Consider the following 57,671-nt stretch of genomic DNA (forward strand, 5'->3'; position numbering starts at 1 on the left):
TTCTTTTTAGACTTGCCAAAATATATGCCTATCCCCACTAAATATCTACTGTCCCGTAATAAACTTATACAAATAAGTCTTTCAATATTTGGAGTGACATAGACTCCCTAACAAGAGAAACTATTACACATATTACAAGGATATTTTTATTTTAGTTTGCTGTCACTTTTAACATTTCGCATAACCTCACTGATAATTAAATAGTTATACAGCAATTTTATGTGACAGTAATGACAGCAAATTGAAAACGATTTCGAAACATAAAACAGCATCTCCTAACATCTTTTATTTTCTTATGGGCATCTTGTTTGTCTTTGTAGCTTAATGTAGCCCACTACGCCTGCAGCCCAAAGACAAACGATCTGCTCGACAATAAAACAAAATATATTTAGCCTCTAATGAATGATTTGGGTTAAAAACGACATTCTAACGATTTTCTCCTTTATCAATCTCCCCACTATTATTCCCCTCCACAGTCAAAGATATGTAATAAGATCCATTTGTTTACCAATTATTTTCTATATTTGCAAAAGAAAGAAATACCTAAACGGAATGGATATATACATTATAAAAAAGAAGTTGGGCAGTAGAAAAGAATTAGGAAGGCACCTTGTAGAAATTGATGAAACCATCAATACACTCGGGGCTTTACTCTACATCTTAACCCAAAAAGGCCTAACAGAAGCGCAGACCCCAAAAGAGAACCACGCTTTGTCCGAAAGTGAAATTGCCGAACAGGCTGAGGAAGGACGCATCCGCTTTGCTGAGAACTATGGTGAAAACCACGACACAATGGCAAAAGCGATGGAACGAACAAAGCAGGCATACGATGATGGTCTCTTCAAAGTATTTATCAATGGTGAAGAAGTAACGGAATGGAATGCCCCTATCATCCTCTGCCAAGGAACAGAAGTCATCATTCTCAGACTTACAATGCTCACAGGTCTTTATTTTTAAGGTTAAACTTAGAGAGAAAATTGTGAGGGGAAAAGTATTAGATTCAGCAAAGATCACTACTTTATAAGTCTTATTAACCAGCAAATTCGCATTGACTGGAACGTATTTACCATCTAAGAACTTATTGAAAGGAATAAAATATGAAAACAAAGAAGGAGTTACAGGAACACTGTCAACAATATATCAATAGCATCAACCTATCCCAATGCAATATATGGGAGAAAAGATTTGTAAACTCATGCAAGGAAGAAGACTATCAATTCAATTACTACCGAAATGTTTTTTACAAAGGTTATGACGAAGAGAAGATTCCTTTCCGTACCATAAAGGAACTTATTTCTGCAGGTGCAAACCTCCCTCACATTCTTCCAAAGAACTATTCCCAGCTTTTAGAACTACATTTAAAGCAGCTTAAAGAACTCTCTCACACGAAAGGTATCTATCGTATAGATGTAAGAAAAGGCATTGATTTACAGGAGATAGCAGATGATATATCTGACACAATGCGTGCCTTCTTTGCCGCAGCTGCCTACGGTCTCACGATTGACGAGCTAATCCGTGGACAATACCCTGATATAACCAGCTATTACCTTTCATTTACTCCTGTACTTACAGCTGCCATCCAGCAGGGAAAATCAGAAACTATTGATGCAGTAAAAGAGGTACTGACCAGTGAAAATAACGTCGGAATCCTTACGCAAAGCCTCATCACAGCCATAGAATCTAATAATAACGAGGAGTTGCATACCCTCCTCCTCAACGTGCTGAGAGCTGCAAAACTACAAGAGGGTCTGCGCCAGAGTATCGTAGAATGTGGTAATGAATACAGCCTGACATTCTATAAACGAATGCTGGATGTCATTGCCGAAGAAGGTCTTTTGCGTTATAGTTCCGTTAGACGATCTGTTCAGACGTGGGCTGGTATCGGCTACGAGTCTGTTTCCGACAAAGATATCAAGACTATCTTCGAGGGCATTCATCTGTTCTTGACTCACCCAGAGGAACGAGTAAAAGCCTATACGGGTCCGAATGCACTACTCGTTTACATTGCTTTATATACGGCTGGTGCTGAGGATTTCAGTATTGCACAGCGTGATGCCTTACAGTTAATTGATGGCGACACCCCTCTCCAGAACCGTATTGCAGCCATCTACTATCTTGACCGTTCAAGTCATTTCAAAGTTACTGACCACTTCGAGTTCTTTGCAAAGCATCTGGATGATCCTTTCACAAAGGCTTTCTTCATAGAACAATTAAGTTGTACAGCCAGGGAGGAGAGGTATGAATATGGAAAGGTTGACTGCGTTTCGGGAAAGCAACGTGAACTTTACCAAAAGTTTTTTGATGAGATTGCGAAATGGGAGAAGGAGGTTAAGAATAACACGGACTTCACTTTCAAAGGCTTTGAATGGTTCAATATCCGTCTTTCACGCGAACACTTCATCAATGCTCTGTGGGTACTTGCCAGCCAAATGAAGACACAGGAAACGATTGACCATATTCTTCTTGAGAAGATGCCTAACTGGGGAGTGCATTTCATAAGATATTATAACTATAGCCAAGAGGATGAGAAAAAGAAACCTTTATACACCTTTATGAAGGAATATTACCCTTTAGGCAGTCCTGAAGCACGTCGCCAGTTCCTTGTTAAGAATATCTTTGGCTATGAAAAAGATGGCTTTGCCTTCCTCTTGACCTTCTTCTACAAGGAAGAATTTACTACAACAGATATCAAGGAGATAGAGAAGAAACTAAAATCCAAGGTTTCTGATACACGAAGTATGGCTGTACGTGTACTGCTTACGTTGCCCTACGAACAGCTGAAAGCATCATACGAACGTTTGCAGACAACGAAGGGAGACTATATAACAGCCGCTTTGACTGAGCTTAGGGAAGGTAGCAAACAGCTTACAAAGGACTTTTCTTCTACAAGTAAGGAGGCAAATACAACTGCTCCTACAACCTATCCCGGAGCAGAAGGTGGTTACGGTCTATACAAGACGGGGGACATTCCGACCATTAAGCTATCTGATCCTTTCCTAACAGAGAATGATTCGCAGTCGTTCCTTAGTAAGGTATTCAATAAGATTACTGGCAAGAATCGTGCAGACGCAGGCTCTGTCTTTACCTACACCATTGACGAACTTCACAAGCTATACACCGAACTGGAAAAGATTATAGAGGACAATGCAGACAAGGAGTATAAGAACTATTGGGGAGGAACCCAAACAATTGGTGACAGTTATCTTTCCTTTACGTCTGACGAGCATACCCTTGATACACTCCCTTATCCTGAACTCTGGAAAAGTTTTCTGGCAGATCATACTCTCAAGGATGAAGATTTGTTGGGTATCTACTTAATGCTATTAGTACTTGAAGACAGCTATAGCACCGAATTCGTAGAACTTGATGCTGACAATTATCCATTCAAGAACAAGAAAAGCATTGAAACGTGGAAGTATGGCAGCCACTTCCGACTCATCGTACAAGCATTGCTCAACGATTTAGAAAAGAAGACTCCTTCCCTACTTTTCTCTCAAGCCTACTCCATTCTGGCGTTGATATTCTTCCATTGTCCAACCAACAGATACACAAGGATTTCCAGTTACGGTTCAGATGATGATGAACACGTATTCAATAGCGAACTCTTCCAGACTGCAATGAGATACGCAAGAAACTGTTGGAGAAATGAAGAAGAGTTCAAACTCTTTGCAGATATGTCAATGGCAATGTATGGGAAGTATGCGCCAATAGCCCGACTGGATAAGAACCTATACTGTTCATACTATACAATCGATGCACTAATATTGTCGCGTTACAACCTTCAAGGTAAGCTGTCTGACGATGCCTTTATGGAGTTACTGCTGAATGACGAAGGAGAAGAACTACGTAATGCAGGAGATTATATCTATAATACACGAGGTCACCGACTTACTTTACTATATGAAGATGATAAGAATGTTGACGCACGTTACGGCAAAGAGACTTACAAGAATCTGGAGAGAATCATCAATAAGATTGCTCAACACCTCTTCAAAGTTGAGATGACGCGCCTCAATGCACCGACAACAGCCTCTAATATCATCATCCGTATAAGTAACGCAATGGTACTTCAGGGTGCTGAATATATGGTTACGGCAATGAAAGCATTGGGCAAAGATCACCTGATAGCAAGTAGCTACGGCACTGAAAAGCGTGCAGTGCTAACCGATATCATTGAGCGTACCTTCCCACTCGAAACAGATACGCCAGAAATACTTAAGACAATCAAAGACGACAGACTCTTAGAGTTGGCGTATTTTGCACCGCAGTGGGTTCCACTTATCAAAGCGTATCTCAACTGGGAGGGCTTCGATCTTGCCTATTACTACTTCATTGCACATACTAAGGAGATGGGCGAAGACGAGAAGAGGGCTGCAACGGCACTCTTCACCGACCTCGACCCAGCTGACCTTGCCGATGGAGCCTTTGACGAAAAACTCTTCCACGAGGCTTACACTGTGGTTGGTGAAAAGCGTTTCGACCTGTTCTACAAGGCTGCACGATACATCGGAAACAGCAACTATCACAGTCGGGCACGTCGCTTTGCAGACACGGCACTCGGCAAGATAGACGAAGAAACCATCACAGAACAGATACACTCCAAGCGCAACAAGGATGCCGTATGTTCATTAGGACTGATTCCAGACAAAAGCGACAAGGCTTTGCAACGACGCTATCAGCTTATACAAGCCTTTCTGAAAGAGTCTAAGCAGTATGGCGCACAGCGTCAAGCATCAGAGAAGAGGGTATGCGAGATTGCCTTACTCAACCTCTCACGCGGTGCAGGATATGCTGACCCGATACAGCTAACGTGGAGTATGGAGAGCCAGCAGGTGACTGACAACGCTGCTTTCCTACAAGGAATAGACGTGGAGGGATACACACTGAAACTACAGTTAGCAGAGGATGGCACCAACAAACTCATCATTCAACAAGGTGAGAAGGTGCTGAAAACGGTACCTGCAAAGATTAAAAAGCACCCTGACTACCTCAATATTGCCGCTATGGGCAAGGAGTGGACGAAGCAGAGAAAGCGTGCCCGCACGATGATGGAGGATATGATGATACGCCAGACACCATTACGTCCACAGGATGTAAAGGTGATTGCTGAGAATCCTATCGTCAGTCCGATGTTCCGCTTGCTACTCCTTCGACAAGGAACAACCACAGGCTTCTATACCAACGAGGGACTGGAGACGCTTGATGGTATCCAGAAGATAAAAGCTGACAAACCGATTACTATCGTCCATGCCCAGCAACTCTATGCCGATGGCATGTGGTCAACATGGCAAAACTTCGTCTTCAGCAAGAAGATTGTACAACCTTTCAAACAGATATTCCGTGAGATTTACATCCCAACACCTGATGAAGCAGAACAAAACGAGTCACTTCGCTACAGTGGATATCAGATTCAGGTGAAGCAGGCTGCAGCTGCATTGCGTAGCCGTGGGTGGAGTGCTGACTATGAAGGAGGGTTGCGCAAGGTATTCTATCGCCAAGGTATCTCTGTTGAACTCTATGCACAAGCCAACTGGTTTACTCCTGCTGATGTGGAAGCTCCCGCCATAGAGTATGTCTACTTCTCATCTACACGTACTTACAATCGACTAAAGATTGCGGATATTGACCCAATTCTCTACAGCGAGGTAATGCGTGATGTAGACATGACGGTTAGCATTGCCTTCGTCGGTGGTGTCGACCCAGAAACAGGAAACTCAACGAAAGAACTGCGTGCAGCTATTGTCAAGTGTACTGCTGACTTAATGAAGTTTAAGAATGTAATAGTTTCTGACAACTTTATTCACGTCAAAGGCGCACTTGCCGACTATACTATCCACCTCGGTTCGGGCAATGTGCGTCAGGTTGGTGGCGTAGAGATTCCTATCATCCCTGTACACAGTCAGCACCGTGGGAAGCTCTATCTCCCATTTATGGATGAAGACCCAAAGACCGTGGAGATTGTTTCCAAAATGGTACTCCTTGCAGAAGATAACAAGTTGAAAGACCCAACAATTCTAAAATGGATTAAACGAGAATAGCGTTAAGACCTATCCCAAACCCCTCTGACTATGGTAAAGCATAGCCCAAAAGGCTATCCATAGCATTGTATTTAGTGCTCCGCACCATTGGTGCTAACGACTCGCACCAATGGTGCGGAGCATCAACACCACACGTGCGGAGCATCAACAGAATAAAAGAAGATAAGAAACTGACTTCTTTTTGACCTGATTCTTGCATATAATAATATGATAATGACTAATGTATATAGGAAGAAAAATATTAAACCCAAATATCACAAGAAACGGTCATTATAAACAATTGCTTCAGAAAAGCACCACAAACAGTGGTCTACTAAACTCCCAAAAGAAGATTAAGCAGACAAGTAATCTACGCTGTGTACACTCATCACTTCAAGATTGAGCTTTCTGCAGCCTTCGATTCATACTTAGGAGAATGGTTAACCTTCTTACCATAGTCAAGAGAATAGGCTACTTTTACAGAAGCAAAAGAATTATCCCGCTCGCTAACATTATGCTCATAACACTGGTAGTTAGAGGTGAATAAACTTCGTGTGCGCTTATTTCCTTGTATAAAGAGATTTCGTGCAGTGACGATTACTGACAGATTTCCGTGACTCCACTCTGCTGACAAATCATAGAGGAATGGTAGGTGTACACGTTCCTGACAACCCATCAAATCCTTGCGAGCCGTCTGTGTAGAAGCTGAGAGCGAGAAATCACCCAAATAATAACCGGCTTCCATACGTGCATAAAAGTATCCTAAACGCTCGTCGGCAGCTCCGCTTACACGGTAATAATCATATCCGCCCTCCCATTTCACATTGAAATCACTCACAGGCTTCCACGTTGCAGAGAGCAACAGTTGGTACTGATGATAGCGTGTATCGCTCGAATAAGTATTTATCAATCTGTTATTATCTTTTAGAAAAACATTGGCAATAGCATTACTCATATATTCATAGTTGGCAGAAAGTAAGGCATACCATTTCTTAAAGTTGACAGAATAAGTCAAAGCAGGACCAAGCAGCGTGGAATTATCCATCGTAGGGTTACCACGACGCACCAAGACACGATCTACCTGCTGCTCTGCAGCATTCACAGTATTCAGCGTCGGAAACGTATTTCCTAAGGCAAAGAACAGTTGTAAAGCCTGATGCTGATTTGGACTCCACGAGAACATTGAGTAAAAACGTGGTGTCAGATGTGTCACCTCCTGCTCTCCACGCAACTTGTAAGCAAGGTAAGACACACCAGGACGAGCCACCAACATTACCTTTCTCCCCCACCGCTTCGCATAATCAACAAAAAACAAGGATTCAGAAGACCTCAGATGCTGCAGACTCGGAGAACTACCTCTATACTCATCTTGACTTATCTTCAAGAATTCAATCAGACTAAACGTTAGATTATGTCCCTTGGGAAGAGGCATCACATAGCTTGAATTAAAGTTTAGATACGTATAATCTTCTTTCACATCACTCAAGAAAACCCTGTCTTCAAGGCTATTACGCTTATAAGTATTACGTGCATAATAACCATCCAATGAACATTCAAGACTCTTTCCACCCTTGAAATTACGATTAAAGTAAAGGGAAAGAGTGGGTTTTACAGTCTTATCATGCTCGAGAACATTATTCGTAAACGACAAAGGAACGGTATAGCCCGTATATATCAAACTACCATTCAAGACATCATCACGCCTTGTACTAACTTCAACACCGCTTCTAATCATCCACGTTGTACGCTCCGTCCTCCGACTAAGACTGACATTAACGTAACGACCGATACTCTTCATATCAGTATCATACGCTGCTTCTTGTTTATGAATAGGGTTATCCAGCAGATAATCTGTCGTAGTCTCACCGTAAACCTTAGGGTTCTGTACACTGCTACCTGCCCATAGATTAACATTATAATGCCCAAGACTATACTTTGAGCTAAGGTTGTAATCACCCCTCAGATAGCCTACTCCCTGCAAAGCATCCACTTGTGTATAACCACCCGAAGTATAAGTCTTAACAATATAGTTTATCACAGCCTTGTCGTTAGCATACTTTCCCGAAGGCATATCATAGTATTCTACATGCAGGATATCCTTTGGACGTAACGAAGTTATCTCTCTCACAGAAGCCTTCTTACCATTGATATACAGCGTTGCCGTACCTACTGGCGTTATTATAACACCATTCTCTGTATCCACATTGACGCCAGACAACATCATATTCCTTATAAGCTCAAATCCGGAATGAGCATGTTTCCGCTGTTTCGGAGTAGGAATACAGTCGATATAATCCACCTCTCGTTTCGCCATATCACCTGCAACAACCACCTCCTTCAGCTGAACATTCTTTGATACAGAATCAGTCTGTGCAACAGCAGGAAGTGTCATCACACCAAAGATCACACAAATTATTTTCCTTCTATCCATCTTACTGCTATTTTTCAGTCGTATACAAGCATATATGACATTATATTTAGGCTTTATAACTATCGTCACAAAGTAAGAAAATAAATAAGAAAAAAGCAAGTAAAAAGTTGACAAATGTTATTGAGAAGTAATATTTTTTGCTCTAATTATATTCTACAATAGACTGAGAATGAATAGTATTTACGAAATACAGATATCATCTCATCATTGCAAAGCTGTATATTTCCTCTACATGCTATAGCTTCGCACGGGATCTGCTGATAGTAAACGTATTTCATGCCGCACCTTAACATAAAATTAAAAGGCCATATACACAGAGGCTAAAACAAAATTCTCCTACACATTATAAGTCAACAAAAAGACATATATAAGCCGGTGATGAAATATTACATAAAACGGATATCAATAAAAAAAGGATGCTTTTGAGGTTTCTCTAAAGCATCCTTTTCTTTTATATGATAAGGTTATTTTACTGCATATCGTAAACTACCTGCATAAGTTTCTTACCTAACGCATCAGCAGCCTCCATAGTGTTAGCCTCGCTGTAAACACGAATAATAGGTTCTGTATTTGATTTACGAAGATGAACCCAAGCATCAGGGAAGTCGAGCTTAACGCCATCAATATCAGTTACCTGCACATCCTTCTCCTGTCCATAAAGTTCTTTCACACGCACGAGGATTGCATCAACATCTGTATCAGCTGTAAGGTCGATACGATTCTTTGCTATGAAATACTCTGGGAAAGTCTTGCGAAGTTCGCTTGCCTTCAGTCCCTTCTGTGCCAAAGAACTAAGGAAGAGCGCAATACCAACAAGGGCATCACGACCATAATGGCTTTCTGGATAGATAACACCACCATTACCTTCACCACCAATAACAGCACCGACTTCCTTCATCTTTGTGGTAACATTCACCTCACCTACAGCAGAAGCATAATACTTACCGCCATGCTTCTCTGTTACGTCACGCAAAGCACGAGTTGAAGAGAGGTTACTAACAGTGTTACCCTTCACATGCTCGAGGATATAGTCTGCCACTGTGACGAGTGTGTACTCCTCACCATACATCTTACCATCCTCCTGAATGAATGCCAAACGGTCTACATCAGGGTCTACAACGATACCCAAATCATAACCACCCTTGGCTACCTCGTCCATAATGCCTGTGAGGTTTGCTGCAATCGGCTCTGGATTGTGAGCAAAGTCGCCTGTTGCTTCTCCATTCAAGAACTTATATTCAACCCCTAAACGATCGAGAAGCTTAGGCAGGATAACACCACCAACAGAATTGATAGAATCAACTACAACACGGAACTTACGATTCTTAACAGCCTCAAGGTCGAGCAATTCAAGGTTCATCACCTCTTCTATATGGCGCTCATCAAATGAATCGTCATCAGTATAACTACCCAAACCATCTACATCTGCATAGACGAAGTCCTCACGCTCTGCAATATCCAAGACCTCAGCACCATCAGCTGCAGTAAGGAATTCACCCTCCTCATTCAGAAGTTTTAAAGCATTCCAATGGCGTGGATTGTGAGAAGCAGTGATAATGATACCACCATATGCACCACTCATACGTACAGCCAACTCTGTTGTAGGTGTTGTAGCCAAACCGATGTTCACAACATCTGCACCAATACCCATCAGCGTACCGCAGACAACATTCTTAACCATTGGACCAGAGATACGTGCATCACGGCCAACAACAATTTTTAGCTTCTTTCCAGGGTGCTTACGTGCAATAAAAGTAGCGTATGCTGAAACAAATTTAACAATATCCAGCGGGTTTAGCGTATCCCCCGCACGACCTCCGATAGTTCCACGAATGCCGGAAATAGATTTAATAAGCGTCATACTTAAAATATGTTTGAAGGGTATTCCCCTTATTGTTCTCTTGCTTTATTAATTTTTCTCGCTCTATTCTTTTACTTCTTCTTTCTTCACCGCCTATTAAAGACCTCTCTGGAAAGTAAGGTCATAATAGCAAGGATAGACTGCCTTTGAAGCATTAAGCTGTCCCTGCTGTGAAGGAACGATAAGTCTCACGTGTGACAACTTAGATGAAGCATTAACCAATCTACCAAGAGCAATATAAGGCATTGGGACCAACCAACCTGCTGGTACAGAAGTACTCTGATAGATGTCAGCCATCACACTGGAAGTAGGGTCAAATGAAGCGGTGTATGTTCCACTTGTGTTTGTTACAGACATCTTGTCAACCTTAGGACCAAAGACGAGGAACTGATTAGATAACTGCAGCGTATCTGTAATAAGGTTGCGCTCGCTAAAACGGCAGAGGACAGTGGCTGTCTCACCTTTTTTAATTACTTCGCCAGTCCCTTTCTCAACAATCTGCATGTAAACACCAGTATTAGGGAAAAGAACATACTGATTCTTCGTTGTATCTGTAGTATTTCCTTGTTTAGCAAACTGCTCTTCACTAATTACTTTTATACCTTTCTTGACTATAAAAGAGTTTATCGCTTCAGTCTCTCGCTCCAACTGATCAGCATAAGTCTCAGTCTTATTACATGAACTAAACGCCAACACTGCAGCTAATACAACAAGGAGAAAATTTATCTTCTTCATTCGTTTTCTTATTTTAATATGTTGTGCAAAGATAAGAAAAAGTATTTAGAAAGGAAAAATAAGAAGTAAGAAAATATATTAAGGTAGGTTGTAAAAAGAAACTTTATAGTAGTTTTATCACTTAGAATCCCTATTTTTCAGGTTCTTCTGTTAAACCCAAATCGGTCATTAGACCACAATATGTATAATTCTTATTAGTTGGGCTCACAAAGGAGGATAACTGCACAATAAAAGACAAATAGATATTATCACTATCCTTAATCTACAAATAACTTATGCTCATATCATTATCTCTTTGTAAACTATTTTCACGTAACTCAAAACCAATACATGCTCTTTTGGCTTCTAAAAGATGCCTAATTGACTTGCAAAAGGTGCCCTTTAAGACTCTTACTAACGCCCTTTTGAAGTCCAAATAAGCACCTTTTACGTTAATACTTTATAACTAATTGATATTCTGTTTATTACAAAGCTATCACTTGTTTATGCTTTTGGCGTTATTTATGAATATTTTATTTGAAATTATGTAATGAATTTTCAAGGTGTTGTCGGTGACTTTTCGAGTATTAAAAAGGATATAATGGAAGATGCGCTTATAGTTACAAAGAAAGGAATCAGCTAAATTACAATAAAAAATGGGAGCTATCTACCAAAACTATAGACAGCCCCTACTCTTTTCTACATATTCCTCTGTACAATAGATATTTACATCATTTTTAGAGAAGATGAGGAAGATGCTCCTTCACAAATTGTTCACCTAATCGGAAACCTTCCTCATAAAGATGCTCAAGCTTATCAACATCTTTCTCCATTCGTCCTACAACAATAGGTTCTTCTGGACGAATAACAAGTATCTTACCTTGTTCCTCCAACTCATCCACCAAGTCGAGTTGACGGTTGTATGCCTCTATCCTACGGCTCAGAGCAACACGTAAACGTGGATAGTTGCGATAGATAAACTTGGGTTGTTTATGGTCACGTCCAGTATCTCGCCAACCTTTGTTACGCGTACTGATAACCACATTCGTATCGTGTCCAGTCTCTATAGAACGCAGTATAGGAATAGAGTCAACAATACCACCATCCAATAACTCCTTACTATCCACCTCAACAATCTTACTAACGTAAGGAAGACTTGAAGAAGCACGTGCCAATGCATTAAGACGATGCGTATCACCTGACGATTCTGAGAGATATTCTGCAAAACCAGTCTGACAGTTTGTTACCACCATCTCAAAGATATCCCCATTCCTACAATTACGGAAATATTCTTCATAATCAAAAGGAATAAGCTCATAAGGGAAACGATGATAAAGTAAATCTGGGTCGAAAATACATCCCTGCGTAACGAGATGGCGCAAGCCTATGTAATCATACTTGGCAAGCATATCAATATTAGAAATACGAGCACGACGCGGTTGACGACTGGCATACGACAAACCATTACATGCTCCTGCAGATACTGCAACGATGTAATGAAAATAGAGCTTATATTTCATGAAAGCATCCAAAACACCAGAGGTAAATACACCACGCATCCCTCCTCCTTCTAACACTAAACCCGTATTCCTATCTATTTGCATAAAATCTCGTTAAAAAACAACTGCAAAGTTAATAACTTTCAAACAAAAATAACTATCTTTGCATTCAAACCAACTAATAATTGAAATATGTTTAACAAAGAAACCTATGTAAAGCGCCGTGCAGAGCTTAAGAAGCTTGTTGGAGAGGGTATTATTATTCTCTTTGGCAACAATGAGTCGCCTGCAAACTTCCCTGCGAATGGATATTATCCTTTCCGTCAGGATTCATCATTCCTCTATTATTTTGGTCAGAAACGTGACGGATTAGTTGGTGTTATTGACATTGACAATGACACAGAAACACTTGTTGGTGATGACATTGACATCGACGACATTGTATGGTACGGTAGCGTTGACTCTGTAAAAGATATGGCTGATGCCGTTGGTGTAGCCAACACTGTAAACATGAAGGGTCTAAAGACCATTTGTAACAATGCGTTGCGTGAGCATCGTAAGGTTCATTTTCTACCTCCTTATCGTGCTGATATTAAGATTCAAATATTCGACCTCTTTGGTATTCATCCTAATCAACAGAAGGAGTCAGCAAGTATGGAACTTATCCGTGCGGTTGTTAAGATGCGTTCTGTAAAGACACAGGAAGAAATTGAGGAGTTGGAGCGTGCTGCTGTTATCGGCTACAAGATGCACACAACTGCTATGATATTGGGTAAGCCAGGTGTAACTGAGCAGTTCGTTGGTGGTCAGGTTAGCGGTATCGCTAACTCATATGGTTCCATGGTATCATTCCCAACCATCTTCTCTCAGCATGGTGAGATTATGCATGGCAATCCTTCGATGGCAGTATTGGAGGCTGGTCGCCTTGCTCTCTGTGACTGTGGTGCTGAGACTGTCAACCACTACTGTTCTGATAACACCCGTACATTCCCTGTAAGTGGTAAATTCACTCAGAAACAATTGGAGATTTACAAGGTCGTAGAAGAGTGCCACGATGCTGCATTAAAGCTTTCTAAGCCGGGTGTTAAGTATATGGACGTTCACTTTGCCATTTGCCGTATCATCTTTGATCGTATGAAAGAACTTGGATTGGCTAAGGGCGACACTGATGCAGCTGTAGCTGCAGGTGCACATGCCATGTTCCTGCCTCATGGACTTGGCCATATGATGGGTATGGATGTTCACGATATGGAGTCTTTCGATCAGATTAATGTTGGCTTCGACGAAGAGACACGTCCTAACCTTGAGCAGTTTGGTACTAACTGCTTACGTATGGGTCGCCGCTTGGAAGAGGGCTTTGTCGTTACTGATGAACCGGGTATCTATTTTATCCCAGCATTGATTGACGAGTGGCGTGCAAAGAAACATTGTGCAGACTTCCTCAACTTCGATAAGTTAGATGAGTACAAGGACTTCGGAGGTATCCGTCTTGAAGACGATCTTCTCATCACCAAGGATGGTTGCCGATTCATAGGCAAGGATATTATTCCTTATCATCCACAAGATGTCGAAGACTTCATTGCAGCAAACCGAAAGTAATAAAACATTTAATAATTAATATTTACATCAAGGTTGCCGCAAGAGTATCACTCACAACGGCAACCCCATTTATAAGAAAAACTTATGAGAAAAACTTTTGTTGTAGCATTGCTCGCTTTGCTTGCGATAGGTGCTAATGCCGCAGACAAGAAAGAGGGTGCAACCTCTAACAAGCCTGTTTTTACTGTAGTAAAGCAGATTCCAATTACAAGTATTAAGGACCAGAACCGTTCAGGCACATGCTGGGACTATTCAACTCTTAGCTACTTCGAGGCTGAGATTTTGAAGAAGACTGGTAAGACATACGACCTCTGTGAGAGTTTCGTTGCTAACAAGACATACATGGAGCGCGCTATTCAGGTTGTTCGCTTCCATGGTGACTGCCAGTTTGCTCAAGGTGGTTCTGCATACGATGTATTGCACACCCTTGAGACTTATGGTATTTGTCCAGAAAGTGCTATGCCATTCCCAGGCTCACTCTATGGCGATTCATTGAACAACTTCAATGAGTTCTTCTCTTTGTTAGAGCCATATGTAAATGGTATTGCACGCAACAAGGCAAACAAGATTTCTGGTCAATGGAAGCAGGGCTTGCAGGGTATCCTCGATGCTTATCTTGGCAAGTGTCCAGAGACATTCACTTACGAAGGCAAGCAGTACACTCCAAAGAGCTTCGCTGCAAGCCTTGGTTTGAACTGGAGTGACTATGTAACTATTACTTCTTACACACATCACCCATTCTACTCACAGTTTGCTGTTGAGGTACAGGACAACTGGCGTTTCCCATTGTCTTATAACCTCCCAATGGATGAGATGATGCGTATCATTGATAACGCTGTCATGAATGGCTACACAGTAGCATGGGGTGGCGACGTTAGCGAGCCAGGTTTCACTCGTAAGGGTTTGGCTTACATGGTTGACGGTAAGAAGGTTGAAAGCATGAAGGGTAGTGATATGGCTCACTGGCTTGGTCTTTCTGCTGCAAAGAAGAAGGACATCATCGATTCACTCGGTGTAAACGTACCAGAGGTTGTTCCTACACAGCAGCAGCGTCAGGAGCGCTTTGACAACTGGGAGCTTACTGATGATCATGGTATGCTTATCTTCGGTATTGCTAAAGACCAGAACGGTAAGGAGTACTATATGGTAAAGAACTCATGGGGTGAGACTGGTGACTACAAGGGTATCTGGTACATGACCAAGAACTTTATTGCAGCTAACACCATGGACTACATGGTAAACAAGAACGCTATTCCTAAGGACATCCGCAAGAAGATGGGTCTCTAAAAGAATAAGACAAGTTGAATTGATAATAAAGAACAAGCCTTTCTGATATCATCATTTCAACAATCTATAAATCATAAACAATCCCGCTCTAATGATTTGGAGCGGGATTGTTGTTTTATTATCAATTGGGCTAATTAGGCTAATGCGGCTAATATCATAAAAAACAGAACCAAATAATACGCCACATAACATACTCATTTGCCATTTTTTTTGTACCTTTACGGACAGAAATAAAAACAATTTAAAATGCAATTTAAATGGAACTACACTCCACCTGCAGATACTCAGGTCAATGCGGCTAAAGACTTAGGGGAGAAATTGGGGATTAGTCCCATTCTCGCTTCGCTGCTCATTCGTCGTGGTATAACGACGGAGAGTGCGGCTAAACGGTTCTTCCGCCCACAATTAGCAGACCTCATCAATCCTTTCTTAATGAAGGATATGGATGCTGCTGTTGATCGACTCAATGATGCTATGGGTCATAAGGAGCGCATTCTTGTCTACGGAGATTATGACGTAGACGGCTGTACGGCTGTAGCGTTGGTGTATAAATTCTTACGTCAGTTCTATTCAAATATCGACTACTACATTCCCGATCGTTATGACGAAGGATATGGAGTTAGTAAGAAAGGGATAGACTTTGCTAAAGAGACAGGAGTAAAACTTATCATCATCCTCGATTGTGGAATCAAAGCAATTGAAGAGATAACCTATGCTAAAGAGCAAGGAATAGACTTCATCATCTGTGACCATCATGTTCCTGACGAGGTAATGCCGCCCGCTGTGGCAATCCTTAACCCTAAACGACCAGACGACTCTTATCCTTTTAAAAACCTTTGCGGATGTGGTGTAGGCTTTAAGTTCATGCAGGCATTTGCAAAGAACAATAATATTCCGTTCTCTCGTCTCGTTCCCCTACTCGACTTCTGTGCTGTCAGTATTGCAGCAGATTTGGTTCCTGTGGTGGATGAGAACCGTATTCTTGCCTTCCACGGACTAAAGCAGTTGAATCAAAATCCAAGCCTTGGACTGAAAGCTATTGTAGATATTTGCGGTCTGAATGGTCGTGAGTTGTCAATGAGCGATATTATCTTTAAGATTGGACCACGTATCAATGCCAGCGGACGTATGGAGAATGGTAAGAAAAGTGTTGACTTACTTGTTGAAAGAGAATACAGTTTAGCTCTCGATCAAGCAAAGCATATTGACGAATACAACGAACAGCGAAAGGATGTAGACCGTCAGATGACAGAAGAAGCTAACCAGATTGTGGCTCGCTTGGAAAGTCAGAAGCATCAGTCGAGCATTGTTCTCTATGATGAGCATTGGAAAAAAGGTGTCATAGGAATCGTTGCCTCTCGTCTGACAGAAATCTATTTCCGTCCGACAGTAGTCTTGACACGTGACGAGAACCTTGCAACAGGCTCTGCACGTAGTGTAGCGGGATTTGACGTATATGCAGCTATTAAGAGCTGTCGTGACCTCTTATTAAACTTCGGTGGACACACTTATGCTGCAGGACTAACCATGAAGTGGGCAGATGTAAAGGAGTTTCGTAAACGATTCCAAGCATATGTGGAAGAGCATATTGAACCAGAACAACGCGAAGCGATCTTGGATATTGATGCTGTTATTGACTTTAAGGATATCACAAAGAAACTGCATACTGATTTGAAACGCTTCGCACCATTTGGTCCTGGAAACCCAAAGCCTCTCTTCTGTACGTTAGATGTCTACGATTTCGGAACCAGCAAGGTTGTTGGACGTGAGCAAGAGCATATCAAGTTAGAACTGGTCGATTCTAAATCCAATAACGTAATGAATGGTATAGCCTTTGGACAGAGTGCCTCTGCCCGCTATATCAAGTCGAAACGCTCATTTGACATAGCATACACCATTGAGGATAATGTCTTTAAGCGTGGAGCAGTACAATTACAGATAGAGGATATTAGACCAACTGAAGAGTCTTGATGGTTGATTGAATTTTATTAGTAGTATTCGAACGAATAGGCTTCCTTCAAGCCCCTAAAGTTCAAACATCAAAGTTCAAAGTCAAATGTCCTACCTTGACATTCTTCATCAATATTGGGGCTATCCTGACTTTCGCGGTATACAGAAAGATATTATCGAAAGTATCGGTTCAGGAAAGGATACCTTAGGACTAATGCCAACAGGAGGAGGAAAATCTCTCACCTTCCAAGTGCCAGCATTAGCCCAAGAGGGAGTATGCTTAGTCATTACTCCTCTTATTGCATTAATGAAGGATCAGGTTGACCATCTTCGTCATCAAGGGATCACGGCTGCTGCGATTTATTCAGGTATGCGCCATGATGACATCATTACTACTTTAGAGAACTGTACCTTTGGAGGGATAAAACTACTTTATATTTCTCCTGAGCGTATAGGTTCTGATATCTTTCAGGCTAAATTAAGACATATAAAAGTGAGTTTCATCACTGTTGATGAAGCCCACTGTATCAGCCAATGGGGATACGACTTTCGACCTTCTTACCTGCAGATTGCAAACATTCGAAAGTTAGTTCCCAATGCACCTATCCTCGCTTTAACAGCAACTGCCACACCAGAAGTTGTTGATGATATCCAAGACCGTTTAGGTTTTAAAGAGAAGAATGTCTTCCGAATGAGCTTTGAACGTAAGAACTTAGCTTATGTCGTACGCCAGACTGAGGACAAAGAGGCAGAGATGGTACATATCCTGCAATCTATACCTAAGGCGGCTATCGTCTACTGCCGTAGTAGAAAACGCACGAAGGAGATTGCGCAAATGCTCACAGAACATGGAATCTCGGCTACATGGTATCATGCAGGCTTAGAACCTGGCGTTAAAGACCAACGGCAGAACGACTGGCAGAATGATAAGATACGCGTTATGGTTGCTACAAATGCTTTTGGTATGGGTATCGACAAACCTAACGTACGTGTGGTTATTCATATCGATAGTCCAAGTTCCTTGGAGGCGTACTTCCAAGAGGCGGGACGTGCGGGACGTGATGGCAATAAAGCATATGCTGTACTCCTTTATAATGGGCACGACAACCGTACGTTGCAAAAACGCATTGAAGATACCTTCCCTCCTAAAGACTATATCCAGACAGTATACGAACACTTAGCCTACTTCTATCAGATAGGTGTTGGAAGTGGCTATGGATGTATCTTTGAGTTTCCTATTGACAAGTTCTGCAACACCTTCAAACATTTTCCAATACGTGTAAATGCTGCGCTAACAATTCTTCAACGAGCTGGCTATATTGATTATGAGCAGAACCCAGACACCAAGGCACGTGTTCGTTTCCTGTTGAATAGAGATGACCTCTACCGACTGGACTCACTTACTGACAAGGAGAATGATGTCGTCACTGCCCTACTCCGTAACTATGGCGGTTTATTTTCTGACAGTGGATATATTGATGAAAGCTATATTGCACAAGAAGCTGGACTCGACAGAAACCAAACCTATATGGTATTGGTTAATCTAAGCAAGAAACGTATTATCAACTTCATTCCACGTAAGAACACACCACTAATCAGCTACACACAAGACCGTGTTGATGGTGTTGACGTTATCCTTAACAAGAGTGTGTATGAGGACAGAAAGGAGCAATTCATAAAGCGTATCAATTCTGTTATTAATTATGCACAGAATGAACGAGTATGTCGCAGTAGACAACTACTATCTTACTTCGGGGAAACGAAGTCAAAAGACTGTGAGCAATGTGATGTCTGCCTTTCACATACCCAAGAGGATGATACGGATGAGAAAGAGCTTATCAGAGAACAGCTACTAACTTTCTTAGCAGATGGCCAAAAGCACCCTATAACAGAGATTCGACAGTTAAATGACGATTGGGATTTTGTACAACAAGTAATGCGAGAAATGGTTTTGGAAGAGGAAATCCTTATGGATGGAAGTTTCTTACTTCTACCCTAAACTAATTTTATTCTTTCAAAGACAGATATCATGATTATTAAAATTATTCATCAACTCATTAAAGTTTGAACTGATCAAACTTATAACAAGAACAGAAACACTACACTTCTAACAAGTTTATTTTAAATTACGTTTGCTGTCATTTTAACATATAGAGATAACTCATTATAAAACAAGTAATTATACATCTATAATAAGTGACACGAGTGACAGCAACTCTTAAAGCCAAATTTTATTAGATTACAACACGTCTAATTCTGTACCGTAGGTATTGTTTCCTAACGACCAATACGAGTTAAACAAATTGTACCCTACAACGACACACTTCCGTCTCTTCTCTTTCCACATTACTCTTTGTTATTCTTACATTGAAGTCGGTCTCCGTTTCTCGCTGCTCCCGATAGAAGTGAAGTTTATCACCTTGATGTGATTCAGCAACATAAGCTATCTCAAAACGTTTGATACGATGTTGCTTATACCAAGCCACGTCCCACAAGTCTAACATATGCTCGATATATTTGACTGAGTTAATATGTCCATTGATATCAACATCATTATAATAAGTGTCTATTGAACGAACAGGAGTGGCATCAGCAGACATCTTCACACGTGATGACTTCTCTATTGGACAAGAATATTCTGTTTCTATATACTCGGTTATCAAACCACCGCGAACAGCAAGAATGTCTGCAGGCTGACGTGTGTCAAGGTCTATCATTGCCCAGACACTCTTACCATAGCCATAAACATGCCCTGTCTCACCAATAACCTTAAAGTTACGGCTTGTAAAGGATTTCAAAGCACTATCGACCCAAGTCTCTACAAAGAACTTATCATATGCCTTCGGCATTTCTTCCATCTCAATAGCCAAACGGCTCAACACCCATGTCTTATTAACTGTATTGAGATAGTTCATACCATAACCGCGGTCGTTGCTATGAAAATCGGCTGCATTCAACATATGATTGCCTAAATGCCCCATAAACAAATGATTGGAGAAGTCGCAATGGAACGGCTCCGCCAAAAAATCATATCTACCTATCTTTGATAACTTTTCCATATAACTCTTTTTACACTAACAAGTTATTACAAGCAGTTATACCACTTTGCTTATTTTATATAACGGAGAATCAGTAAGATTATTCTATTATTTGCAAGGAAAACTAAAATGTCATCCTTATTAATAAACCTTATTAAGAAAAACTACACATATAAACAAAACAAAAGAGGATGCACCTAAAAGATGCATCCCCAATATTTATCGTTCGAAGGATAATCCTTCTTAACCTATTCGGTTAGATTACTTTACGTAAACAACTGCAAGACGGTTAGAAGTTACACCCTGTACACCCTTACCTGTTGACTCGTCAACGATAACACCACGACCCTTGAGGTAGTTAGCAACTACGTCAGCACGAGCCTGTGAGAGACGATCGTTAAGTTCCTTAGAACCCTCTGGAGAAGCTGTACCAACAACCTGAACGTGAACACCCTGCTTAACGTTGTTAAGAGCAGCCTTAGCGTCCTTTGTAAGAGCAGACTTACCCTGAGCGAATGTTACGAATACGAGGTCAGATACAGTGAACTCCTTAACCTTAACAGAAGGAACTTCCTTAACGACTTCCTTAACGACCTCCTTAGTGATAACCTCTGGCTTACGGTTGCGGAGCTCGTTGATCTGTGCGTTCAAAGCATCGATCTCAGCCTGGTCACGTGAAGTAGCGATTGTGAAGTTGTGTGTACCGTTAGAGTTAGCAAACTTGTAAACGAGACCAGCATTCAACTGAACGAATGAGTTGTTGATGTTGTAAGCTGGCTGACCTGCCTGACCTGTTGCCTTGTAACCATAGTCTGCGTGAACCTCTGTGAAGACAGGACCTGCTGCACTAGCAGATACGTTGTGTGAGTTAGACTGGCCCAAGAATGCGAAGTTGATAGAAGGCTCTACATAGAACTGGAACTGCTTTGCTGAACCGAAGTTGAAAGCGAAGTCAAGAGCAGCCTTAGAAGTCATACGGTTACGATTCTCTGATGTAGCAGCCTTTAAGAACTTGTTGTTAGAGAATACGTGCATCCAACCAAGACCATAGAGTGCGCTAACCTCGAATGTACGTGGCTCACCCTTATAACCACCGAACCAGTTGCTAAGGTTTACAGTACCGAGCAAGCTTGCGTTAGTAGCGCGAACTACTGTACCTGTAGAACCCCAAGGCTTGTTTGAGAAGTATGCGTTACCCTCAATAGCAAGACCGAATACTGGAGTGAAGTAACGACCGATACGGATACCAGCGTTTGGATCGAGGTCGCTCAACCACTTGTGACCAGTTGTCTTTGTTGCAACACCACCGTTAATACCAACGTAGATGTTATCAAATGTCTTGCTCTCTGCTACAGTCTGAGCAGAAACAGATGCTGCCATAGAAGCAGCAGCCAACATTAAAACTAACTTTTTCATTGTTTTCTCTGAATTAATTAATATTTGTAAAATCTATAATGTCAATGTTTTAATCTCGGTGCAAAGTAATAAAAAAATAATGAAACAACCAAATTTTTTAGAGAAAAAATCTGCACAGCACCCTATATTATGAGCAAAAGCAACCACAAAGAAGGAAATAAAGAACAATGTTTATGTTTTTTTCGACTTAATAATCCAATAATATATAAGGATATAAAGCAAAACGGTGCCTTGTAGGGACTTTCTTCTGCGCTATTTATAGAGTTATTATTGCCCTATAAAGATTAAATTGCATATCCTTTCTCATTAAGAAACAGCTTTAAAATAGATAACATTTGGTTACCTTTTATAAAAGTAAGAAAACGTATCATATAAATTAGCTTGTTTGTTACGACCGAATAGCTCTTTTTAATAAAAAGCAAATGAGCCTGCCCTCTATCTTATATAGCAAGCAACTTAACGCTCAGCACCATTCGTGTTTACCATCAGCACGACATGTGCGAAGCAATAACACCACACGTGCGAAGCAATAATACGTCAAAATGCTATTACCTATAAGCAAAGAAAAAAGGGACCCGTAGCATCACTGCTTAGGTCCCTTTAACAAATTAGAGAGTTATAAAAAATCAGGTTCACTTTCATCATTACCACAGAGGACTCTGTGGCAATGCGATTCGATTACTGCTGAGCAATAATTTTCATACCCTCCTCCACTGCTTCCATATTCAGTGGAATGAGTTTATGGTGGCGTTCTGGCAGACTCTTGAAGAGCGCCTTCTTGAGTCCATCGGTGCTGACTACAGGACAAACCTTAAGCAGACCACCTAAGACAATCATATTAAACACCTTTGCATTCTTCATCTCAGCAGCCTTATCCATTGCATTGATACGATAGACTGTGATGTCCTTACGAGTAGGTGGATTGAAGACTCCATAACCATCATAGATAAGTAAACCGCCTGGCTTAACCTTTGGTTCGAACTTATCCAATGAAGGCTGGTTCAAAACAATCGCTACATCATACTTGCTGAGAATAGGAGAAGAGATACGTTCATCACTTACAATGACAGTAACGTTGGCTGTACCACCACGCTGCTCTGGACCATAAGCTGGCATCCATGTTATCTCCTTATCTTCCATTAGTCCCGAATAAGCCAGAATCTTACCCATAGAGAGTACGCCCTGACCACCGAAGCCACTAATAATTATCTCTTTTTTCATATTACACCTTTATTTATATAGGAGACGACTTAAAGACCTGTAGTGTCTTTCAAATCTCCCTTTTCATATTCAGGGAACATATTCTCACGCATCCACTCGTTAGCCTTTACAGGAGTAAGTTTCCAACCACTATTACAGGTTGCAACAATCTCTACTAACGAGCTTCCCTTTCCTTGCATACTTGCTTCAAACGCTTTGCGAATAGCACGCTTTGCTTTATTGATTGAAGCAACGGTGTCAACACTCTGACGAGTTACATAGCAGGTTCCTTTCAAGTGACTTGCTAACTCCGTAATGTTCAGATTATAGCCATGCAATTCTGGCTCACGACCGTATGGACAAGTTGCAGTCTTCTGACCCATAAGCGTTGTAGGCGACATCTGACCACCTGTCATACCATAAATGGCATTATTAATAAAGATAATTGTAAAGTTCTCACCACGGTTCAAAGCATGGAGTGTCTCTGCTGTACCAATACAGGCAAGGTCACCATCGCCCTGATAAGTGAATACCAAACGATCTTCCCAAAGGCGCTTAATACCCGTTGCTACAGCCGGAGCACGACCATGAGGAGCCTCCTGCCAGTCGATATCAAGATAGCGATAAGCAAACACGGCACAGCCAACAGGGCATACACCAATCGCCTTATCACTCATTCCCATATCTTCGATTACTTCTGCAACTAATTTATGAACCACACCATGTGAACAACCTGGACAATAGTGCATTGTCGTATCGTTCATCAAAGTAGGCTTCTTATACACCAGATTCTCAGGTGAAATGATATCATTTGCCATAATATACGTCCTCCCTTCTTACTTTACTAACTTTTCCTTGAGCGCCTTAACAATCTCTTCAGGGTCAGGAACGATACCACCTAAGCGGCCAAAGTGCTCTACTGGTAATGCTCCGTTAATAGCCAAACGTACATCCTGTACCATCTGACCAGCATTGATTTCACTTACCAACACACCCTTCTTACCCATGCACAACTCTGCAAGTTGCTTGCTTGGGAAAGGCCATAAAGTGATTGGACGGAACAAACCGACCTTTAATCCTGCCTCACGAGCTAACTCAACAGCCTTCTCGCCGATACGTGCAGCACTACCGAAACTAACGATAATATAATCTGCATCTTCGCACTGTTGGGTCTCAAAGCGTACCTCATTCTCACGAATCTGACGATACTTCTCCTGTAAGTGGAGGTTTCTTTCTTCCATTATCTCTGGTTTCAATTCCAAAGAAGTAATGATATTAGGATTGCGATCAGCTGTACGACCCATAGAAGCCCAAGGGCACTCCTTGCGGATTTCCTCCTCTGTGCGACGCGGTTTCTGTGGAGGAAGAACAACCTTCTCCATCATCTGACCAATCACACCGTCAGAAAGAATCATTGCAGGGTTACGATACTTGAATGCTAACTCGAAAGCCAAGTCAACAAAATCAGCCATCTCCTGTACAGAATTTGGCGCCAATACAATCACATTGTAATCGCCATTACCACCTCCACGTGTTGCTTGGAAGTAGTCACTCTGACTTGGCTGGATAGTTCCAAGACCTGGACCACCACGCTGAACGTTAACAAAGACGCCTGGAAGTTCTGCACCAGCCATATAGCTGATACCCTCCTGCATCAAAGCTACACCAGGTGATGAGGAACTTGTCAGCACACGCTTACCAGCGCCAGCACCACCATAAATCATATTGATTGAAGCCACCTCGCTCTCAGCCTGAAGAACAACCATACCCGTTGTCTCCCAAGGCTTCAATGCTGAAAGTGTCTCAATTATCTCACTCTGAGGAGTGATAGGGTAACCAAAATAGCCATCAGCACCGCAGCGAATAGTTGCATGAGCAATAGCCTCATTACCCTTCATAAGTTTTACATCTTGTTCTGCCATAATTATTCCTCCACTTTTTTACGATAGACTGTGATACAGCCATCAGGACAAACCGTAGCACAAGCAGCACAACCAATACAATCATCTGGTCGTGCAGACTCTGTATACGGATAGCCGTGGACATTAACCTTTTTCTGAGCCAAAGCAATAACATCTTTCGGACATGCAACGATACACAACTGGCATCCTTTGCATCGATCTGTGTTTACCACAATGGCACCTTTCATCTTGCTCATAGTTTTTGTATTTTAAGGATTATACGCATCCTTGTTATAGAAGTTGAGAATATTCTCCACCATCTCTTTTGCGATTACTGCTGGAGAATTAGGGTCCAACTCGATAGCCTCCATATAATTGGCTAAGGCTTCTTGCCAGTCACCTCTCTGTCGGCATTCATTACCTCGTTGGAAATATTCTTCTGCTGTCATCTACTTATAGTATTCTTTCTTGCCTGCAGCAAGTGTATTTTTCATTAGTGAACAGATAGTCATAGGACCAACACCACCCGGAACAGGCGTAATGAAAGAGCAGAGAGGAGCAACCTCATCAAATTTCACGTCACCACATAGTCTGAAGCCACTCTTACGTGCCTTGTCTTCAACACGTGTCGTACCGACGTCAATAACTACTGCACCTGGCTTCACCATATCAGCTGTTACAAATTCAGGTCTGCCAATAGCTGCGATAATGATATCTGCCTCCTGACACTCTTTCTTCAAATCCTTTGAACGAGAGTGGCACACGGTTACAGTTGAATCACCATACTGTTTTTGCATCATCAACTGTGCCATAGGCTTACCAACAATATTGCTACGGCCTAAGATAACACACTTCTTACCAGAAGTCTCAATATGATAATGCTGCAACAAGGTGAGGATACCCAATGGTGTAGCAGAGATAAAGCAAGGAAGACCGATAGCCATACGCCCCACATTGATAGGATGGAAACCATCCACGTCCTTGCGATAGTCAACAGCCATAATAATCTTCTGCTCATCGATATGCTTTGGCAAAGGAAGCTGAACGATGAAGCCATCAACGTCCTCATCCTTATTCAGCTTATCCACACAAGCCAAAAGCTCTTCTTCTGTCACATCAGCCTCAAAACGAATGAGCGTAGACTTGAATCCACATTGCTCACAAGCAATTACCTTATTCTTAACATAGGTTTCACTTCCGCCATCATGTCCCACCAAAACGGCAGCCAGATGAGGTTGTTTACCACCTGCGGCAACAATCGCCTTCACTTCTTCGGCAATCTCCTGCTTTATCGCAGTTGCTGTTGCCTTTCCGTCTATTAACTGATATTCCATAGTAATGATATTATTTGATGAATATGTGTCTTTTACATCTTCGGCATATTTGGCATTCCCGGCATGCCCTTCATCTTGCTCATCATACCAGCCATCTTCGAGCCAGTAACCATCTTCATCATCTTACGAGTCTGGTCGAACTGCTTAATGAGTCGGTTCACCTCTTGTATATTGGTACCAGAGCCCTTAGCAATACGCTGACGACGAGAGTTATTGAGCAGTTCTGGATTCGTGCGTTCCTTCGGTGTCATACTCTGGATAATTGCCTCAATACCCTTGAAAGCATTATCGTCAATATCGACATCACGGATAGCCTTGCCTACTCCAGGAATCATAGAAGCGAGGTCCTTTAAGTTACCCATCTTCTTGATTTGCTGTATCTGATTATAAAAATCGTTGAAATCAAACTGGTTCTTCTGAATCTTCTTCTGCAGACGCTTTGCTTCTTCCTCGTCGAACTGCTCCTGTGCACGCTCTACAAGCGAAACAACGTCACCCATACCCAAGATACGGTCTGCCATACGACCCGGATGGAACACATCAATAGCCTCCATCTTCTCGCCCGTACCAATGAACTTAATAGGCTTTGTAACGACTGTACGGATTGACAATGCCGCACCACCACGTGTATCACCATCAAGCTTTGTGAGAACAACACCATTGAAATCCAAACGATCATTGAACTCTTTGGCTGTATTCACTGCGTCCTGACCTGTCATTGAGTCAACAACAAACAGTGTCTCATCAGGATGAACATGATTCTTGAGACTCTCAATCTCGTTCATCATCTCTTCATCAACCGCCAGACGTCCAGCTGTATCGATGATGACAACATCGTGACCCTTTGCCTTTGCCTCAGCAAGTGCGTGATCAGCAATCTCATTCACATTCTTGTTCTCAGGCTCGCTATAGACAGCTACACCTACCTGTTCACCAACAACCTTCAACTGGTCGATAGCTGCAGGACGATAGACGTCACAAGCAACCAACAAAGGATTCTTATGCTCCTTTGTCTTGAGCATGTTTGCCAGTTTACCAGAGAATGTTGTCTTACCAGAACCTTGTAAACCACTCATAAGAATGATAGAAGGACGACCTGATAAATTCAGACCGACAGCTTCACCACCCATCAACTCAGCCAACTCATCATGTACAATCTTAACCATGAGTTGTCCAGGCTTAACGGCTGTGAGAACGTTCATACCTAACGCCTTCTGCTTTACGGTATCAGTAAAGGTTTTTGCAACTTTATAGTTAACATCGGCATCAAGAAGCGCTCTGCGCACGTCCTTCAGGGTTTCTGCTACATTTATCTCTGTTATCTTTCCCTCTCCCTTGAGAATCTTAAAGGAGCGTTCAAGACGATCACTTAAATTTTCAAACATTGCTTTTAAAAGTAAACTTACTATTTTCTTATTCTATCTTACAAAGATAATAAAAAGGAAAATAATACCGCAAGCGAACGACCCCTATTTTAATGTATTTTAAAACACAAACCTTATAATAATGCGCATATAAATAGACTTTGTGCAAAAAAATGTAAAACAAATCATGCTTAACACCTACTTTTGCACTTAGAGTGAGAAGAGAACGTAAGACATAACAAAAAAGAGGTTCTTCCGAAATATGGAGTGATAAACAAAAAGGTCTTATATAATAGGCACACGGAGTCACGGAGGGGACGGAGGTTATGCAATGTTACGGAGGTGCCGACGGCACAAAGAGCGACGGAGGCGTAGCGTACAGATTCTTGAGAAGTCTTTCGGGATAAACTCTTTGTATATAAATTACTAATAGAAATGGCAAACAAGCTCCGTCGCTCTATGCACCGACGGTGCCTCCGTTACTTCTATTGCTTTGTTTTAATAATCCTCCGTCCTCTCCTTTTCTCCGTGTGACATTTTGTTAAAAACCTAACCTTAAGTGAAAAACCTTATCACTTCAAAATCCTGAAGATCCATTCAAAAGACTTAATAAATAAGGTAGAACTATTCACTCCTCGTGCAAGGAGAGATTAAGCCTCACCCCATTTTGTCCTAATTTTTCACAAACTCATTTTGAATTGATGCTCAATTCGCTTCTAAAAGACGCCCAATAAGCTTGCAAAAGGTGCCCTTTTGGAAGGTTACTAACGCCCTTTTGAATCCTTATTAAGCACCTTTTCGCACAGTACATTATAACTAACTGATAATGGGATAGTTACAATTACTTTAAAATTAACCATTTCTTGCTTTTTTGAAGCATAAGAAAAAGAATAGATGTAAATATTTTTCAACCGCAAACAACATAATAAGGTTCTTTTAAAATAAACGCGATTGAGTTTATCACATTACTATAATTTATTCGTCTACCACTTACGAAAATATAGAAATAACCAAGAAATGATTGCTGCCCACAAAGAAAACTATGCAGAAGAACACAAAACGAAGTACCGACAACGCTCTACCATAAAAGTAAAACGATGTCGGTACTTAGTTTATTAGGAGTAATCTTCCAAGTAAAGGGTAGCTCCTACTTATTTACGTCCTATAAAGCTATGCAAGACAATTGATGATTTCCGTAACCGACTTACAGCCGTGACGGTCGAGCCAGTCATTAATGCCATCACGCACCTTTATCGTAACCTGTGGATCAAGGAAATTCGCAGTTCCTATCTGGATTGCTGTAGCGCCTGCCATAAGGAACTCAATAGCATCCTCAGCAGTAGAAATACCACCTAAACCGATGACTGGTATCTTCACAGCCTTTGCCACATCATTGACCATTCTGACCGCTACAGGTTTTACAGCTGGACCACTCAAGCCACCCGTACGGATGCTCAACTTTGGACGACGACGCTCTATATCAATCGCCATTCCCATCAATGTGTTAATCAATGATACTGAATCAGCACCCTCATCTTCGCAAGCACGTGCTATACTGGCTATATCGGTGACATTAGGTGAGAGCTTCACAATCATGGTCTTGTGGTAATGCTGGCGAACAGCCTTCACTATGGAAGCTGCTCCAGAGCAAGTGACACCGAACAACATACCGCCTTCTTTCACGTTAGGACAAGAGATATTCACCTCGATAGCTGGAATACCTTCCAATGCGTCAAGTTTCTCTGCAGTTTCTGCATACGTCTCGGGCGAATTACCACTGACATTGACAATCATATTCGTGTCGATATCTTTTATCTGAGGATAGATATGCTTGATGAAGTAATCTACTCCCTTATTTTGCAAGCCTACGCAGTTAAGCATTCCCTGAGGTGTCTCTACCATACGTGGATAGTCATTTCCCTCACGTGGTTCCAGTGTCGTACCCTTGACGATAATACCTCCAATTTCCTCCAATGGTACGAAATCAGCAAACTCCAAACCATAGCCAAAGGTGCCACTGGCTGTCATTACTGGATTCTTGAGCTGTAAGTCACTTATCTTTACACTTAAATCAGCCATATTATAATCATCTATTTTTACAAAACTATGTGATTGTATGCTTCCTTTTCCTATTTAGTACTATTAATATAAATAGGTGTAATAAAAGGAAACTAAGCTTCAACCACTCTTTTCTGATTTATTCTCCCCACATCAATCTACGTGTATCGAAGACTGGACCCTCTGTACAAACGCAGAGATTCCCTCCTGTCGTTTTCTCTACACAGCACAGACAAGCACCAACACCGCACGCCATCATATTCTCTAACGAAGCTTCGCAAGGAATTGATGCCTTATGAGCATAACGTGCCACTGCCATCATCATGGGCTTAGGACCACATGTAGAAATACGGTCAAAACGCTCTGTGGACAGAATAGAGTGATTTGTGACAAAACCTTTCTCACCTGCAGAACCATCCTCTGTTGTAATACATACCTTTCCATACTTCTCGAAAAGCGATACCTCTGCTAAGTCGGCTGCTGTACGAGCTCCCAACAAAAAGACAGGTGTACCACCAGCCTCCTTTATCTGCTTACCGAAATAAAGCAACGGAGCAACGCCTACACCACCGCCTACAAGCAACACGCGTTCTGACGAACTTACCAAAGGTGCAAACGTATTGCCCAGAGGAAGCACGCAGTTTAACATATCGCCTTCACGTAGACGTGCAAGCGTACGCGTACCTTCCCCTACAGTTGCAACAAGCAGCCACAACTCATTACGCTCTTTATCAACAAAATTAATAGAAATAGGACGGCGAAGAAAGGTAGAAGGCGAGCCGTCCACTCTCACCTCTACAAACTGACCAGGCAGCATCTCTGGAAGCGGTTTCTCATCTGTCAGCTTAATAAGGACATTCCTTGCATTGACACGCTCCACAGAAGATACCTTCAAGTCGAGGACATACTTCTTCATCTTGCTTTGCTTTTTAAAACTATGCAAAGATAGGTAAAATATCCCGATTATAGACTGATTGAAGAAAAAAAACAGAAAGAAATCCTTTCAAAACGAGTAATGCCCATAAACATCTATCGCATTAATAATACAATTAACACCTTTATATATAATCAGAAAGAAACAATCTTATGCTTTTTCTGTCTCCGTGCTATAATTCAGCACATAATGTGTTAGTTCCTAACACACGTGGTGTGGATGATTAGCACGATACGTGCTAAGGGAGTAAACATCTCGAAAATAACACAAAAAAACGCGCAACCCTTCTTCGTCTTCTTGATTTTATATAGCACTACGAAATGGTTCTGATTCCAATGAAGAATACAGGGTAACGGCATCTCATCAATCAATTGAATAAGACTCAATTGAGTGCCAACTGTATGGAATCCAATCTTCTCGGCAGCTATACTAATACCATATAAAGATACACCTTCATTAGATATATTGCATAAATCATGAAGGTGTTCTATATTATAGTTTTTGCCATAAGACTTACTAATCATAGCTAAACACGTCGGACCGCAGTCCATTGCGTCATATTGTTGCAAAACTGGGAATCTCTTCATTATTTTATCATTGGTTGGCTATTATGATTCTCCTGGTTATATCTGTAAAGCCTTCAAGAGTTTTCCCTATGCGAGGAAGCATCTCTGGTTGCGTTACATCCCAATGATATAGAGCAGGGAAAGGGTAGTTTTTTTTATCTGCTTGTATGATATAAACAATAGCGTAGAAATTGCCTTTAAGCATTAGACGATCAACACACAACACTCGTTTCTTCGATGGCGAGATAATGAGGTTTCGCCAAAAGTCTCCAATCTGTAGTTTACGTTTACTATTCCATTCATCAGCTAATTCTCCTACACAATCACCATTGATATTCAGAGAGTAGTTAGGCGCCCACTCTTGATTTTCGTTGTTAAGTCTTAAGATAATAAATTTATCAGCAGACACGAATTCTACCCTCTTGTCCTTAAATGGTAATTGGTTGATGCTTGCTTTAATCAAATCATAAGCTGCATATCGATTATTAAAATTCGACTGGTTTATGAAATTTAACGTATAACCACCAGTATAATTAGGAGACAGTAAATCTTTTCTCAACGGATATTTAACATTCGTCTTAAAATTGATGACCTCAAATGTATTTTCGTTCATGCTTAGCTCTGATGAATCTATAAATTCGAAATTAGAGCTACTGCATCCTGTAAATAGGGAAGCGGCTAACATTATAACTATTACATATTTCATTGTATATTTATTAGAATCGATGTACTTCATTTGTCTTGGTATTTGAAAGATGTTTTTTTGTTTATAGTTAAAAGTATATCTAAAGTTTCATACCCAAATAAATAGATGGAAAAATAACAGTTTGTCGAATTTTCTTTGTAAATCCTTAATTCACTTTCTTTGTCCAAAGCCTACCATTGCTCATATCTGCTTTAGGAGTGTCTCACCCTTATGAGAAGCATCGATAAAATGAATATAATATTCCTCATAACGCTTTATATTTGATGACCAATACGAATTCATTTTAATTTCTTCAACCAAAACAATGTATCATCCCGTTTTAGATTTTTTCTCCAATCTCTTATATTGTTGCCTAATCCAAAGAGTAGAATAGCATCTTTATCATAAATATCATAGAGGATCAGATTTGCTGCAAAATCGGTCTTCTTATCAGATAATAAGTGCCTCCACATTTCCTTTTCTATTTTCTTAACGATACTTTTCTGTTTATCTGTCAACTTAACACGCACTCTATAGCCCTTATTTATAATAGGAACACAGGTGTCACATGCGACTAAGAGGATATTATAATGAAGTTTATCATTCTTTATAAATGATAAGTTATTCGATGAATATGTGTTATTTAACTGCTGATTATTACAGTTAGTTGTAATAACAAGCATTACGCCAATCAATAGTAAGCCAAATCTTTTCATATCTATTTTTTATTGTTTTCGTAGTGCTTTACCTTGTTTGATATCATCTTTTCTGAGTGAGGTATTGGGAGATAATATCTTCCGTAAGTTTATATTTTTATTTTTAGCCTTAATTCCGCAGCATAAATTCTTGTGAGAACTCCAAGTGCCTGAGAAACAAAGTTCTCAAAACACTTGGATATGTCAGAATTTTCACCTATCTTGGTGCTGCAAACATAACAAGTAAGCAAAAATCTGACATGACAAAGGTAGCAATTAAAAACGAGAGTATCACTTCTTTCGGAAGAATTAATCACATCATGGACGTTTTTTCAAAATTGGGCTTTGAAAAACTTACCGAATCCGTGTTGGGCAGACGCGGATGCAGCGGCAAGGCATTCAGCCATGGAAGCATCCTGAGCTCTCTCTTCTTCAGTTATCTTTGTGTGAAGATTGTCCAGAATATATCAATGCGCTTACAAGACAGTTCAACCAGGGCCTGGCACACAGCTACCTTGTGCTGACCTTACCAACACTGAACATCTACCGAGATTTACAATGAACATAAAACAAGCGAGAAGAACATCGACATACAAAATATTGACCTCGTAAACTCACATCTGCCCCTTTTCTTTTATGATTGAAAATATAGTTTTTATGATGAATACTTCTGAATACAAACAAAATAGAGCAAAATTTTCTATACATAACTCGAAGAGTAAGAAAAGAGACGATAAGATACTATGTAATTGCTTTATCAAGTTTAAATAAATAGTCCGCTTCCTACATACGATTCCTTAGATTTACACTTTCCTGTCACTACTGTCATCCAAAGAGAGTTTATAACTAATTAGTTTATAAGGAGTTTGTGCTAAATGTTAAAATGACAGCAAACTAAATCGAAAATAGTTTTGTAAGTAAACGCTTAAATTTAAGTCTATCGTAACACTTCAAAACTCTGGATAGACACGATAAAAACGTAAGAATCCAATAGTATTAATAAGAGAAAAGACCTTTGTGGGCTTAAAGTTCGTTTGCATACTATAACACCTATTTCTTTATAGTAAGAGCAAATACATCAAAATAGAAACAAAGGCTTGTAAGAAAGACTACATAGATTCTTATAAAATAATGTACGCTACTTAGAAATTGTTTTAAGAGATATCCAATGTAACTTTGCACTCGGAAGTTAACGAATACGTTTACAAACTCCGAGTGCTATTCTTTGAATATCTTTTTCACATTCCGAAGACTTACTTTTTTGGAACAAAAGTCTCCCATGTTTGGTCATCAAAGAAGATACGAATCTCCGTGATACGACGTTGCGGTTTGTCAATATATTTTACCTCTGTACGAGATGGATTTTTATACATATTATCACTATATGGAGAGCTTATCTGTTCTGTCTCTGGCTGTGAGGATGGAGTAGGATAAGGAAAGTCAAGCATACCCTCAGAGGCTCCAGGAGATACCATCTCAGCTTCTCCAGCTGAAGAATTAGGTTCAGTAACCTGATCCTTAAACATAGGTCCTTGTCCGTACAGAAGCCAATCAAGATTAATCTTTGTGAACTTACTCTTGATAGCTTCAACTGTATTTAGAGTCGGTTTTGTTCTTCCAGTAAAAATACTACTGAGAGATGCTGATGAGATTCCTATGAAATCTGAGAAAGTTTGTTGAGTCATATGCTGACTCTCCATAAGCTGTCTAATTCGATCTTTCATATCCAAATTCTATCGTTCGTTAGCAAATAGAGGAGTTTTTAAGCTGATTAGGCACCTCTTTAATAGCTTTACAAAGGTAAACATAATATTTTAAATCTCAAAATAATGAACTAAGGATATTTTATTTGTATATCTTACTTTTGATATTTACATTTCACAAATATAAATAGCTAAACATGTGCAATTCTAATATACATTTACAAAATGATATATACAAACCTATATGATATCAAAGGGATAAATAAGCAGAAAACTCTAAATTACTGGCTATAAACAACCTTTATTGACGTATACAAACCTAAAATGGCAGAATATGCAATAAAAAGGGAGATAACAAGAGTTTAAGCTTATAAAAGTATCAATAAATTATAATAAATGACTGATTAACAACGCATTATCTATTAGAACTACTAAATGCATGAAAATACATATTGATTTGTAAATACAAATATTCTAATTTTAATTTGCAAATACATTTTTGTATGTGCAGTTTTTAATGCAAAAATTATTTCTACTCCTCAACATATACAAATATAAAGTATAAAAATATCTGCTTTCTATTTTACAAAGCCAAAACTAAAAGAATGTGAAACATAAATCAGCTATTACGAAAAAATGCCATTTTTTACGTGCTTAAAGTATTTACGAACAAGGATAAAGAAGACGAAAAATACGCGAAAAATGAATAGGGTAAAATGAGCTAACTATCCTATTACTCAATAGAAAACATAAAAAAAGCACCCTTTTCAGAGTGCTCTTTTTAGCTTAAAAAAATATGATTTTTGGTAAAAACAGGAGATTTTTATGCTTCAAAAGCATCAAAATTCCTTCTATTTTTTAGTGAAGTATGAAGAAAATTAGCTCTTTCATCAAATCTCCTGCACCAGTATTAGGATTATCTAATCCTTTACTCTTCCCATCGATGTCTCGAATCTTAGAAATTATCTCCATCGTTTTGCGAGCAGAATAATTCTTTTGCCCTATTACAAAATCTTTAGCTCCCCATGTATTACGCAAATCTAAAGCAGCAGCAATATCTTGTTCCGTATTTTTTCGAGGAGAATAATGAACTATCATCAAACTTTGGAAATAAGAAAAGAGTAATGGAAGGAAAGAATAAAGAGAACCAGCTTTTGGATTATTGTCAAAATATTTCACAATCTGATTTGCTTTAAAACAATCCTTCTGTACAATCGCATTTCTAAGTTCAAAAGCATTGAAGTCTTTACTGACACCTATCTCCTTCTCCACTACTTCTGGGGTGACACGAAGATTATCTGCAGGAAGAGAGATAAGCACCTTATCCAACTCAGAAGTGAGGCGACTTAAATCCGCACCAATATGATCAGCTATTATCTGACACGTCTTTGGGTCGATACTAACTTTTCTCTCCTTCAAATAACTTTGGATAAAATCTGGTAGCTGATAGTCACGCAACTTCTTACTTTCAAAAACGACACCGACAGCCTGTGCCAATCCTACAGCTTTTTTACGTGCGTCAATTTTCCCGTTTTTATGGCACCATACAAGGATGGTTGATTTTACGGGATTTTTGAGGTACTTCTCCAATGCTTCCAAAGAACGAATATTCTGCGCCTCTTTGACGATTATCACCTGATACTCCGCCATCATAGGATAACGTCGTGCCATATCAGCTACCTGTACAGCTGTAACATCTGATCCAAAACAGATAGTCTGATTAAAATCTCGTTCTTCTGGAGAAAGAACATGCTCTGCTATATAGCCAGAAATCTGATCGATATAATAAGACTCTTCCCCCATCAGCATATAGATGGGAGCAAACTTCTTATTCTTCAGATCCTGCATAATACTCTGAAATGTTGGTCCTTGCTTTGCTGGCATTTACTTTTTTATTAACTTTGCATAAAAGATAAACCATATATAGAGGCAAGAAGACTGAGATTATAAGTCCTATATTGATAGAAAACTATCTTAGGAAACATATCTCCCTATATCTTGCAGTATGGTCTTTTATGCAAAGTTAATAGAAAAGAGATAGAAAACAAAATTTTCATTTGACTTTCACTATACACCTTACACCTTATTATATATAAGATATTTAGATATGATGCAGCTTAACCTCCCTCCTTATCAGATTAGAGTAAGAGAGGTAAACGGACGAAAGCAGATTTTTGATGTACTCCGCAGGAAGTATATAGCACTCACGCCAGAGGAATGGGTGCGCCAACACTTTATTCATTACCTCATTGAACACAAGAGCTACCCTGCTACTCTACTTGCTAACGAGGTTCCACTACAAGTTGGCGAGAAGAAAGTCCGTGCTGATAGTGTGCTTTACGATAATCAGCTTCGTCCGAGGATGATTATTGAATACAAAGCACCTACCATACCATTAACACAGAAAGTATTTGAACAGATTTCTGTTTACAACCTCCTACTCCATGTTGATTATCTGATTGTATCAAATGGCTTAGATACTTATATCTGTAAAATGGATTATGAGAATCAAACATACGCTTTCCTTGAGACAATTCCAGACTATCAAAACATTTAACAATGCAATTGTATAATCCTCATATAGTCTTCTTATTAATCTTTACAATCAATAAGCCAACATATTTTGGCACTATCTTTGTTTATAGGTCAGTATGAAACTATAAACAGGTGTTATTTCATATAAATAGAAGATGATATGGCAATAGGCAAATGGATTGGTGGCGCATTAGGCTGGATACTTAGCGGAAGTATGCTGGGTGGTTTAGTTGGCTATTGTATAGGAACAATGCTTGACGAAGCATTTGCAGGCGATAATAGAGGTGATGATAGGCAGAACGGATATGGCGAGCAGAGTCATTTTGGAGGCACGCGTCCGTTTGAAGAAGACCGCAACTCCTTTTTGTTCTCTATGCTTGTCCTTTCCTCTTACATTATAAAAGCCGATGGAAAGATAATGCACTCTGAGATGGAATATGTACGCCAATTCCTTCGTCATAACTTCGGTGAGCAGGCTGTAAGCCAAGGAGAATCAATTCTGCTAAAGTTATTTGATTTACAGAAGCAACAAGGCCCTTACCAATTTAAAGAAACAATCCGTAAGAGCTGTGTTGAAATACGTTTTCATACAAGTGTCAGCCAACGCCTACAACTACTAAACTATCTTGTCATCATAGCAAAAGCTGATGGTATTGTAAGCCCAGAAGAAGTTGTTGCACTAAAAGAGATTGCCTTATATCTTGGACTTTCTACACAAGACGTTGAGTCCATGCTCAACTTAGAAAGTGGAGCAAAAGCAAGTAGCAACATCGAAGATGCTTATAAGGTGTTAGGCATATCTCCATCAGCAACTGATGATGAAGTCAAGGCTGCTTACCGAAAGATGGCTTTAAAACATCATCCTGACCGTGTTTCTACACTTGGAGACGATATCCGAAAGGCTGCTGAAAAGAAGTTTCAGGAGATTAACGACGCCAAAGAAAGAATCTATAAGGCAAGAGGACTGTGAGGAAAGTGGACAGGTTTATAATTGACAAGTAATTGCTAATCAATTCACAACAAACATTTTCATTAAGAAACAATCATAAATTGCACTATGGCAACAAGACTTAAAATAAAAACAACAGAAGGTGATATCATTATTCGCCTTTATGATGAGACTCCAAAACATCGTGATAACTTTTTAAAGCTTGCAAAGGAAGGGTATTTCAATGGTACGCTCTTCCACCGAGTAATAAAGGACTTTATGATACAAGGTGGTGATCCAGATAGTAAGAATGCTCCAAAGGGTAAGATGTTAGGCACAGGTGGACCTGATTATACCATTCCTGCTGAGTTTGTTTATCCACAATACTTCCACAAACGTGGTGCCTTGAGTGCAGCCCGCACAGGTGATGAAGTTAACCCTGAAAAAGAAAGCAGTGGTAGTCAGTTTTACATTGTATGGGGAAAGACCTTTAAACCTGCAGAACTGAAGCAAATGGAGCATCAGATGGCAATGCAACAAGAGCAACAAGTATTTAATCAGCTTACGAAAGAGCATCACGAGGAGATAATGAATTTAAGACGTAATCGTGATCGTGTAGGACTGCAAGAGCTACAAGACAAACTGATAGAACAAACAAAAATAACTTATAAGCAACAAGGTAAGCCTTCCTTTACAGAAGAACAAATAGAGGTTTATACTAATGTTGGTGGTACTCCTTTCCTCGATAATCAGTACACCGTCTTCGGTGAGGTGGAGGAAGGTCTTGATATCGTTGAACGTATACAAAACTGCGATACAGACCGCAACGACCGTCCAACAGAAGATGTTAAGATAGAAACTGTAGCCTTATTGTAAGCCTACATAATGAAACATAAAATGACATAATATCCTTGTATAGTTATTCCAGCAAGAAATAACTATACAAGGATATCTTATTTAACCCAGCAGGTTTAATCTTTCTTAGCGAAGATAGTATGACAACTGCTCTAAATTCTTCTGCTTAGTTGCGTCCGTTATCAAAAAGATATCTATAAGCCACCAGATACCACAACCACCAGCTGTCAGCAACTTACCAATACCTAAACCAACATCTCCAATATAGAAGCGATCAATACCAAGTGATCCTATAAATATTGACAAAAGAATTGATAGCAAAGGATCTTTCATCTGAGAGTGGAGAGCTAATATCTCTGACTCACTAATATCAGTGTTCTCTAATCTGGTACGAACACTCGGAATACTTCCTGCAGGGATTTTTGATGAAAGCATCATCAATATATGATTCACCTTATCTGATTCCATAATGATTACCTTAGGTTTAATAATTTATATAACTTTACATGTTCCCCAAACCCATATCCACTATATCTTAAGGATATTTCTCACAATAAACCAAATGAAAAAGAGGATTATATACAACCATATAAGCCGCTTATCTTCTATTACCTTTGTGAGCCTATCCTTAGCCTTCCCTTTAGGAAGTAAGGCACGTACTCCAAACGATAATATGTATGGTCCAGAAAATAGAAGAAAATAATTATAGTGAATTGCTTCTAAAAACCGCCCTTGCAATAAAGCATGCAACGCACGTTGAATGCCACAACCAGGACATTGTAACCCTGTTGCGACCTTAAGGAGACATTTAGGTGCCCATAAAGTCGTAACAGGGTTATAGAAATAATACAGAATTAATAGGGAGGCTCCCAAACAGAGCCAACCTATACACTTTATAGTACGTTTCAAGGATTTAGTGAGATCCAGCCATTGTGCTCAATGCAGCCAAACCACCGAAGCAAACAAAATAAAGGATAGAACCAATTAGACCCACAACAATACCAATAATACTCCACTTTTTAGCGTCATTAGCAGCTAAAACAGCTTCATCGTATTGCTTCATCATATAAAGCTCATTCACCTTCATAGCGCGAATGATTGCATAAATACCTGCTGGCAAGCAGCAACATACAGTTGTGAAAATCGCAAGAGCCAAATTGTTATTTGGCTTAGGAGTATTCATTTCTTCCATAACTTTTTTTGAGCCGACTCCCCATGGCATTCTTTTTTTTTGTTTTATTATTTGAACCACGTTGCTACTATGGTGGGGAAGTCTTAAGTGACACCTCTTCACAAACAGGTTATTGTTTTCAGCTATTACTTAACCGAGGACAAATTTAAGTAATTTAGATTAAATATACAAGCTAAAGAAAAACTTTTCTTTCTATCATAAACAAAAAAATTACATTTTAAACAAATATAACATTTACAAATAAACCAAGAAAAGCGAGTAAACCTATATTAGTTCATCTATCCACAAAAATATCAGGGATTCTTTAACATGTTAAAACAATCACAAAACTTTATACATTCTTCCCTAAGTTCATAAACAAAGTCAAATAAACCGAGAAACTTCCATAAACAATAATCGGATTAAAGTCAATTGACTCTAACCCGATTCTTTTTTATATTCTCTCAATTATTCTTCTTAACTACATGCGAATCGCGCAAGAATAAGTCTGTTTCTGATTTATGCCAAACAGTTTACACGACCTATATTGTATTCACGGATGACATTTGTCATATAATGAAACATCTTACGCATAACACTCATATTCTTTACTTTCTCTTTCATAACGTTTCCTTTCCTCTATTGAGTTATACAATCTTTTACCTATGTCCCTATTGAGACTGAAGCCCTTTCAGTGGCTACCTCTTTGTTATCCTATTGAGGTGCCGTTTGTGTTGTTTTGTGCTTGCAAAGTTAGTACACTTTCCAAAATCTCACAAAGGAAACTTACACTTTCACTTTGTTTTTCCATTAAATTTTGACCTGCGTCAATAAGATTGACACGTATCAATCCCGCTATTTGACATATATCAACCCATGCGTGCCTTTATATCAACATCCTCTAAACGAATATATTATAATAAAAAAGAAGACGGAAAGACAAGTATCACATTTTCTTTTCTTATCTTTGCACTATGAACACAAACGAAAATCATAGCTTTCGATTACCTGCAGAGTGGGAACCACAAAGCGGAGTTATACTGATATGGCCGCATGAAGATACTGATTGGCGTCCTTATCTTGAGGAGATTACTGAAGTTTATCTCCAGATGGCAGATGCTATTACCCGGTACGAAGCATTGCTTATCACAGCACGTGATACAGAAATGGTAAGTTCCTTACTGAAGGAAAGGCTGACAGAGGAACAGATGAAACGTGTAACGCTCTTTACTTGTGACAATAATGACACTTGGGCACGAGACGTTGCACCGATTTCGCTCATAGCAAACAAAGCATCGAAAGATAGTTCCCAGCCCCTTCGTCTACTCGACTTCTGTTTCAATGGATGGGGTGAGAAGTTTTCAGCAGAAAAGGATAATAGAATCAACCGTCAACTTCACGAGGCTGGACTCCTCCAAGGTGTATTAGAAAGCCACAAGGATTTTGTATTGGAGGGTGGTTCGATAGAGAGCGATGGAGAGCGTACACTCTTTACAACAACGAGTTGTCTGATGGCACCACATCGTAATCAACCTCTCACACAAGAGGATATAGACAAGCAATTACGCCTATTCTTCCCAAATGTAGAGAGAGTTATATGGTTAGATTATGGTCAGTTAGCAGGCGATGATACAGACGGACATATTGATACTATCGTACGTATCGCACCAAATAACACCTTATTATATATAGGGTGTAACGATAAGGAAGATGAGCATTATGAGGACTTCCGACTCTTAGAGGAACAGCTAAAACAGCTCCGCACACAGAAAGGTGAGCCTTATCGCCTACTTCGTCTCCCTATGCCTGACGCTATCTATGATGATGACGAGCGTTTGCCTGCAACACATGCAAACTTCCTTATCATCAATGGAGCTGTACTTGTTCCAACCTACAACCAACCCGAAAAGGACAAAGAAGCTTTGGACACAATTCAAGAAGCTTTCCCTGATCGTGAAATCATAGGTATTGACAGCCGTACTATTATTAGACAGCATGGTTCCATACACTGTCTGACAATGCAGCTACCAGCAAACGGATAAAACCACTCTTCGTTTGAGTTGATAAAAGATGGAATAGTAATAAAAGAATACAGAACAATAAACATAAACAGGGCTAACACCTTTATTATGAGAGAACTTAAAATAGGCTTCCTGCAACAACATAATGTTGAGGATATCAAAAACAATATAGAGCGATTGGCTGAGGGAATTACAAACTTAGCACAACGTGGTGCGGAACTTGTTATCCTCCAAGAACTGCACAATTCACTTTACTTCTGTCAGACAGAGGACGTAAACAAGTTTGACTTGGCTGAGACTATACCGGGTCCCTCTACTGGCTTTTATGGTGAGCTGGCACGCGAACTGGGTATTGTCATTGTGACATCACTTTTTGAGAAACGTGCACCAGGACTTTATCATAACACAGCCGTAGTGATAGAGAAGGATGGTAGTATTGCTGGTAAATATCGTAAGATGCATATTCCAGATGACCCAGCTTACTATGAGAAGTTCTACTTCACACCAGGCGACCTCGGATTTCATCCAATTGATACAAGCGTAGGACGCCTTGGTGTACTTGTATGCTGGGATCAGTGGTATCCCGAAGCAGCCCGTCTAATGGCATTGCAAGGTGCAGATATGCTTATCTACCCTACAGCTATTGGCTACGAGAGTAGTGATACGGACGAGGAAAAACAGCGTCAGCGTGAAGCGTGGACAACTGTCATGCGTGGTCATGCTGTTGCTAACGGTTTGCCAGTAATCGCTGTAAATCGTGTCGGTCACGAACCTGACCCAAGTGAGCAAACTCAAGGCATCCAGTTCTGGGGAAGCAGTTTTGTTGCTGGACCACAGGGAGAACTACTCTATCGCGCTTGTGACAACGATGAGGACAGTGTTATTCTCAGCATCAACCTCGACCATAGCGAGAATGTACGCCGTTGGTGGCCTTTCTTGCGTGACAGAAGAATCGATGAGTATGGGGAGATAACTAAAAGGTTTATAGATTAAAACCTTCGCCTAACTCTTCCGAAGGAGGGGAAAAGCCCCACCACTCTCCAGAATCAACGGTCACTCACTGAAGGGAAGTAATGAGAGAGGGAGTCTTAACGGAATAAAAGATTCTCTCTTTATTAATAATTACAGCTTGATAGGACTTAAATAAGGTTCATCCGACATTTCGAGTGATGAACCATAAGCTCTTATATTCATATAGTTACGAAGTAATAGCCTCCACTAAAAGCCTATAAAAAGCCATTTTATAAAAACAAAAAATCATAATTCAAGCTTTTCTAAAGTCGACGTTGCCGAACTGCTGTGCGACATCGTTAAATCCTTTTATATAAAGCTGTTATTAATGGAGATATGATGCCATTTGCTCATTTGCATTTAATATCGGAGTTGGAAGAGGATTTCCTTCTTCCGAATTTTTGAAAGAACTAAATAAAGGGCACTATGATGGGACACTGATGCTCCATTGGAGACGTCCAAGCGAAATAATAGGGAGAAGGAAAAAAGAGGTTGAATTGTTTAATCATGGAGTATACTAGAAATGAGAATGAAAATGTTAATTTTAATTGGCTTCATCACCGTAAGTTGTACATCAGCACCTAACAAGAAGTGTATTGTACAAAAAAATCAAGTAAGAGTCATAAAAACAGAGAAATCTACAGCATTCAAGTATTTACAAGGTATTTGGATAATACCACATGCAGCTGATATACGAATTGTTTTCAAAAATGACTCTACTTTTGAGTTTCATGATTATAACTCAATCAAAGATTCTATAGAGATTTTAAAAGGTATATATGTATTAAATAATGATCAACTTACACTTAGATATACTGATAGACCTCAACAGAAGTTTATCTATCACTTTGGCAGATATGAGGACGAGCGTTATATTAGAAAAGGAAAGTACTATTTTGTAAAACAATAAGTCACGACTTGAGAGTGATTTAATCCCCCCCCTTTCGGGGCAGGGGTATTTGTGGTACAAATGGTAATTTGTGGTACAAAGACACACCTTGCCAGTATAAAGAAAGAGAAAGTTTGTTATGTTCCATAAAGTAACCTTTCTGGGGTGCTTTTAATAGACGAGAGTTCAAAGTTCAAAAAGTAAGTCAAGAGATAAGTTTGGGCCTTCAGTATTTTGGAGTGATAGTGTTTAATATCTGATTATCAATAACTTTTATAATTTAAACACTTTTATATCCCCTTTGTTTACTGATATTAAAGAATACAAAGTACTAATTTAAAGGTTACGAAAGTTGTTGTTGTATCACATGGGTTATACACGCTATAAAACGCTTATAATGAATTATTTACAAATCTTCTTTACTAACAAGTGGCATAAAGGAAATTATCGCATCACTCCAAATTTCGGAAGAGCCTTAAATAACATCTCCTTCCACACGGAATATGATAATAAGTAGAACTTATCTAACAAGATAGTGCGACTTAATATGCCATCCGCACCATTGGTGTTTACCATGAGCACCACACGTGCTGAGCATCAACACATAGGCTGGATATGGATTGAGAGTTGCAATTGTTATACAAAAAGAGCCATACCAAACTTATTTTTAGAGTTTGATATGGCTCTTTTTTAGTTCTATAAATATAATATGTAAGCTTCTAAATCAACGGCATTCCTGCCTCTTCGCACTCTCTTCTCATTTCTTCTGGCCAGATACTTGCTTGTATCTCACCAATATGCGCCTTGTGCAACATTATCATACAAAGACGGCTCTGTCCGATACCGCCACCAATACATAACGGCAGTTTGTCTGAGAGTAACTGCTGATGAAAGAAGAGTTGCTGACGTTCTTCTTGCTTCTCTATCGTCAACTGACGGAGTAAGGCAGTCTTATCCACACGAACACCCATAGACGAAAGTTCTATACTACGTCCTAAGATAGGATACCAAATGAGGATGTCACCATTCAAGCCAGTCTTACCATCTTCTGCAACAGTTGACCAGTCATCATAATCAGCAGCACGTCCATCGTGCTTCTCACCATTACTTAATCTACAACCAATACCCTCAATAAACACCGCACCATACTTCTTACAAACCTCATCTTCACGCTCCTTGGCTGTCAGCGTAGGATACATATCCAACAAATCTTGCGCATGAATAAAATGAATTGTCTGTGGAAGGAAGGGTTCCAACTGAGGATAAGTCTCACAAGCAAGGAATTCTGTGCGGAGGATAGCTGCATAGATACGACGAACGACATTCTCTAAAAAGCTACGTGTTCTATCGCTTTCGGTGATAACCGCTTCCCAATCCCACTGGTCAACATAAAGTGAATGAAGATTGTCTAATTCTTCATCGGCTCGAATAGCATTCATATCTGTATAGATACCATAGCCCGGTTGAATGTCATAGTCAGCCAACGTCAGTCGTTTCCACTTTGCCAGAGAGTGTACCACCTCAGCCTCAGCTTCTCTCAAGTCCTTAATCGGAAAGGAAACAGGGCGCTCAACACCATTCAAGTCATCATTGATACCTAATCCTTTCAACACGAACAACGGTGCCGTAACACGACTTAGTCGTAATTCGGTAGCTAAGTTCTGCTGAAAAAACTCCTTTATAAGTTTGATACCCTGCTCGGTTTGACGTTTGCCAAGTACTGCTTTATATCCTTCTGGCTTTATCAGTTGACTCATTATGGTTCCTCTCTTTTTATGGTTTATCAGTTATTTCAATTGCACACAAAGGTATATATTTATTATCAAACTGAGAAACAAACATCGCCTTAATCTTACAAAATAACATATTTTCTATACGAATTACAACTTTATGATAGCTTACGCCTAATATTCCCGCTTGTTATAAAGGATATTACTAAGCTTTGAAAACATCACTTCTATATCATAAACTTTAACAAGAATGTTTACCGTTCGTTTGGAATTATGCAAACTTTACTGTATCTTTGCACAATCATTAGGCTCCGTAGCTTAGCTGAATAGAGCGTCAGATTCCGGTTCTGAAGGTCTTGGGTTTGAATCCCAACGGAGTCACAAAAAAGAAAGAAAGACTCTCTACAGAGTCACTAAAAAGTGACGGTTCTTTGATGACATTTAGCCGAATGAGGTCAGAAAAATGTTCTGAAGGTCTTGGGGGTGAATCCCAACGGAGTCACAAAAAGTGACAACTTTCTGATGACATTTAGCTGAATGAGGTCAGAAAAATGTTCTGAAGATCTTGGGTTTGAATCCCAATGGAGTCACGAAAAGAAGAAACAGAACTCCCGATGGAGTCATAGATTGTAACAAAGGATGTATGGTTGTTTACTGTTCATCCTTTTTTTGTTCAACCGCGTTAGCTCAGAAATCGAATAATTCATCTTAAAAGAATAGAGTATGCAAAAGAAAATCAAAATTGGACTACTACCACGTGTTATCATTGCCATACTACTTGGCCTATTCCTTGGCTATTATCTCCCAGACCCAGCAGTAAGGGTTTTTCTGACATTCAATAGTATTTTCAGTCAGTTCCTTGGCTTTATGATACCACTGATTATCATTGGATTGGTAACGCCTGCTATTGCAGGAATCGGAAAAGGAGCTGGTAAGTTATTGCTTGCAACAGTAGCGATAGCCTATGTAGACACGATTGTAGCAGGCGGCTTGTCCTACGGAACAGGAACATGGTTATTCCCCTCTATGATTGCTTCTACAGGAGGAGTAATACCACATATTGACAAGGCAACAGAACTTACACCTTACTTTACTATCAATATTCCTGCAATGGTTGATGTGATGAGTAGTTTAGTTTTCTCATTCATTGCTGGATTGGGTATTGCATACGGTGGTTTGCGCACAATGGAGACCCTCTTTAATGAGTTTAAGACCATTATTGAGAAAGTGATAGAGAAGGCTATTATCCCTCTCCTACCCCTTTATATCTTTGGAGTCTTCCTTAGTATGACCCATAACGGACAGGCGCGACAGGTGCTCTTGGTGTTCTCACAGATTATCATTGTTATCCTCATCCTTCATGTTCTCATCCTTATCTATGAGTTCTGTATTGCAGGTGCTATCGTTAAGCATAATCCTTTCAGACTACTGTGGAACATGTTGCCAGCTTACCTGACTGCATTAGGTACAAGTTCGTCTGCAGCAACAATTCCTGTAACACTGAAGCAAACAGTAAAGAATGGCGTCAGCGAAGAGGTAGCAGGATTTGTCGTACCACTTTGTGCAACAATTCACCTCAGTGGTAGTGCAATGAAGATCACAGCTTGTGCTTTGACAATCTGTATGTTAACAGACCTACCACACGACCCAGGACTATTCATTTACTTTATCCTCATGCTTGCCATTATTATGGTAGCAGCTCCTGGTGTACCTGGTGGAGCAATTATGGCAGCCTTAGCACCTTTATCAAGTATCTTGGGTTTTAACGAAGAGGCACAAGCATTAATGATTGCCTTGTACATAGCTATGGACAGCTTCGGTACAGCTTGCAACGTAACAGGCGATGGAGCTATAGCCCTTGCAGTCAATAAATTCTTTGGAAAGAAAAAAGAAACAACTGTTCTTTCTTAAGGAATGCAATAGCTTGTGAGGTTTAGGACATGAAACTATATAAAACAAGAGTTGCTGTCACTTCTGTCAGTCGCAACAAAGATATAACTAATTAGTTTACAATAAGTTCACGCCAAATGTTAAAATGACAGCAAAGGGAATAAAAACTAAACTCATGGAATGTATAGTAATATCCTATTCAGCATAATAAGAAATCCTAAAAAGAAACAGCAGATGTTCTATCATTAGGCATTCTCAAAATTAAATAGTATCTTTGCAAATGACAGACTGCAATTAGCAGCACTGACACAGCAAAAAGATATACAACTAAATATCCGTAACATCATGGAAATAGTAGAAAGATTTATTAACTACACCAAGTTTGACACACAGTCGGCTGAAGATTCAGAGACAGTGCCAAGTACACCGAAGCAACTCATCTTTGCGAAATATCTCAAGGAGGAACTTGAGCGTGAAGGATTGAAAGATGTAGAAATGGACGAGATGGGCTATATCTACGCCACTCTCCCTGCCAACACAAAGAAGAAGATTCCTACAATCGGTTTCATTTCTCACTACGACACAGCACTTGATGCAAGTGGTGCTAATGTGAACGCCCGTATCGTAGAGAACTACGATGGCGGTGATATACAACTGAATCCTAATATGGTCAGCTCTCCACGAATGTTCCCAGAGCTTTTAGAACATAAGGGAGAAGATCTCATCGTAACAGACGGTACAACCTTATTGGGTGCCGATGATAAAGCAGGTATTGCAGAGATTGTACAAGCGATGTGCTTCCTCCGCGACCATGATGAGATTGAGCATGGTGACATCCGTATTGCTTTCAACCCAGACGAAGAGATTGGTATGGGTGCACATCACTTTGATGTAGAGAAGTTTGGTTGCGAATGGGGCTATACCATTGATGGTGGCGACCTCGGTGAGCTTGAATATGAGAACTTCAATGCTGCTGGTGCTAAAGTGTTTATCCATGGCGTAAGCGTTCATACAGGTTATGCTAAGGGGAAGATGGTAAACGCCAGTCGTTTAGCATGCGAGTTCAATAACATGATTCCAGAGACAGAGATTCCAGAGGAGACTGAAGGTTATCAAGGTTTCTATCACCTCATCGGTATTGAGAGTCGCTGTGAAGAAGCTAAACTCAGCTATATCATCCGTGACCACGACCGTGAGCATTTCGAAGACCGCAAGCGTTTCATGGAGAACTGCGTGAAGAAGATGAATGAGAAGTATGGTGAAGGAACTGTTGAACTGAAGATGAACGACCAGTACTATAACATGAAGGAGAAGATTGATCCTAACATGCATGTTATTGAGTTAGTTCTTCAGGCTATGCAGCAGGCAAATGTAGCTCCAAAGGTACAGCCTATCCGTGGTGGTACGGACGGTGCACAGCTTTCATTCAAGGGCCTTCCTTGTCCAAACATCTTTGCAGGTGGCGTAAACTTCCATGGTCCATACGAATTTGTTTCAGTTCAGGTAATGGAGAAAGCTATGCAGGTTATCATTAATATCTGCCGACTAACGGCTGAGTTTAATGATTAACTACAGAAAATCAATTAGTTAAAGATATCGTACCGGAGTTAAACCAACACTTTTATGAACTATATATTTATGTTGGTTTAACTCCCTTTCTTTTAACTATGAGATTTTCAACTATAACCCATCTCTTCCACAAACAACACATATAAGATTACTCATAATAAGGTATTGGTTTAACATCCAACTACCCCACTAACTCCTCTAACTCCATAAAATATTTATGTCAGAACTACCCGAATTGGTCCAAGACCTTGCCCTTATTCTCGTTGTAGCAGGATTTGTAACACTTATTTTCAAGAAACTCAAACAACCATTGGTATTAGGATACATTGTAGCAGGTTTTCTTGTATCACCCCACATGTCTTATACCATGAGTGTTGTCGACCAAGGCGACATACAAACATGGGCAGACATTGGTGTCATCTTCTTATTGTTCTCATTGGGATTAGACTTCTCCATTAAGAAGATTCTCAAGATGGGAGCCTCCCCCATCATCGCAGCCTGTACTATCATCTTCAGTATGATGCTCTTAGGTGTCATTGTAGGACACAGCTTCGGATGGAAAGAGATGGACTGTATCTTCCTCGGAGGTATGGTCGCAATGAGTTCCACAACCATTATATACAAAGCCTTCTCAGATATGGGACTCACACAGCAAGGCTTCGCTTCTACCGTGATGAGCGTACTTATCTTAGAGGATATCCTTGCCATTGTGATGATGGTTATGCTCAGTACCGTTGCCAGTGGTAACAGCCCTGACGGTGTACAACTTCTTGGAAGCATCATGAAGATTGGATTCTTCCTCGTTTTATGGTTTGTCGTTGGACTTTTTGCCATTCCACTCTTCCTTCGTTCTGTCCGTAAAATCCTTAACAGCGAGACCTTGCTTATTGTGTCATTAGGCTTCTGTTGTCTTATGGCTGTTATATCAACACAGGTAGGTTTCAGTGCAGCCTTTGGTGCTTTCGTCATGGGAAGTATCTTAGCAGAGACAGTTGAGGCAGATAAAATTATCCGACTCGTAGATCCTGTAAAGAATCTCTTTGGAGCCATCTTCTTCGTCTCTGTTGGTATGTTGGTAAAGCCTGATGTTATTGTACAATATGCTATACCAATCCTCTTACTTGTTATAACAATCCTCGTCGGACAGGCGCTGTTTGGAACCTTAGGCTATCTTCTCGGTGGACAGACCCTCAAGAATGCTATGCGCTGTGGATTCTCAATGGCACAAGTTGGCGAGTTTGCCTTTATTATTGCAACATTAGGAAAGTCCTTAGGTGTTATCAGCGAATTCCTTTATCCGGTTGTCGTAGCCGTATCAGTTATCACAACCTTCCTCACTCCGTATATGATTCGTGCGGCAGAACCATGCTATAACGTCCTCGTTAAGCATCTTCCAAAAAGATGGGTGCGTCGTCTAACACATATTCAAACAAACAATGCTGGAGAGAGTGCGTCGACTAATAATCTATGGAAGGTCCTAATGAAGAAGATGATTTTCAACACCCTTATTTATGGTATCCTCTCTGCAGCTGTCATCGCAATCATGTTCTCTGCTGCACTACCCATCTGTAGAAACTTATCTATAAAATGGACGGGCAGTCACTGGATTGGAAATGCTGTGTGTGGATTCCTTACAATCCTCTTCATCGCACCATTCCTACGTTCTATTGTAATGAAACAGAATCACTCAGAAGCGTTTAAGGCACTTTGGACAGACCGCCGTATCAATCGTCTACCCCTCACTGCAACCATTCTTGCACGTGTACTTATTGCACTCAGTTTCATCTTCTACATATGTAACTATCTCACACGCTTTAAGAATGCATTAATGATTGCTGTTGCGGTGGGCTTATTGATATTGATGCTTCTCTCTCGTTGGCTCAAGAAACGAAGTATTACTTTGGAACGTCTGTTTATTCAGAACCTTCAAAGCCGTGATATAGAGGCACAGATACAAGGAAAGAAGAAACCACTCTTTGCCGACCATCTGATAGACCGAGATATTCATATCGCCAACCTTGAACTGCCCGATGATTCTCTATGGGCGGGTAAGACATTGTATAGCCTAAAGTTACGTAACCGCTTCGGTGTACATATCAGTAGTATTCTTCGTGGTTCTCAACGTATCAATATTCCGAATGGTGGTACGATTCTCTTCCCTGGCGACAAACTGCAAGCCATTGGTGATGACGAACAGCTAACAAAACTTTCGAAAGCAATGAAGGCTGAACTACAGCCAACGATTACGGACATAGAGAAACATGAAATGAAACTCCGCAGTTTCACCATCTCTAAAACAAGTCCTTTCATAGGAAAGACCCTTAAAGACAGCGGTATTCGTGACGAATACAACTGTATGGTTGTGGGTGTTGATGAAGGCCAAAAGAACCTCACACTCATCACTCCTTCCCGCTGCCTGCAGGCAGGCGACGTTCTATGGGTAGTAGGTGAAGAAAAAGACTTAGAACGTATCCTTGCATTAGGATAAATCCTTTCAGGCTTATTAGCCCTTGTTACTCGATTAAGTAACTGGACTAATAAGCCTGAATTTTATAAAGAACAAAACTGGATTAACGTTTTTTTTATTAACTTTGCAGTTGATAAAAGAATGACTATTTATAAATTTTAATTATATTGTATATGAAGAGAATCTACTTATTACTTATTACCCTCATTGTGTTTGGTCAGACCATCAGTGCACAGAACGACAGGAAGTTGTTGAAGATGACCGACGGCAAATCTTACTTTGAATTAAAGTATGATGAAAAAGGAAGACTTATAGAGTCTGTTGAATATATTGCTGACGACGACTTAAAACGTAGTAGCAAGTATGCTTATAGTAATGACAAGGTCGTTCAAACATTCTATGAGAATGAAAATATCAAAAATAAAAATATCCGAACAACTGTTCTCCAGAATAATAGAGTTGTTTCAGAAAAGATAAACTTAATTCCATATGAAGGAGAGCCAGAATATTGGGCAGACTATAACTATACATATAATACAGCTGGGGAACTGACAAAGATTGTAATAACAAACAATGAACGTACCGGAACAGAGTATAAATTGACATGGACAGACGGAGATATTACACTCGTAGAGCATTTTTGGGATAACAAAAAAGTAGGACAGGTAGCTTATGAATACAACAAAAGCATTACCAACAAATATCTTTCTCTATTTGTTAATCCAATTACCTCAATTGCCGATTATGAAGGTATCGCACCATACGGACAACTCTTTGCAGGATACTTTGGGAAAGTTTTCCAACATCCAGTAGCTGCTGTGCGCTATACGGTGATAGATAAAGACTATTTTGGCTGGACAAGTGATGATGATTTCACAATTACGTATAACCAGAATGCAAGTGGTATTGTAGAAAATATCAAACAATCAGGGGAAGAAGGAGTGACAGCAACGCTTATTTGGGAAGACACTCCAATGGGTATTAGCGTTTATAAGCAGCAGAAGGAAGGCACAAAAACGATTTATGACCTATCTGGTAAACGTCTTGAAAATATACAACATGGCGTGAATATTATCAAAGAAACGAATGGCAAGACACATAAGGTTATTGTAAGATAATATTTTACTGTTTATCAAAGAAATAGCATAATAAAAGGAGGAGCAGCATAAGTTTCTCCTTTTATTAGTATTTTTAATATTTAATCTGACGTTTCCTCACATAATTAGAGTATCTTTGCATTGTCATTCGATGATTATACAGATGAAACGTAATAAATTAACAGCTCTGATAGCATTAATAGGTATTGTAGCTTTCACATCTTGTGAGGATGTGAAGCGTCCGACTCCTGTCAGAGAACGTATCAATGTAACTCCTCCATCCAGAGAGGCAGAGGCGATAAGTCAGCTGACAGCATCTATAGATGAGATTTCAGCTAACCTTGACGCCATCTCTTCTCAAGAGGCAATGCTCTGTAAGACTACAGAGCACGCAAATAAGAAGTCGAAGATTATTCAGCAGATAAGGGGGCTCGGTGCACTACTCAAAGAGAAGCAGAACCAGATTGACAAACTTCTAAACGAAAAGGTTAAGAAAGTGGATGCTCCAGCAGCATCTAATCCTACAATAGATAATCTTTACAAGGTAATAGACTTCCTTTCATCACAGCTGAAGGAGAAAGGAGATCGTGTAACCCAATTAGAGCAGGTTGCAAGTCGTAAGGACGTCACTGTAGACCAGCTTAAATACATCGTTATGAACCAAACTAACAGCGTTGATGCAATGCGTTACAGGTTCAACATGGCAGCTTTGGAGCGCGAATATGCTCAACTGAAAGCTAAAGAGAAGCAAAGAATTAAAGAAGATAAGGAGTCAGATAAAGTCTACTATATCATTGCGAACAAAGAGACTCTGAAGGAGAAAGGTCTTTTGAAGACATCACTTTTCTCTAAGAAAGTGGATAATAACAATGTAACAAAAGATTTATTTACAGAGGCTAACAGCAAAGAACTGAAGACACTGACAATTAACTCATCGAGTCCAAAGCTCTTATCCCAGAACCCAGAAGGTAGTTATACACTCACAGAGAACGAGGACGGAACAACAACACTCACCATTACCGATGCAGAGAAGTTTTGGAATGTGTCGCGTTACTTGATTATTCAAGAGTAATACTACTTTGAAATAGAAAGAAAATAAATTAGGCTGCAAAGGTTGTGAAAATCGAATAATTTTCTTATCTTTGCAGCCTAAAACTTATGCGTAGCGTGAAAATAAAGGAAGTAATTGATGCCCTTGAACGATTCGCGCCTTTGCCCTTGCAGGAAAGCTATGATAATGCTGGCCTACAAGTTGGATTGACAGAGGCGGAAGTATCAGGGGCTTTATTGTGTCTTGACGTGACTGAGAAGGTGGTAGATGAGGCCATCAATAAGGGGTGTAACTTGATTGTTGCGCACCATCCACTCATCTTCCGTAAATTAGCACAAGTGACAGATGCCAACTATGTGCAGCGCACAGTGATAAAGGCTATTAAGAACGATATCGTCATCGCTGCTATGCACACAAACTTAGACTCAGCTGTGGGCGGTGTCAACTACAAGATAGCTGAGAAGTTAGGACTTAAGAACCTACGTTTCTTTGGCCGAAACAAGCAAGTGGTGAATCCACAGACCGGCGAATCCGTAACAGGCGGCGATGGTGTCATCGGCGAGTTTGAGGAGCCCTTGGCTGCAGACGATTTGATACTGTTATTGAAGAAGAAGTTTGATGCAGAGTGTGTTCAAACCAATGAGTTACTACGTCGTGAGATTCGTACCATTGCTCTCTGTGGAGGTTCGGGGGCATTCCTCTTGCAGGATGCTATTACAGCAGGCGCAGATGCCTTTATGACAGGTGAGATGAGTTATCATGAGTTCTTTGGTTATGAGCAAGAGATACAGATTTGCGTTATCGGACATTATCAGAGTGAGCAGTTCACCACTGAGCTGTTACGTGACGTTATCGAACGAGAATGCCCAAGCGTAAAGTGCTACTTGTCTGAGATTAATACGAATCCTATAGGGTATTTTTAGTGGACGAGTTGACAAGCTGAACAAGTAAACAAGTTAATTGTTAAGAAGTTGGACGAATGGAGTCTGTGGTGTTGTCTTAACTCCTCTCACTCCTAAACTCCTAAAACAACAGTAATCATAATTATGAATTTTGAATTTTGAATTTTGAATTAAACAAACATAAGAACTATGGCAAAGAAAGATCCAAAAGAGTTACCAGTAGAGGAGAAGTTGAAAGCCCTTTTCCAGTTACAGACGACCCTGTCAGGAATCGACGAGAAGCGTGCATTGCGTGGTGAGTTACCACTTGAGGTACGCGACTTGGAAGATGAGTTGGAAGGTCTGCACATTCGTATTGAGAAGATTGAGCAGGACATTAAGGATTATCAGAATGCTATTACCCAGAAGAAGGGTAACATCGTTGACGCTCAAGCAAGTTTGGAGCGTTACAACAAGCAGTTGGACTCTGTTGCAAACAACCGTGAGTACGACACATTGACAAAGGAAATCGAGTTCCAGACACTTGAGATTGAGCTTTGCAATAAGAAGATTAAAGAGGCTCAGATTAAGGTTGAAGAGAAGCGTAAGGACTTGGAAGCCAACCGTGCATTGCTCGAGGATCGTCAGCACGCCTTAGAAGAGAAGCGTAACGAGCTCGACGAGATTATGCAGGAGACACGTGAGGAGGAAGGTTTGCTCAAAGAGAAGGCCGCTGAGCTTGAGACTAAGATTGAACCAGGATTGCTCCGTAGCTTCAAGCGTATTCGTCGTGGTGCCCGCAACGGTTTGGGTATTGTTTACGTACAGCGTGATGCTTGTGGTGGTTGTTTCAATAAGATTCCACCTCAGCGCCAGTTGGATGTAAAGATGCACAAAAAGATTATCGTTTGTGAGTACTGTGGTCGTATTCTTATCGACCCAGAGTTGGCTGGTGTAAAGGTTGACAAGACCGAGGAGAAGCCAAAGAAACGTAGAGCTACTCGCAAGAAGAAGGAAGAGGAGGGAGAGTAATTAACCCCCCTTTATTCCCATTGAGCAATAAGCTCTTTCAAATTTGAAAGACAAAAAGAATAGCCTCAATACATTTGAAATGCAAATAAAGCATTCTTATGTATTGAGGCTACTTTTTATTATCTCGCTATTAATACTATTCAACGAAACACGAATAACATCGTCTTCCTAACAGAAACTAACCAATAATAGCACACTCGTTAACGGCATATAGCAAGGCTTTAAGTGGTCAACACAATATGTGCGGAGCATCAGCACCAATAGTGCTTACCATGAGCACAATATGTGCGGAGCGTTAACACATCGTTTAATGACGTAAAAGAAATGTCTGCTTCACCTTATTATATATAGCAAGTCAAGGGTGATTAACTTATACAGGCATGTAAATCCAATAGCGATAAGTCAGAGCCTTACTTCACATAGAAGATACGATTTGCCTTACGTGGTGCAGTCTTACCCTCCTTTGCAGCATAACCAAGAATACAAAAGCCAATACCTTCATAATCGCCTTCTATACCCCACTCTTTCAGCATCTGCTTACCGTCTTCACGCTCAAAAGTTTGCTTGGCACGATTAATCCAACAACTGCCCAAGCCTAAAGCATGAGCAGCATTCATAAGATTGCCCATCATCAACGCACCATCATAGACATGATTAGGACTACTCTTATCCGCTAACACAGCAAGGACAACGGGTGCTCCATAAAAAGGGTCGCTCGTTACGCCCATTATCTCAGCATTTATCACAGACAAACGGTCGCGTACTTCCTTATTGGTCACTTGGACAATGATAGCAGTCTGCATATTCTTTCCGCTTGCAGCGTAAAGACCAGCCTCCATTACCTTATCTATCAAGTCCTGTGTAGGCATACGCTCTTCATAAGCACGTACGCTACGACGTGTTAACAATGCTTCTAACGCTTCCATAATAATTCTGTTTTATAATTCATTCACCGCTTCAGCCAACTGTTCCAACGCCTGACGAAGAATAGAACGCGGTGTACCAACATTCAAACGCATAAAGCCTTCTCCACCGGGACCAAACATTCTACCATCGTTCAACGCAAGATGAGCCTTATCAATAAAGAGATTCAATAGCTCTTTATGCTTTAATCCCAATCCATGACAATCCAACCAAACAAGGAAACTTGCCTGCGGACGGAGTGGGTGAATACCGTGAATATGCTCACGACAGAAGTCTTCAACAAAGCGAACATTCTCTTCTACATACGCCAACATCTGTTTACGCCACTCTTCTCCCTTCCGATAAGCAGCTATCGTGGCTATTGGGGCAAAGAGTGTAGGCTCATCTAATTCGTTAGCCTTCAACCAACCATAGAAGCGATTACGCAGTTCTTCGTTCGGAACAATAGCAAATGAACTGACAATACCTGCCATATTGAATGTCTTTGTTGGTGCTGCAAAGGTGATACTGATTTGTGCTGCACGCTCTGACACACTGGCAAACGGAATATGACGATTACCAAAAAGTGCCATATCACTGTGAATCTCGTCGCTGATAACAATAATATTATGCTCGTAACAGAAGTCTGCCAAGCGACGTAATGTATCTTCTGACCAACACAATCCTGCAGGGTTATGAGGATTGGAGAGTACCAGTACACGGCATTTATCATCGCAAACCTCTGCGAGATTACCAAAGTCCATATCATAATATCCGTCCTCACGGAGACGAAGCGGATTGAAAACAACCTTACGATGATTAGCCTCTGGCGTCAAACGGAATGGATGATAGACAGGTGGTTGTATAATAACCTTTTCGTCAAGTTCCGTAAATACATTCACCACAAAGCCGATACCCCTAACAATACCAGGAATAAAACTCAACCACTCTGGCTTTACTTCCCAATCATGATGAGCACGTATCCAGTCGATGATAGCAGGACGAAAGTCTTCTGGTTCGACTGTATAGCCAAAGATAGGATGAGAAAGACGCTCCTTGAGAGCCTCCACAACAAAGTCAGGGCAAGCAAAATCCATATCAGCTACCCACAGAGGCAGCAGGTCATTACGTCCCCAACGTGGAAGAAGTGCCTCATGCTTCAAGTCACCACTTCCCGAACGATCGATTATCTCGTCAAAATTATAAGTTTTCATCATGCTTCCAAAGCCTGCTTAATATCATCGAATAGGTCATCAACACTTTCCAAACCAATACTAAGACGTATGGTAGTGTCTTGCACATCCATTGCTGCACGCTCCTCAGCAGTGAAAAGTCCGAAGATAGTACTTGCTGGATGGATAGCCAAGGTACGATTATCAAAGAGGTTAG

Annotated in this window: 47 protein-coding genes, 1 tRNA gene and 1 pseudogene (1 of these 49 running past the window's edge); 21 read left to right on the forward strand and 28 right to left on the reverse strand. The window is 40.3% G+C overall.

Annotated elements, in window-relative coordinates; translation table 11 throughout:
* Nucleotides 1–552 precede the first annotated feature (552 nt).
* The gene (locus tag HMPREF1505_RS07910; protein ID WP_036924665.1) at nucleotides 553–957 is read left to right on the forward strand and encodes a hypothetical protein; all 405 of its coding nucleotides are present in this window, start codon (nucleotides 553–555) and stop codon (nucleotides 955–957) included.
* Nucleotides 958–1,097: 140 nt separating this feature from the next.
* Nucleotides 1,098–6,038: a DUF4132 domain-containing protein gene (locus HMPREF1505_RS07915; protein WP_036924397.1), complete on the forward strand. Its 4,941-nt coding sequence runs from the start codon at nucleotides 1,098–1,100 to the stop codon at nucleotides 6,036–6,038.
* A 28-nt stretch (nucleotides 6,039–6,066) separates the two neighbouring features.
* Here HMPREF1505_RS07915 and HMPREF1505_RS13165 read toward each other — a convergent pair whose 3' ends face one another.
* From HMPREF1505_RS13165 to HMPREF1505_RS07935, 5 genes are all read right to left on the reverse strand, one after another.
* Nucleotides 6,067–6,237, reverse strand: coding sequence for a hypothetical protein (locus HMPREF1505_RS13165; protein ID WP_155948929.1), 171 nt, complete (start codon nucleotides 6,235–6,237; stop codon nucleotides 6,067–6,069).
* Nucleotides 6,238–6,405: 168 nt separating this feature from the next.
* Complete coding sequence (locus tag HMPREF1505_RS07920; protein ID WP_036924399.1) at nucleotides 6,406–8,448, reverse strand: hypothetical protein; 2,043 nt, start codon at nucleotides 8,446–8,448, stop codon at nucleotides 6,406–6,408.
* Between the two features lie 469 nt (nucleotides 8,449–8,917).
* On the reverse strand, nucleotides 8,918–10,309 hold the full coding sequence (gene glmM / locus HMPREF1505_RS07925) for a phosphoglucosamine mutase (RefSeq protein ID WP_036924403.1): 1,392 nt from the start codon (nucleotides 10,307–10,309) through the stop codon (nucleotides 8,918–8,920).
* Nucleotides 10,310–10,405: 96 nt separating this feature from the next.
* Nucleotides 10,406–11,044 carry a DUF4827 domain-containing protein gene (locus HMPREF1505_RS07930; protein ID WP_036865518.1) on the reverse strand — a complete coding sequence of 213 codons (639 nt, stop codon included), beginning with the start codon at nucleotides 11,042–11,044 and terminating at the stop codon, nucleotides 10,406–10,408.
* 716 nt (nucleotides 11,045–11,760) lie between these two features.
* A complete protein-coding gene (locus HMPREF1505_RS07935) occupies nucleotides 11,761–12,627 on the reverse strand; it encodes a patatin family protein (protein WP_036924405.1) in 867 nt (288 codons plus the stop codon).
* 87 nt (nucleotides 12,628–12,714) lie between these two features.
* Here HMPREF1505_RS07935 and HMPREF1505_RS07940 point away from each other — a divergent pair, with 87 nt between their 5' ends.
* From HMPREF1505_RS07940 to HMPREF1505_RS07955, 4 genes are all read left to right on the forward strand, one after another.
* A complete protein-coding gene (locus HMPREF1505_RS07940) occupies nucleotides 12,715–14,121 on the forward strand; it encodes an aminopeptidase P family protein (RefSeq protein WP_036924407.1) in 1,407 nt (468 codons plus the stop codon).
* 84 nt (nucleotides 14,122–14,205) lie between these two features.
* Nucleotides 14,206–15,408 (forward strand): aminopeptidase C, encoded by a 1,203-nt coding sequence (locus HMPREF1505_RS07945; protein ID WP_013264266.1) that lies wholly within the window; start codon nucleotides 14,206–14,208, stop codon nucleotides 15,406–15,408.
* 246 nt (nucleotides 15,409–15,654) lie between these two features.
* Nucleotides 15,655–17,379: a single-stranded-DNA-specific exonuclease RecJ gene (recJ, locus tag HMPREF1505_RS07950; RefSeq protein WP_036924408.1), complete on the forward strand. Its 1,725-nt coding sequence runs from the start codon at nucleotides 15,655–15,657 to the stop codon at nucleotides 17,377–17,379.
* Nucleotides 17,380–17,464: 85 nt separating this feature from the next.
* Nucleotides 17,465–19,357, forward strand: a complete 1,893-nt coding sequence (locus HMPREF1505_RS07955; RefSeq protein ID WP_036924410.1) for an ATP-dependent DNA helicase RecQ — start codon at nucleotides 17,465–17,467, stop codon at nucleotides 19,355–19,357.
* A gap of 295 nt (nucleotides 19,358–19,652) precedes the next feature.
* Here the strand turns inward: HMPREF1505_RS07955 and HMPREF1505_RS07960 are convergent, their stop codons facing one another.
* The 14 genes from HMPREF1505_RS07960 to HMPREF1505_RS08025 all read right to left on the reverse strand — a co-directional run bounded on the left by HMPREF1505_RS07960 (nucleotide 19,653) and on the right by HMPREF1505_RS08025 (nucleotide 32,570).
* Nucleotides 19,653–20,417: an acyl-[acyl-carrier-protein] thioesterase gene (locus HMPREF1505_RS07960; RefSeq protein WP_036924413.1), complete on the reverse strand. Its 765-nt coding sequence runs from the start codon at nucleotides 20,415–20,417 to the stop codon at nucleotides 19,653–19,655.
* A 240-nt stretch (nucleotides 20,418–20,657) separates the two neighbouring features.
* The gene (locus HMPREF1505_RS07965) at nucleotides 20,658–21,812 is read right to left on the reverse strand and encodes an OmpA family protein (RefSeq protein ID WP_036924416.1); all 1,155 of its coding nucleotides are present in this window, start codon (nucleotides 21,810–21,812) and stop codon (nucleotides 20,658–20,660) included.
* A 678-nt stretch (nucleotides 21,813–22,490) separates the two neighbouring features.
* Nucleotides 22,491–23,033 carry a 2-oxoacid:acceptor oxidoreductase family protein gene (locus HMPREF1505_RS07970; protein ID WP_013264500.1) on the reverse strand — a complete coding sequence of 181 codons (543 nt, stop codon included), beginning with the start codon at nucleotides 23,031–23,033 and terminating at the stop codon, nucleotides 22,491–22,493.
* A gap of 29 nt (nucleotides 23,034–23,062) precedes the next feature.
* The gene (locus HMPREF1505_RS07975; RefSeq protein ID WP_013264800.1) at nucleotides 23,063–23,830 is read right to left on the reverse strand and encodes a thiamine pyrophosphate-dependent enzyme; all 768 of its coding nucleotides are present in this window, start codon (nucleotides 23,828–23,830) and stop codon (nucleotides 23,063–23,065) included.
* An 18-nt stretch (nucleotides 23,831–23,848) separates the two neighbouring features.
* A complete protein-coding gene (locus HMPREF1505_RS07980; RefSeq protein ID WP_009012057.1) occupies nucleotides 23,849–24,934 on the reverse strand; it encodes a 3-methyl-2-oxobutanoate dehydrogenase subunit VorB in 1,086 nt (361 codons plus the stop codon).
* 2 nt (nucleotides 24,935–24,936) lie between these two features.
* Nucleotides 24,937–25,170 (reverse strand): ferredoxin family protein, encoded by a 234-nt coding sequence (locus HMPREF1505_RS07985; RefSeq protein WP_004360126.1) that lies wholly within the window; start codon nucleotides 25,168–25,170, stop codon nucleotides 24,937–24,939.
* Between the two features lie 12 nt (nucleotides 25,171–25,182).
* A complete protein-coding gene (locus tag HMPREF1505_RS07990; RefSeq protein ID WP_004360124.1) occupies nucleotides 25,183–25,362 on the reverse strand; it encodes a tetratricopeptide repeat protein in 180 nt (59 codons plus the stop codon).
* Nucleotides 25,363–26,247 (reverse strand): bifunctional methylenetetrahydrofolate dehydrogenase/methenyltetrahydrofolate cyclohydrolase FolD, encoded by an 885-nt coding sequence (gene folD, locus HMPREF1505_RS07995; RefSeq protein WP_009012058.1) that lies wholly within the window; start codon nucleotides 26,245–26,247, stop codon nucleotides 25,363–25,365. It abuts the gene before it with no gap.
* 32 nt (nucleotides 26,248–26,279) lie between these two features.
* A complete protein-coding gene (gene ffh, locus HMPREF1505_RS08000) occupies nucleotides 26,280–27,632 on the reverse strand; it encodes a signal recognition particle protein (protein ID WP_013264982.1) in 1,353 nt (450 codons plus the stop codon).
* 1,149 nt (nucleotides 27,633–28,781) lie between these two features.
* On the reverse strand, nucleotides 28,782–29,690 hold the full coding sequence (locus HMPREF1505_RS08005; protein ID WP_036924421.1) for a dihydroorotate dehydrogenase: 909 nt from the start codon (nucleotides 29,688–29,690) through the stop codon (nucleotides 28,782–28,784).
* Between the two features lie 118 nt (nucleotides 29,691–29,808).
* Nucleotides 29,809–30,585, reverse strand: coding sequence for a dihydroorotate dehydrogenase electron transfer subunit (locus HMPREF1505_RS08010; protein WP_036924424.1), 777 nt, complete (start codon nucleotides 30,583–30,585; stop codon nucleotides 29,809–29,811).
* 212 nt (nucleotides 30,586–30,797) lie between these two features.
* Nucleotides 30,798–31,190, reverse strand: coding sequence for a cysteine peptidase family C39 domain-containing protein (locus HMPREF1505_RS08015; protein ID WP_036924427.1), 393 nt, complete (start codon nucleotides 31,188–31,190; stop codon nucleotides 30,798–30,800).
* A gap of 7 nt (nucleotides 31,191–31,197) precedes the next feature.
* On the reverse strand, nucleotides 31,198–31,905 hold the full coding sequence (locus HMPREF1505_RS08020) for a hypothetical protein (RefSeq protein WP_036924429.1): 708 nt from the start codon (nucleotides 31,903–31,905) through the stop codon (nucleotides 31,198–31,200).
* Between the two features lie 248 nt (nucleotides 31,906–32,153).
* Nucleotides 32,154–32,570, reverse strand: a complete 417-nt coding sequence (locus tag HMPREF1505_RS08025) for a hypothetical protein (protein ID WP_036924431.1) — start codon at nucleotides 32,568–32,570, stop codon at nucleotides 32,154–32,156.
* Nucleotides 32,571–32,809: 239 nt separating this feature from the next.
* On the opposite strand from HMPREF1505_RS08025, the pseudogene HMPREF1505_RS13740 reads away from it, so the two are divergent.
* A pseudogene (locus tag HMPREF1505_RS13740) lies at nucleotides 32,810–33,074 on the forward strand (IS1380 family transposase); the annotation flags it as partial.
* Between the two features lie 728 nt (nucleotides 33,075–33,802).
* On the opposite strand, the gene HMPREF1505_RS08035 reads toward HMPREF1505_RS13740, so the two are convergent.
* Nucleotides 33,803–34,273: a helix-turn-helix domain-containing protein gene (locus tag HMPREF1505_RS08035; RefSeq protein ID WP_197017513.1), complete on the reverse strand. Its 471-nt coding sequence runs from the start codon at nucleotides 34,271–34,273 to the stop codon at nucleotides 33,803–33,805.
* Between the two features lie 837 nt (nucleotides 34,274–35,110).
* Nucleotides 35,111–36,136, reverse strand: a complete 1,026-nt coding sequence (holA, locus tag HMPREF1505_RS08040; RefSeq protein ID WP_036924441.1) for a DNA polymerase III subunit delta — start codon at nucleotides 36,134–36,136, stop codon at nucleotides 35,111–35,113.
* A 223-nt stretch (nucleotides 36,137–36,359) separates the two neighbouring features.
* On the opposite strand from holA, the gene HMPREF1505_RS08045 reads away from it, so the two are divergent.
* The 3 genes from HMPREF1505_RS08045 to HMPREF1505_RS08055 all read left to right on the forward strand — a co-directional run bounded on the left by HMPREF1505_RS08045 (nucleotide 36,360) and on the right by HMPREF1505_RS08055 (nucleotide 38,591).
* Nucleotides 36,360–36,809: a type I restriction enzyme HsdR N-terminal domain-containing protein gene (locus tag HMPREF1505_RS08045; RefSeq protein ID WP_036924444.1), complete on the forward strand. Its 450-nt coding sequence runs from the start codon at nucleotides 36,360–36,362 to the stop codon at nucleotides 36,807–36,809.
* 138 nt (nucleotides 36,810–36,947) lie between these two features.
* The gene (locus HMPREF1505_RS08050; RefSeq protein ID WP_036924447.1) at nucleotides 36,948–37,757 is read left to right on the forward strand and encodes a DnaJ domain-containing protein; all 810 of its coding nucleotides are present in this window, start codon (nucleotides 36,948–36,950) and stop codon (nucleotides 37,755–37,757) included.
* Between the two features lie 87 nt (nucleotides 37,758–37,844).
* On the forward strand, nucleotides 37,845–38,591 hold the full coding sequence (locus HMPREF1505_RS08055; protein WP_036924449.1) for a peptidylprolyl isomerase: 747 nt from the start codon (nucleotides 37,845–37,847) through the stop codon (nucleotides 38,589–38,591).
* A 105-nt stretch (nucleotides 38,592–38,696) separates the two neighbouring features.
* On the opposite strand, the gene HMPREF1505_RS08060 is transcribed toward HMPREF1505_RS08055, so the two are convergent.
* The 3 genes from HMPREF1505_RS08060 to HMPREF1505_RS08070 are packed head-to-tail and all read right to left on the reverse strand — an operon-like array spanning nucleotide 38,697 to nucleotide 39,762.
* Nucleotides 38,697–39,038 (reverse strand): TM2 domain-containing protein, encoded by a 342-nt coding sequence (locus tag HMPREF1505_RS08060; RefSeq protein WP_036924453.1) that lies wholly within the window; start codon nucleotides 39,036–39,038, stop codon nucleotides 38,697–38,699.
* A gap of 60 nt (nucleotides 39,039–39,098) precedes the next feature.
* Nucleotides 39,099–39,479 carry a DUF2752 domain-containing protein gene (locus HMPREF1505_RS13635; RefSeq protein WP_308340932.1) on the reverse strand — a complete coding sequence of 127 codons (381 nt, stop codon included), beginning with the start codon at nucleotides 39,477–39,479 and terminating at the stop codon, nucleotides 39,099–39,101.
* A gap of 4 nt (nucleotides 39,480–39,483) precedes the next feature.
* Nucleotides 39,484–39,762, reverse strand: coding sequence for a CD225/dispanin family protein (locus tag HMPREF1505_RS08070; RefSeq protein WP_036924459.1), 279 nt, complete (start codon nucleotides 39,760–39,762; stop codon nucleotides 39,484–39,486).
* Between the two features lie 953 nt (nucleotides 39,763–40,715).
* Between HMPREF1505_RS08070 and HMPREF1505_RS08075 the strand changes: the two genes are divergently transcribed.
* From HMPREF1505_RS08075 to HMPREF1505_RS08085, 3 genes are all read left to right on the forward strand, one after another.
* Complete coding sequence (locus HMPREF1505_RS08075) at nucleotides 40,716–41,783, forward strand: agmatine deiminase family protein (protein WP_036924462.1); 1,068 nt, start codon at nucleotides 40,716–40,718, stop codon at nucleotides 41,781–41,783.
* An 87-nt stretch (nucleotides 41,784–41,870) separates the two neighbouring features.
* Nucleotides 41,871–42,755 carry a carbon-nitrogen hydrolase gene (locus HMPREF1505_RS08080; protein ID WP_013264962.1) on the forward strand — a complete coding sequence of 295 codons (885 nt, stop codon included), beginning with the start codon at nucleotides 41,871–41,873 and terminating at the stop codon, nucleotides 42,753–42,755.
* Between the two features lie 547 nt (nucleotides 42,756–43,302).
* A complete protein-coding gene (locus HMPREF1505_RS08085) occupies nucleotides 43,303–43,683 on the forward strand; it encodes a hypothetical protein (RefSeq protein ID WP_204865929.1) in 381 nt (126 codons plus the stop codon).
* Between the two features lie 698 nt (nucleotides 43,684–44,381).
* On the opposite strand, the gene asnA is transcribed toward HMPREF1505_RS08085, so the two are convergent.
* Entirely contained in the window at nucleotides 44,382–45,419 is a 1,038-nt protein-coding gene (gene asnA, locus HMPREF1505_RS08090; protein ID WP_036924464.1) for an aspartate--ammonia ligase, read from the reverse strand.
* Nucleotides 45,420–45,699: 280 nt separating this feature from the next.
* Here asnA and HMPREF1505_RS08095 point away from each other — a divergent pair.
* The 8 genes from HMPREF1505_RS08095 to HMPREF1505_RS08130 all read left to right on the forward strand — a co-directional run bounded on the left by HMPREF1505_RS08095 (nucleotide 45,700) and on the right by HMPREF1505_RS08130 (nucleotide 55,379).
* Nucleotides 45,700–45,773, forward strand: a tRNA-Arg gene (locus HMPREF1505_RS08095).
* A 342-nt stretch (nucleotides 45,774–46,115) separates the two neighbouring features.
* Nucleotides 46,116–47,303, forward strand: coding sequence for a dicarboxylate/amino acid:cation symporter (locus HMPREF1505_RS08100; protein ID WP_036924466.1), 1,188 nt, complete (start codon nucleotides 46,116–46,118; stop codon nucleotides 47,301–47,303).
* Between the two features lie 324 nt (nucleotides 47,304–47,627).
* Entirely contained in the window at nucleotides 47,628–48,851 is a 1,224-nt protein-coding gene (gene pepT / locus HMPREF1505_RS08105) for a peptidase T (protein ID WP_004360103.1), read from the forward strand.
* Between the two features lie 217 nt (nucleotides 48,852–49,068).
* Nucleotides 49,069–51,339: a cation:proton antiporter gene (locus tag HMPREF1505_RS08110; protein WP_036924469.1), complete on the forward strand. Its 2,271-nt coding sequence runs from the start codon at nucleotides 49,069–49,071 to the stop codon at nucleotides 51,337–51,339.
* Between the two features lie 152 nt (nucleotides 51,340–51,491).
* Complete coding sequence (locus HMPREF1505_RS08115) at nucleotides 51,492–52,436, forward strand: DUF4595 domain-containing protein (RefSeq protein ID WP_036924471.1); 945 nt, start codon at nucleotides 51,492–51,494, stop codon at nucleotides 52,434–52,436.
* Nucleotides 52,437–52,578: 142 nt separating this feature from the next.
* The gene (locus HMPREF1505_RS08120; protein ID WP_231480376.1) at nucleotides 52,579–53,487 is read left to right on the forward strand and encodes a hypothetical protein; all 909 of its coding nucleotides are present in this window, start codon (nucleotides 52,579–52,581) and stop codon (nucleotides 53,485–53,487) included.
* An 86-nt stretch (nucleotides 53,488–53,573) separates the two neighbouring features.
* The gene (locus HMPREF1505_RS08125; protein ID WP_036924476.1) at nucleotides 53,574–54,389 is read left to right on the forward strand and encodes a Nif3-like dinuclear metal center hexameric protein; all 816 of its coding nucleotides are present in this window, start codon (nucleotides 53,574–53,576) and stop codon (nucleotides 54,387–54,389) included.
* A gap of 168 nt (nucleotides 54,390–54,557) precedes the next feature.
* Nucleotides 54,558–55,379, forward strand: coding sequence for a zinc ribbon domain-containing protein (locus HMPREF1505_RS08130; protein ID WP_013264276.1), 822 nt, complete (start codon nucleotides 54,558–54,560; stop codon nucleotides 55,377–55,379).
* Between the two features lie 410 nt (nucleotides 55,380–55,789).
* Here the strand turns inward: HMPREF1505_RS08130 and HMPREF1505_RS08135 are convergent, their stop codons facing one another.
* The 3 genes in view from HMPREF1505_RS08135 to HMPREF1505_RS08145 are tightly spaced (at most 12 nt apart) and all read right to left on the reverse strand, a layout consistent with a single transcriptional unit that may run on beyond the window.
* Nucleotides 55,790–56,305, reverse strand: a complete 516-nt coding sequence (locus HMPREF1505_RS08135) for a nitroreductase (protein ID WP_036924478.1) — start codon at nucleotides 56,303–56,305, stop codon at nucleotides 55,790–55,792.
* Nucleotides 56,306–56,317: 12 nt separating this feature from the next.
* Nucleotides 56,318–57,499 carry a MalY/PatB family protein gene (locus HMPREF1505_RS08140; protein WP_036924479.1) on the reverse strand — a complete coding sequence of 394 codons (1,182 nt, stop codon included), beginning with the start codon at nucleotides 57,497–57,499 and terminating at the stop codon, nucleotides 56,318–56,320.
* On the reverse strand, nucleotides 57,496–57,671 hold the end of the coding sequence (locus HMPREF1505_RS08145) for a PLP-dependent aspartate aminotransferase family protein (RefSeq protein ID WP_036924480.1). The gene runs 1,000 nt beyond the window's last position; the window shows 176 of its 1,176 coding nt (coding positions 1,001–1,176); the start codon falls outside the window, past its right edge; it ends in the stop codon at nucleotides 57,496–57,498. Before HMPREF1505_RS08145 ends, HMPREF1505_RS08140 begins: the two co-directional genes overlap by 4 nt.

This window comes from Prevotella sp. ICM33 (genome assembly GCF_000517825.1).
GTDB classification, from domain to species: domain Bacteria; phylum Bacteroidota; class Bacteroidia; order Bacteroidales; family Bacteroidaceae; genus Prevotella; species Prevotella melaninogenica.

Excerpts from the sequence above, each read along its gene's own strand:
- HMPREF1505_RS07910 (WP_036924665.1), top strand. The coding sequence starts at position 553 with ATGGATATATACATTATAAAAAAGAAGTTGGGCAGTAGAAAAGAATTA.
- HMPREF1505_RS07915 (WP_036924397.1), top strand. The coding sequence starts at position 1,098 with ATGAAAACAAAGAAGGAGTTACAGGAACACTGTCAACAATATATCAAT.
- HMPREF1505_RS13165 (WP_155948929.1), bottom strand. The coding sequence starts at position 6,237 with ATGCAAGAATCAGGTCAAAAAGAAGTCAGTTTCTTATCTTCTTTTATT.
- HMPREF1505_RS07920 (WP_036924399.1), bottom strand. The coding sequence starts at position 8,448 with ATGGATAGAAGGAAAATAATTTGTGTGATCTTTGGTGTGATGACACTT.
- glmM (WP_036924403.1), bottom strand. The coding sequence starts at position 10,309 with ATGACGCTTATTAAATCTATTTCCGGCATTCGTGGAACTATCGGAGGT.
- HMPREF1505_RS07930 (WP_036865518.1), bottom strand. The coding sequence starts at position 11,044 with ATGAAGAAGATAAATTTTCTCCTTGTTGTATTAGCTGCAGTGTTGGCG.
- HMPREF1505_RS07935 (WP_036924405.1), bottom strand. The coding sequence starts at position 12,627 with ATGCAAATAGATAGGAATACGGGTTTAGTGTTAGAAGGAGGAGGGATG.
- HMPREF1505_RS07940 (WP_036924407.1), top strand. The coding sequence starts at position 12,715 with ATGTTTAACAAAGAAACCTATGTAAAGCGCCGTGCAGAGCTTAAGAAG.
- HMPREF1505_RS07945 (WP_013264266.1), top strand. The coding sequence starts at position 14,206 with ATGAGAAAAACTTTTGTTGTAGCATTGCTCGCTTTGCTTGCGATAGGT.
- recJ (WP_036924408.1), top strand. The coding sequence starts at position 15,655 with ATGCAATTTAAATGGAACTACACTCCACCTGCAGATACTCAGGTCAAT.
- HMPREF1505_RS07955 (WP_036924410.1), top strand. The coding sequence starts at position 17,465 with ATGTCCTACCTTGACATTCTTCATCAATATTGGGGCTATCCTGACTTT.
- HMPREF1505_RS07960 (WP_036924413.1), bottom strand. The coding sequence starts at position 20,417 with ATGGAAAAGTTATCAAAGATAGGTAGATATGATTTTTTGGCGGAGCCG.
- HMPREF1505_RS07965 (WP_036924416.1), bottom strand. The coding sequence starts at position 21,812 with ATGAAAAAGTTAGTTTTAATGTTGGCTGCTGCTTCTATGGCAGCATCT.
- HMPREF1505_RS07970 (WP_013264500.1), bottom strand. The coding sequence starts at position 23,033 with ATGAAAAAAGAGATAATTATTAGTGGCTTCGGTGGTCAGGGCGTACTC.
- HMPREF1505_RS07975 (WP_013264800.1), bottom strand. The coding sequence starts at position 23,830 with ATGGCAAATGATATCATTTCACCTGAGAATCTGGTGTATAAGAAGCCT.
- HMPREF1505_RS07980 (WP_009012057.1), bottom strand. The coding sequence starts at position 24,934 with ATGGCAGAACAAGATGTAAAACTTATGAAGGGTAATGAGGCTATTGCT.
- HMPREF1505_RS07985 (WP_004360126.1), bottom strand. The coding sequence starts at position 25,170 with ATGAGCAAGATGAAAGGTGCCATTGTGGTAAACACAGATCGATGCAAA.
- HMPREF1505_RS07990 (WP_004360124.1), bottom strand. The coding sequence starts at position 25,362 with ATGACAGCAGAAGAATATTTCCAACGAGGTAATGAATGCCGACAGAGA.
- folD (WP_009012058.1), bottom strand. The coding sequence starts at position 26,247 with ATGGAATATCAGTTAATAGACGGAAAGGCAACAGCAACTGCGATAAAG.
- ffh (WP_013264982.1), bottom strand. The coding sequence starts at position 27,632 with ATGTTTGAAAATTTAAGTGATCGTCTTGAACGCTCCTTTAAGATTCTC.
- HMPREF1505_RS08005 (WP_036924421.1), bottom strand. The coding sequence starts at position 29,690 with ATGGCTGATTTAAGTGTAAAGATAAGTGACTTACAGCTCAAGAATCCA.
- HMPREF1505_RS08010 (WP_036924424.1), bottom strand. The coding sequence starts at position 30,585 with ATGAAGAAGTATGTCCTCGACTTGAAGGTATCTTCTGTGGAGCGTGTC.
- HMPREF1505_RS08015 (WP_036924427.1), bottom strand. The coding sequence starts at position 31,190 with ATGAAGAGATTCCCAGTTTTGCAACAATATGACGCAATGGACTGCGGT.
- HMPREF1505_RS08020 (WP_036924429.1), bottom strand. The coding sequence starts at position 31,905 with ATGAAGTACATCGATTCTAATAAATATACAATGAAATATGTAATAGTT.
- HMPREF1505_RS08025 (WP_036924431.1), bottom strand. The coding sequence starts at position 32,570 with ATGAAAAGATTTGGCTTACTATTGATTGGCGTAATGCTTGTTATTACA.
- HMPREF1505_RS08035 (WP_197017513.1), bottom strand. The coding sequence starts at position 34,273 with ATGAAAGATCGAATTAGACAGCTTATGGAGAGTCAGCATATGACTCAA.
- holA (WP_036924441.1), bottom strand. The coding sequence starts at position 36,136 with ATGCCAGCAAAGCAAGGACCAACATTTCAGAGTATTATGCAGGATCTG.
- HMPREF1505_RS08045 (WP_036924444.1), top strand. The coding sequence starts at position 36,360 with ATGATGCAGCTTAACCTCCCTCCTTATCAGATTAGAGTAAGAGAGGTA.
- HMPREF1505_RS08050 (WP_036924447.1), top strand. The coding sequence starts at position 36,948 with ATGGCAATAGGCAAATGGATTGGTGGCGCATTAGGCTGGATACTTAGC.
- HMPREF1505_RS08055 (WP_036924449.1), top strand. The coding sequence starts at position 37,845 with ATGGCAACAAGACTTAAAATAAAAACAACAGAAGGTGATATCATTATT.
- HMPREF1505_RS08060 (WP_036924453.1), bottom strand. The coding sequence starts at position 39,038 with ATGGAATCAGATAAGGTGAATCATATATTGATGATGCTTTCATCAAAA.
- HMPREF1505_RS08070 (WP_036924459.1), bottom strand. The coding sequence starts at position 39,762 with ATGGAAGAAATGAATACTCCTAAGCCAAATAACAATTTGGCTCTTGCG.
- HMPREF1505_RS08075 (WP_036924462.1), top strand. The coding sequence starts at position 40,716 with ATGAACACAAACGAAAATCATAGCTTTCGATTACCTGCAGAGTGGGAA.
- HMPREF1505_RS08080 (WP_013264962.1), top strand. The coding sequence starts at position 41,871 with ATGAGAGAACTTAAAATAGGCTTCCTGCAACAACATAATGTTGAGGAT.
- HMPREF1505_RS08085 (WP_204865929.1), top strand. The coding sequence starts at position 43,303 with ATGAAAATGTTAATTTTAATTGGCTTCATCACCGTAAGTTGTACATCA.
- asnA (WP_036924464.1), bottom strand. The coding sequence starts at position 45,419 with ATGAGTCAACTGATAAAGCCAGAAGGATATAAAGCAGTACTTGGCAAA.
- HMPREF1505_RS08100 (WP_036924466.1), top strand. The coding sequence starts at position 46,116 with ATGCAAAAGAAAATCAAAATTGGACTACTACCACGTGTTATCATTGCC.
- pepT (WP_004360103.1), top strand. The coding sequence starts at position 47,628 with ATGGAAATAGTAGAAAGATTTATTAACTACACCAAGTTTGACACACAG.
- HMPREF1505_RS08110 (WP_036924469.1), top strand. The coding sequence starts at position 49,069 with ATGTCAGAACTACCCGAATTGGTCCAAGACCTTGCCCTTATTCTCGTT.
- HMPREF1505_RS08115 (WP_036924471.1), top strand. The coding sequence starts at position 51,492 with ATGAAGAGAATCTACTTATTACTTATTACCCTCATTGTGTTTGGTCAG.
- HMPREF1505_RS08120 (WP_231480376.1), top strand. The coding sequence starts at position 52,579 with ATGAAACGTAATAAATTAACAGCTCTGATAGCATTAATAGGTATTGTA.
- HMPREF1505_RS08125 (WP_036924476.1), top strand. The coding sequence starts at position 53,574 with ATGCGTAGCGTGAAAATAAAGGAAGTAATTGATGCCCTTGAACGATTC.
- HMPREF1505_RS08130 (WP_013264276.1), top strand. The coding sequence starts at position 54,558 with ATGGCAAAGAAAGATCCAAAAGAGTTACCAGTAGAGGAGAAGTTGAAA.
- HMPREF1505_RS08135 (WP_036924478.1), bottom strand. The coding sequence starts at position 56,305 with ATGGAAGCGTTAGAAGCATTGTTAACACGTCGTAGCGTACGTGCTTAT.
- HMPREF1505_RS08140 (WP_036924479.1), bottom strand. The coding sequence starts at position 57,499 with ATGATGAAAACTTATAATTTTGACGAGATAATCGATCGTTCGGGAAGT.